The organism is Nocardiopsis rhodophaea, assembly GCF_039530945.1.
Lineage (GTDB): Bacteria > Actinomycetota > Actinomycetes > Streptosporangiales > Streptosporangiaceae > Nocardiopsis_C > Nocardiopsis_C rhodophaea.
On sequence record NZ_BAAAPC010000031.1, the window covers coordinates 1 to 54,611 of the forward strand.

Annotated in this window: 28 protein-coding genes and 1 pseudogene; 10 read left to right on the plus strand and 19 right to left on the minus strand. The window is 71.8% G+C overall.

Going from position 1 to position 54,611, the window contains the following annotated elements; all coding sequences use genetic code 11:
- Positions 1 to 122 precede the first annotated feature (122 nt).
- Positions 123 to 1,070, minus strand: coding sequence for a methionyl-tRNA formyltransferase (locus ABD259_RS24365; RefSeq protein ID WP_344165509.1), 948 nt, complete (start codon positions 1,068 to 1,070; stop codon positions 123 to 125).
- Positions 1,071 to 1,244: 174 nt separating this feature from the next.
- Between ABD259_RS24365 and ABD259_RS24370 the strand changes: the two genes are divergently transcribed.
- From ABD259_RS24370 to ABD259_RS24385, 4 genes are all read left to right on the plus strand, one after another.
- Positions 1,245 to 2,726, plus strand: coding sequence for a lysine N(6)-hydroxylase/L-ornithine N(5)-oxygenase family protein (locus ABD259_RS24370; protein ID WP_344106965.1), 1,482 nt, complete (start codon positions 1,245 to 1,247; stop codon positions 2,724 to 2,726).
- Between the two features lie 115 nt (positions 2,727 to 2,841).
- Positions 2,842 to 3,852, plus strand: a complete 1,011-nt coding sequence (locus ABD259_RS24375) for an iron-siderophore ABC transporter substrate-binding protein (protein ID WP_344106966.1) — start codon at positions 2,842 to 2,844, stop codon at positions 3,850 to 3,852.
- Positions 3,853 to 3,903: 51 nt separating this feature from the next.
- Positions 3,904 to 18,504: an amino acid adenylation domain-containing protein gene (locus ABD259_RS24380; RefSeq protein ID WP_344165512.1), complete on the plus strand. Its 14,601-nt coding sequence runs from the start codon at positions 3,904 to 3,906 to the stop codon at positions 18,502 to 18,504.
- On the plus strand, positions 18,501 to 18,710 hold the full coding sequence (locus ABD259_RS24385; RefSeq protein WP_344106968.1) for an MbtH family protein: 210 nt from the start codon (positions 18,501 to 18,503) through the stop codon (positions 18,708 to 18,710). The genes ABD259_RS24380 and ABD259_RS24385 overlap by 4 nt, the downstream gene beginning before the upstream one ends.
- Before the next feature lie 163 nt (positions 18,711 to 18,873).
- On the opposite strand, the gene pgi is transcribed toward ABD259_RS24385, so the two are convergent.
- From pgi to ABD259_RS24400, 3 genes are all read right to left on the minus strand, one after another.
- Positions 18,874 to 20,535 carry a glucose-6-phosphate isomerase gene (gene pgi / locus ABD259_RS24390; protein ID WP_344106969.1) on the minus strand — a complete coding sequence of 554 codons (1,662 nt, stop codon included), beginning with the start codon at positions 20,533 to 20,535 and terminating at the stop codon, positions 18,874 to 18,876.
- Between the two features lie 111 nt (positions 20,536 to 20,646).
- Positions 20,647 to 22,491: an ABC transporter ATP-binding protein gene (locus tag ABD259_RS24395; protein WP_344106970.1), complete on the minus strand. Its 1,845-nt coding sequence runs from the start codon at positions 22,489 to 22,491 to the stop codon at positions 20,647 to 20,649.
- Positions 22,492 to 22,606: 115 nt separating this feature from the next.
- Positions 22,607 to 24,316: an ABC transporter ATP-binding protein gene (locus ABD259_RS24400; protein ID WP_344106971.1), complete on the minus strand. Its 1,710-nt coding sequence runs from the start codon at positions 24,314 to 24,316 to the stop codon at positions 22,607 to 22,609.
- 642 nt (positions 24,317 to 24,958) lie between these two features.
- On the opposite strand from ABD259_RS24400, the gene ABD259_RS24405 reads away from it, so the two are divergent.
- Both ABD259_RS24405 and ABD259_RS24410 read left to right on the plus strand, forming a co-directional pair.
- The gene (locus ABD259_RS24405; protein ID WP_344165515.1) at positions 24,959 to 26,026 is read left to right on the plus strand and encodes a FecCD family ABC transporter permease; all 1,068 of its coding nucleotides are present in this window, start codon (positions 24,959 to 24,961) and stop codon (positions 26,024 to 26,026) included.
- Between the two features lie 113 nt (positions 26,027 to 26,139).
- Complete coding sequence (locus ABD259_RS24410; protein ID WP_344165518.1) at positions 26,140 to 27,162, plus strand: FecCD family ABC transporter permease; 1,023 nt, start codon at positions 26,140 to 26,142, stop codon at positions 27,160 to 27,162.
- Between the two features lie 81 nt (positions 27,163 to 27,243).
- Here ABD259_RS24410 and ABD259_RS24415 read toward each other — a convergent pair whose 3' ends face one another.
- The 12 genes from ABD259_RS24415 to ABD259_RS24470 form a co-directional block, all read right to left on the minus strand.
- Positions 27,244 to 28,398 (minus strand): peptidoglycan recognition protein family protein, encoded by a 1,155-nt coding sequence (locus ABD259_RS24415; RefSeq protein WP_344165521.1) that lies wholly within the window; start codon positions 28,396 to 28,398, stop codon positions 27,244 to 27,246.
- Between the two features lie 244 nt (positions 28,399 to 28,642).
- Positions 28,643 to 29,815: a hypothetical protein gene (locus tag ABD259_RS24420; protein ID WP_344165524.1), complete on the minus strand. Its 1,173-nt coding sequence runs from the start codon at positions 29,813 to 29,815 to the stop codon at positions 28,643 to 28,645.
- Positions 29,816 to 30,206: 391 nt separating this feature from the next.
- The gene (locus tag ABD259_RS24425; RefSeq protein WP_344106976.1) at positions 30,207 to 30,623 is read right to left on the minus strand and encodes a hypothetical protein; all 417 of its coding nucleotides are present in this window, start codon (positions 30,621 to 30,623) and stop codon (positions 30,207 to 30,209) included.
- A 193-nt stretch (positions 30,624 to 30,816) separates the two neighbouring features.
- Complete coding sequence (locus ABD259_RS24430) at positions 30,817 to 31,287, minus strand: cupredoxin domain-containing protein (RefSeq protein WP_344165527.1); 471 nt, start codon at positions 31,285 to 31,287, stop codon at positions 30,817 to 30,819.
- A 265-nt stretch (positions 31,288 to 31,552) separates the two neighbouring features.
- Positions 31,553 to 32,791: an oxygenase MpaB family protein gene (locus ABD259_RS24435; RefSeq protein ID WP_344165530.1), complete on the minus strand. Its 1,239-nt coding sequence runs from the start codon at positions 32,789 to 32,791 to the stop codon at positions 31,553 to 31,555.
- Between the two features lie 162 nt (positions 32,792 to 32,953).
- On the minus strand, positions 32,954 to 34,069 hold the full coding sequence (locus ABD259_RS24440; protein ID WP_344165533.1) for an HAD-IIIC family phosphatase: 1,116 nt from the start codon (positions 34,067 to 34,069) through the stop codon (positions 32,954 to 32,956).
- 1 nt (position 34,070) lies between these two features.
- Complete coding sequence (locus ABD259_RS24445) at positions 34,071 to 35,234, minus strand: acyl-CoA dehydrogenase family protein (protein WP_344165535.1); 1,164 nt, start codon at positions 35,232 to 35,234, stop codon at positions 34,071 to 34,073.
- 5 nt (positions 35,235 to 35,239) lie between these two features.
- A complete protein-coding gene (locus ABD259_RS24450; protein WP_344106982.1) occupies positions 35,240 to 35,503 on the minus strand; it encodes an acyl carrier protein in 264 nt (87 codons plus the stop codon).
- Positions 35,504 to 35,517: 14 nt separating this feature from the next.
- Positions 35,518 to 36,366, minus strand: coding sequence for a 3-hydroxyacyl-CoA dehydrogenase family protein (locus ABD259_RS24455; protein ID WP_344106983.1), 849 nt, complete (start codon positions 36,364 to 36,366; stop codon positions 35,518 to 35,520).
- A 70-nt stretch (positions 36,367 to 36,436) separates the two neighbouring features.
- Positions 36,437 to 38,629 carry a beta-ketoacyl synthase N-terminal-like domain-containing protein gene (locus ABD259_RS24460; RefSeq protein WP_344165537.1) on the minus strand — a complete coding sequence of 731 codons (2,193 nt, stop codon included), beginning with the start codon at positions 38,627 to 38,629 and terminating at the stop codon, positions 36,437 to 36,439.
- A 310-nt stretch (positions 38,630 to 38,939) separates the two neighbouring features.
- Positions 38,940 to 44,033 (minus strand): SDR family oxidoreductase, encoded by a 5,094-nt coding sequence (locus ABD259_RS24465; protein WP_344165540.1) that lies wholly within the window; start codon positions 44,031 to 44,033, stop codon positions 38,940 to 38,942.
- 5 nt (positions 44,034 to 44,038) lie between these two features.
- Complete coding sequence (locus ABD259_RS24470; protein WP_344165543.1) at positions 44,039 to 45,781, minus strand: fatty acyl-AMP ligase; 1,743 nt, start codon at positions 45,779 to 45,781, stop codon at positions 44,039 to 44,041.
- Positions 45,782 to 46,413: 632 nt separating this feature from the next.
- Here ABD259_RS24470 and ABD259_RS24475 point away from each other — a divergent pair.
- Positions 46,414 to 46,989, plus strand: a complete 576-nt coding sequence (locus tag ABD259_RS24475) for a thioredoxin family protein (protein WP_344165546.1) — start codon at positions 46,414 to 46,416, stop codon at positions 46,987 to 46,989.
- Between the two features lie 448 nt (positions 46,990 to 47,437).
- Here the strand turns inward: ABD259_RS24475 and ABD259_RS24480 are convergent, their stop codons facing one another.
- Entirely contained in the window at positions 47,438 to 48,589 is a 1,152-nt protein-coding gene (locus ABD259_RS24480) for a S1 family peptidase (RefSeq protein WP_344106991.1), read from the minus strand.
- A 491-nt stretch (positions 48,590 to 49,080) separates the two neighbouring features.
- Between ABD259_RS24480 and ABD259_RS24485 the strand changes: the two are divergent.
- Positions 49,081 to 49,545, plus strand: a pseudogene (locus ABD259_RS24485) (class II fructose-bisphosphate aldolase).
- Between the two features lie 210 nt (positions 49,546 to 49,755).
- Here the strand turns inward: ABD259_RS24485 and ABD259_RS24490 are convergent.
- Both ABD259_RS24490 and ABD259_RS24495 read right to left on the minus strand, forming a co-directional pair.
- The gene (locus ABD259_RS24490) at positions 49,756 to 50,274 is read right to left on the minus strand and encodes a hypothetical protein (RefSeq protein WP_344165549.1); all 519 of its coding nucleotides are present in this window, start codon (positions 50,272 to 50,274) and stop codon (positions 49,756 to 49,758) included.
- 176 nt (positions 50,275 to 50,450) lie between these two features.
- A complete protein-coding gene (locus tag ABD259_RS24495; protein WP_344165552.1) occupies positions 50,451 to 50,846 on the minus strand; it encodes a winged helix-turn-helix transcriptional regulator in 396 nt (131 codons plus the stop codon).
- Positions 50,847 to 50,933: 87 nt separating this feature from the next.
- Between ABD259_RS24495 and ABD259_RS24500 the strand changes: the two genes are divergently transcribed.
- Entirely contained in the window at positions 50,934 to 51,311 is a 378-nt protein-coding gene (locus ABD259_RS24500; RefSeq protein ID WP_344165555.1) for a DoxX family protein, read from the plus strand.
- Between the two features lie 461 nt (positions 51,312 to 51,772).
- The gene (locus ABD259_RS24505) at positions 51,773 to 54,487 is read left to right on the plus strand and encodes an alpha/beta fold hydrolase (RefSeq protein ID WP_344165558.1); all 2,715 of its coding nucleotides are present in this window, start codon (positions 51,773 to 51,775) and stop codon (positions 54,485 to 54,487) included.
- Positions 54,488 to 54,611 lie beyond the last annotated feature (124 nt).

Genomic DNA, 54,611 nt, shown 5'->3' on the forward strand with positions numbered 1-54,611 from the left:
GATGTGGTCGTCGCAGAACACGTAGAGTGCGGTGAGAAGGGTGTCCAGGTTTCGTGTCACAACTTAACCATCGGGCACCCTTCGTCATGTCCGCAGCCAGTTCAGACATCGGACTCAGTCATCTAGGGGTGGGCGGTGAGGTAGCCGCCCATCGTGCGGAAGTACTCCGTCGCCGCGTACTCCGTCCCGTCGTCGGTGCGGACGCGCTTGATGAGCAGCCCGTGGTTGCGGCCGGTGCGGGCGTCGGCGCCCGCGACGATCGCCACGCCGTCGCCCTCGGGGATGAAGATGCGCCCGGGGGTGCCGCCGTAGCGCTTCCGCGAGACGTCCGCCTCCAAAATCCGGATCCGCTCGCCCTTGTAGTGCGTGAAGGCGTTGGGGTACGGGTCGCATTGGGCGCGCACGAGCCGCTCCAGGTCCTCGGCCGGCCAGGTCCAGTCGATGCGGCTGTCCTCGATGGACCGCTTGTGGAAGAAGCTGGCCTGCGAGCGGTCCTGCTTCTGCCAGTCGGTGCGGCCCGCGGCGATGAGGTCGAGCGCCTCGGTGACGATCGGTGTGATGAGGTCCACGGTCTTGGCGACGAGGTCGGCGGCGGTGTCCTTCGGGCCTACCTCGACCGCCAGCTGCTTGACGATGTCGCCCGCGTCGAGGTCCTCGTTCATCAGGTGGGCGGTGACGCCGACCTCCTTCTCCCCGTTGATCAGCGCCCAGATGATCGGCGAGAAGCCCGCGTAGGCGGGCAGAAGGGAGTCGTGGACGTTGAGCGTGCCGTGCGGAGGGAGGTCGTAAACGCGCGGCGGGATCCAGGTCCGCCAGTTGTTGGCGACGATGATGTCGGGCTCGGCCTCTTTGAGCGCCTGCAGCAGCTCGTCGTCGTCGGGGCGGTCGCGCAGCAGCACGGGAACCCCGTGCTCCTCGGCGAGCTCGGCTACCGAATCACTCCAGATCCGCTCATAGGCGTGGTCGCTCTTGGGGTGCGTGACGACCATGACGACCTCGTGATCGGACTCCAGAAGCGCCTGGAGCGTGCGGTGCCCCCAGGTCTGGTACCCGAACATGACGACCCGCATGGGGCCTCCTCCTCGCAGCAGGGATTGACGATCGTGCACAAGTTAAGCAAGACTCACCTAAGTAAGCAATGCCTTAGTTAGGTTAGGCTTCGTTCAGCTGTGTGTGGTGAGCCATGCCTGCACACTCCAGACTCCGACCAACTGAGTGATACTCGCTCAAGTGATGGGACAGGTATGTCACTGGCAATTCCCGACGATGGGGTTCCGTTCTACGACCTCATCGGCATCGGCTTCGGCCCCTCGAACCTCGCGCTGGCGATCGCGGTCACGGAGCGCAACGAGAAGGCCTCCGACGCGAGGGCGAGCGAGCGAGTGACGTCGTCGGCCCCGAACGGCCGAAGGCCTGAGTGGGTCGGCGGCGGCGCGAGAGAGGAGCCCGAGCGCGCAGACAGCAGGGCGGGGGACGCCCTCACCGCGCTCTTCCTCGAACGGCAGCCACGCTTCGGGTGGCATCGGGGCATGCTGATCGACGACGCCACCATGCAGGTGTCCTTCCTCAAGGACCTGGTCACCCTGCGCAACCCGACCAGCGAGTTCAGCTTCCTGAACTACCTGCACAGCGCCGACCGGCTGGTCGACTTCATCAACCACAAAAACCTTTTCCCGCTGCGCGTGGAGTTCCACGACTACCTCGAATGGGCCGCGGCCAAGCTGTCCGACCTCGTCTCCTACAGCAGCGAGGTCCTCACCGTGCGTCCGGTGACCGTCGACGGCACGGTGGAGTACTTCGACGTCGTCGCTGTCCCCGCCGACCAGGCCGCCCGCTCCGCCCAGGAGCGCGAGGAAACCGTCTACCGCGCCCGCAACCTGGTGTTCGGCACCGGGCTGCGCCCCTCCCTGCCCGAAGGCGTCACCACCTCCGAGCGCGTCTGGCACAACCGCGACCTGGTCCCCAACGTCGAGAAGTTCGCCGCCGACGACGCCGAGGACCCCAAGCGCTTCGTCGTGGTCGGTGCCGGCCAGAGCGCCGCCGAGGCCACCGCCTACCTGCACCGCCGCTTTCCCGCCGCCGAGGTGTACTCCGTCTTCTCCCGGTACGGCTACAGCCCCTCCGACGACTCCCCGTTCGCCAACCGCATCTTCGACCCGGCGGCCGTCGACGACTTCTACCAGGCGCCGGCCGCGACCAAGCGGCGGATCATGGACTACCACGGCAACACCAACTACTCCGTGGTCGACATCGAACTCATCGACGACCTCTACCGGCGCAGCTACCAGGAGAAGGTCCTCGGCCAGCAGCGGCTGCACATGCTCAATCTCACCCGGGTGACGGGCATCGCCGAGTCCGCGGGGGGCGTGCGCGCCACGCTCGAATCAACCAGCACCGGCAAGGTCGACGTGCTCGACGCCGACATCGCCGTCTTCGCCACCGGCTACCGCCCGGCCTCTCCCGTCGGGCTCCTCGGCGACCTCGCCCGCGACTGCCTCCGCGACGACGAGGGGCGCCTGCGCGTCGACCGCGACTACCGGGTGGCGACCACCCCCGCCGTCAACGGCGGCCTCTACCTGCAGGGCGGAACCGAGCATACGCACGGCATCACCTCCTCTCTGCTCTCCAACGTGTCGATCCGCTCCGCGGAGATCCTTCGGTCGGTCACCGAGCGCACTCCGGCCGCGCTTCCCCGGCAGCCGGAGACGCTCGGGGCCACCGGCTGACCGGTCCGCCAGCCGGCCCACTGCCCGTGCCCTGGGGCGTCCTCACTGCGGCCCAGGGCACCCATTTCTGACCCCGCTCACACCCTGCACCGCACTGTATTGAAAGGTGGAACCGATGTCCCCCAAGCACGCCTTCGCGGCGCTGCTGCTCACCCTCGCCATGGCGCTGACCGCCTGCGGCGGCGGTGGTGGCCAGGACGCGTCGTCCGACGGCGACGCCTCCGGCGACGGCGCCTTCCCGGTCACGATCGAGCACAAGTACGGCACGACCGAGATCACCTCCGAGCCGAAAAAGGTCGTCACCCTCGGCCTGTCCGACCAGGACGCGGTGCTCGCCCTGGGCGTGAAGCCGGTCGGCGCGGTCGACTGGTTCAAGGAGGACCCCTACGGCAAGTGGCCCTGGACCAAGGACCGCTGGGGCGACGACAAGCCCGAGATCGTCGGTGAGCGCGACGAGTACAACATGGAGAAGGTCGCGGAGCTTGAGCCGGATGTGATCATCGCCCAGTACTCCGGCATGCAGAAGGAGCAGTACGAGAAGCTCTCGAAGATCGCGCCGGTCGTCGCGCAGCCGAAGGACTACCCCGACTATGCGGCGCCGTGGCAGGAGATGTCCCGCCGGATCGGCAAGGCCCTGGGCAAGGAAGCCGAGATGGACCAGCTGATCAAGGACACCGACGAGAAGTTCGCCAAGGTCCGCGAGGAGCACCCGGAGTTCGCTGAGGAGACCGTGATCGTGGCCGACAGCTTCGAGCCCGGCGTCTACTCCGCCTTCGCCAAGACCGACCCCAAGGCGATCTTCTTCAAGGAACTGGGCTTCAAGCTCTCCGGCGACGTCGACAAGCTCGTCGAGAACAACATGAACGTCGCCGAGTTCGGCTCCGAGAAGCTCGACCTGCTCGACTCCGCCGACCGGGTGGTGTGGGTGACCTCCAGCGAGGAAGCCAACGACCGCATCAAGGGCGAGAAGCTCTACCAGCGCCTCAACGTGGTCAAGGACGGCGACGACCTGTTCATCCCCTACCAGGACCCGGACATCGGCGCCGCCTTCTCCTTCAACACCGTCCTGTCGATCCCCTACGCGATCGACGAGACCGTCCCGCTGCTGACGGCTGACGACAAGTAGCGCACCCCCACCGAAGTACCCGAAGTCACCGTAGCCGGAAAGGCGTCTGAGATGGCGTTCGATGGTCAGCCCCTGACCAGTGCGCAGACCGGTGTCTGGCATGCCCAGCAGGTCGAGCCGGACAACCCTGTGTACAACATCGCATGGTGCGTGGAGATCCGCGGCCGCGTCGACCTCGACCGGCTCGCCGCCTCCGTCCGGCGCGCGGTCGCCGAGGCCGAGAGCGTGCACACGGTGTTCTCCACCGCCGACGGCACCGCCCCCTCCGACGCTTCCGACGGGACCGACGGTACTCCGCAGCAGACCGCGGCGCCGGCCGACCCGGCGCCGCGGCTGCTGGACCTCAGCGCCGAACCCGACCCCGAGGCCGCCGCGGACGCATGGATGCGCGCGGACCTCGACCAGGTCGCCGACCTCGAACACGGCCCGCTGTTCACCCAGGCGCTCATCCGCCTCAACGAGCGGCACGTCCGCTGGTACCAGCGCTACCACCACCTCGTGATGGACGCCTACGGCGGCACCCTGGTCACCCGGCGGGCCGCCGCCCTCTACACCGCGTCCTTCACGGGGGACACGGACCAGCGCGCCGCACCACTCCCTGGGGAGGGAGAGCAGGCGGCGTCGGCGCCAGCGGGACCGGAGCCGAACGGCTACGGCCCCCTGCACCGGCTGAGAGCCGCCGACGCCGCCTACCTCACCTCGCCCGACCACGACACCGACCGCGCCTACTGGCACACACTGCTCGCCGACCGGCCCGAACCGGCCCGCCTGGTCGAGCGCTCCCCATCCCAGATGCGCCGCTTCCTGCGGCGCACGGTCGACCTTCCACCGGCCCGCGCGCAAGCGCTGCGTGCGGCGGCCGAGCAGAGCGGCACCCGGCTGTCGCGCGTCGCCATCGCCGCCGTCGCCGCCTACGTGCACCGCGCGACCGGCGCGCAGGACGTCATCCTCGGCCTGCCCGTCACCGCACGCCTCGACGCCGCGACGCGCGACGTGCCCGGCATGGCCTCCAACGTCCTGCCCCTGCGCCTGGCCGTGCGCCCCGAGACCACACCGGCCGCGCTGGTGAGCTCCGTCGACGCGGCCGTCCGCGACCTCGTCGCCCACAGCCGCTTCCGCGGTGAGGACCTCGCCCGCGAACTCGGCCTCACCGACGGCCTGCCGCAGCTCGTCGGGCCCACCATCAACGTCATGGGCTTCACCGGCGAAGGAATGAGCTTCGCCGACCACGACGTCGAGCACCGCAGCCTGTCCCTGGGACCGGTCAACGACCTGTCGATCGCCGTCAACGAGCAGGCCGACGGCCAGGGCCTGACCATCAACCTCGACGCCGACGCCGCCGTGTGCGGCGCCGAGGAGCTGGCCGGGCACGAGCGCCGCCTGCTCGCAGTTCTCGACGCGATGGCGGCGCAGCCGGAGCGCCCCATCGGGGCCATCGAGCTGCTGCCCGCGGCCGAGCGTCGGCGGCTGCTGGAGGACGTCGGGGCCGACCCGCGCGAGGTCGAGGACGTTACCTGGCCCGGCGCCGTCGAGCGCCAGGCCGCCCGCACCCCCGGCAGCATCGCCGTCGTGTGCGAATCCGACCGCCTCACCTACGCCGAACTGGACGCCGCCGCCAACCGCCTGGCCCACCTCCTGCGTGAACGCGGCGTGCGCGACGAGGACGTCGTCGCCGTCGCGCTGCCCCGGTCGACCGGCCTCGTCGTCGCCCTCCTCGCCGTCATGAAGGCGGGCGCCGCCTACCTGCCGATCGACCTGGACCACCCGCGCGAGCGCATCGCCTACATGCTCTCGGACGCCCGCGCCCGCCTCGTCATCACCACCTCCGACCTCACCGGCGACCTGCCCGGACCGGCGGACCTCCCGGAGTCGGCCGACCCGACAGCACCGGCCACCCTCCTCCTCGACACGGCCGACACCTCCGGCTACCCGCACGCCGCCGCGCCCGCCACCCCCCACCTGCACCAGGCCGCCTACGTCATCTACACCTCCGGTTCCACCGGCCGGCCCAAGGGCGTGGTCGTCTCGCACGAGGGCATCGGCAGTCTGATCGCCACCGCCGTCGACCGCCTCGGCGTCGACGCGACCAGCCGCGTCATCCAGTTCGCCTCCGTCGGCTTCGACGTCGCCGTGTGGGACCTGACCATGGCGCTGGGCGTCGGCGGCCGCAGCGTCATCGTGCCGGCCGAACGCCGCGTCGCCGGGGCCGAACTCACCGACTACATCGCCGAGCAGCGCGGCACCCACATGATCCTGCCGCCGTCCCTGGTGGCCGCGCTGCCCCCCGAATGCGAGCTGCCCGAGGGCGCGGTGCTGGTCGTCGGTACCGAGACCGTCCCGACCGAGCTGATCACCCGCTGGTCGCGGCGGCTGCGCGTCGTCGCCGCCTACGGGCTCACCGAGGCGACGGTCAACTCCACCCTGTGGGTCGTCGGCATGGGAGCTGACGCCGCCGACCCCGGCGACCGCGACGTGAAGGTGAGCGAGCGAGCAGAGCCGCCGATGCCGACGCGCGAAGCGCCCGACGCGTCGACGGCGGAGACGAGCGAGGAGCCTGAGCGCGCCGAAAGCAGAGTGCCCATCGGCGTCCCCGACCCCAACACCCGCTGCTACATCCTCGACACGGCCCTGCGCCCGGTCGACATCGGCGTCGAGGGCGAGCTCTACGTCGCCGGACGCGGTCTGGCCCGCGGCTACCGCGGCCGCCAGGCGCTGAGCGCCGAGCGCTTCGTCGCCGACCCCTACGGCGAACCCGGGGCGCGCATGTACCGCACGGGCGACCGCGCCCGCTGGCGTCCCGACGGCAACATCGACTTCCTCGGCCGCACCGACGCCCAGGTCAAGATCCGCGGGTACCGGATCGAACCCGGCGAGGTCGAGAGCACGCTCATGGCCCACCCCGAGGTCGCCCAGGCCGCCGTGGTCATCCGCGAGGACCAGCGCGGCGCCAAGCGCCTCGTCGCCTACGCCGTGGGCACGGCGGGCGCGGGTGACCTGCGCGCTCACGCCGCCGCGGCGCTTCCGGAGTACATGGTGCCCTCGGCGGTCGTCCTGATGGACGGCCCGCTGCCGCTGACCCCCAACGGCAAGCTCGACAAGAAAGCGCTGCCCGAGCCCGACTGGAACGCGCTCGTCGGCGACGCCGCCCCCACCACGCCCACCGAGCTGGCGCTGGCCCGCTTGTTCGCCGACGTGCTCGGTCTGGATGCCGTGGGTGTCCACGACGGCTTCTTCGAGCTGGGCGGCGACAGCATCGTCGCCATCCGCCTCGTCAACGAGGCCCGGCGCGCGGGGTTCGCGATCACACCCCGGGACGTCTTCTCCCGCCGGACGGTGGCGGCGCTGGCCGACGCCGTGGACGCCGCTGCGTCGGGGGAGGCGCCGATCGGAGCCGCCGCCACACCGGTCGACCTCGACGACGCGGCCCTGCCGGTCTCCCCGCTGCAGGAGGGCTTCTACTTCCACGCGGTCTTCGACGAGGGCGCCGCCGACATCTACGCCGTGCAGGAGGTGCTCGACCTCGCCGGAGACGTGGACGCCGCCGCGCTGCGCGGCGCACTGCGGGGCGTGCTCGACCGCCACCCGCTGCTGCGCGCCGGGTTCCACCGCCTGCCCGACGGCCGCGTCGTGCAGCGTGTGCCCGAGCGCGTCGAGCTGCCCTGGCAGGAGATCGACCTCACCGGTTCCGACGCCGCTGGCGCCCGGCTCGACGACCTCCTGGAGCGTGACCGCGCCGAGCGCTTCGACCTGGCGCGGCCGCCGCTGCTGCGGGCCATGCTCATCCGTACCGGAGGCGCCGCTGACCCCGGCGCCTGCAAGCTGGTCCTCACCCTGCACCACATCATCGCCGACGCCTGGTCGGTCGGGATCATGCTGCGCGACCTGCGCGTGGGCTACGCGGGCGGGAGCCTGCCGGAGCCTCCCGACCACCGCGCCTACCTGGCCTGGCTGGCCGGCCGCGACCACGAGGCCGCCCGCCAGGCCTGGCGGGCGGCGCTCGCGGGGGTGGACGAGCCCACCCGGTTCGTGGAGGCACCCGAGGACGAGGCGCCGCGGCCGGACATGGTGACCACCGCTCTGCCCCCGCGCCTCACCGCCGACCTGACAGCGCGCGCACGGGAGAACGGCCTGACCCTGAGCACCGTCGTGCACGGCGCCTGGGGCCTGCTGCTGGGCGCGCTGACCGGGCGGTCGGAGGTGCTGTTCGGCAGCACCGTGTCCGGGCGCACCGCCGACGTCGCGGGCATCGAGTCGATGGTCGGCCTGTTCATCAACACCCTGCCCATGCGGATGAGCTGGCACCCCGGCGACACCATCGCCGACGCCCTCACCCGGCTGCACGACGAGCAGTCCGCGCTCCTCGACCACCACCACATCGGCCTGGCCGAGGTCCAGCGCGTGGCCGGGCTCGGCGAGCTCTTCGACACCCTGGTGGTCGTCGAGAACCAGCCCGACGCCGACACCAATGCGGGGACCGGCGGGCAGCTCGACATCACCGGCGTCAAGGTGCACGACGCCGTGCACTACCCCCTCGCCCTCATCGTGATGCCGCCCGGCGGCCATCCCGACGCGAAGGACGGGACCACGGGCGGGCAGCACCTCGAACTCCGCTTCAAGCACGACGCCGCCCGCCTGCCCGAGCCCGCGGTGCGGGAGCTGGCCGACCGCCTCGTGCGCGTCCTGACCGCCGTGGCCGCCGACCCCGCGCGTCCCGTCGCCCGCCTCGACCTGCTCTTTGACCACGAGCACGACCTGCTGCGCGAGTCCAACGCGACCGCCCGCGACGACATCCCCGAGGCCACCCTCGCCGAACTGATCGCCGCCCAGGCCGCCAGCACACCGGACGCGATCGCGGCCGTCGCCGATGACGACGCGGACACGAGCCTCACCTACGCGGAGCTCGACCAGCGGGCCGAAGCGCTCGCACGCCGGCTGCGCGCACGCGGCGCCGGCCCCGAACAGGTCGTCGCCGTCGCCGTCCCGCGCTCCGCCGAGCTGATGGTCGCCCTCCTGGGCGTCCTCAAGTCCGGCGCCGCCTACCTCCCCGTCGACCTGGACTACCCGGCCGACCGCGTCTCCTACATGCTCACCGACTCGGGCGCGCGGACGGTCATCACCGTCCCCGACTCCGCCGGCCGCCTGCCGCGCCTCGACGGCCTGGAGCCGCTCGTCCTGGCGCCGATCGCCGACCCGGCGGCGACGTCCGACCTCCACCAGCGGACCGCCGACACCAACGGCGCCCGTCCGGTCGGGGCCGGCGCGCGTACGCCATCCGAGTCGGGGGCGGGCACGCCAGGCGCGGCCTCGGACTCGGACGACCACGCGCCGGACATCCGCGACGCGCGAACGTCGGTGGCCGCGTCGGGCACCACCGACGGGCACGCCGGGACGCCCGCCGACCCGGGCGCCGCGCTCGCCGACGGGTCCGCCGCACGCGCCGGTGGCGGGGAACCGGCCACTGTCGTGGACGCCGGACCGGACGACCCCGCTTACCTCATCTACACCTCCGGCTCCACCGGCCGCCCCAAGGGGGTCATCGTCACCCACCGGGCGATCGTCAACCGGCTGGCGTGGATGCAGGACCACTACGGCCTTGCCGCCGCCGACCGCGTGCTGCAGAAGACCCCCTCCAGTTTCGACGTCTCGGTGTGGGAGTTCTTCTGGGCGCTGTGCGAGGGCGCCGCCGTCGTGCTCGCCCGCCCCGACGGCCACCGCGACCCCGCCTACCTCGCGGACCTCATCCGGCGCCGGGGTATCACGACCCTGCACTTCGTGCCCTCCATGCTGGAGGCGTTCCTCCGCGCCGAGGAGGTCACCGCCGATCCGGGATGGGCGTCGAGCCTGGTCCGCGTCTTCAGCAGCGGCGAGGCGCTGGGCACCGACGCCGCGACCCGGTGGGACGCGCTCACCGGCGTCCCACTGCACAACCTCTACGGCCCCACCGAGGCGGCCGTGGACGTCACCTGGTACCCGTTCTCCCCCCACGTGGACGCCGCCGCACCCGACACCCTCTCCTCCGTCCCCATCGGCTGGCCGGTGTCCAACACCCGCCTGTACGTCCTCGACGCCTGCCTCCGGCCGGTGGCTCCGGGCGTCCCCGGGGAGCTGTACCTGGCCGGGGTCCAGCTGGCGCGCGGCTACCACCGCCGCCCCGAGCTGACCGCCGACCGGTTCGTCGCCGATCCCTTCGGCGCGCCCGGCGACCGCATGTACCGGACCGGGGACCTGGTCCGCCGCCGTGCCGACGGCGCCCTGGAATACCTCGGGCGCACCGACCGGCAGATCAAGATCCGCGGCAACCGCATCGAACCCGGCGAGGTCGAAGCCGCGCTCACCGCCACCACCGGCGTCGACCGGGCCGCCGTGGTCGCCCGCGACGGCGTGCTCACCGCCTACATCGTCCCCGCGCGTGGCGACCACGACCTCGATCCCGACGTGCTGCGCGCCGATCTGGCCGACCGGCTGGCCGCGCCCATGGTGCCCAGCGCCTTCGTCGTCCTCGACGACCTCCCGCTCACCCCGAGCGGCAAGCTGGACGCCGCCGCCCTGCCCGCCCCCGCCGCTGCCGCGCCCACGTCCGCACGCGGGCCGCGCGACGACCGCGAGCGCCAGCTGTGCGCGATCTTCGCCGACGTCCTCGGGCTGCCCGAGGTCGGGATCGACGACGACTTCTTCATGCTCGGCGGCGACAGCATCACCTCCATCGGAGTCTCCAGCAAGGCACGCGCCGCCGGGCTGGAGATCAGCCCGCGCGACGTGTTCGGGCACACCACCCCGGCCGCGCTCGCCGCCGCGGTGGCCGCGGAGGGGGGCGCGCCGGAGGCCGGTGCCGACGACGCCCCGGCCGCCTTCACGCTGACCCCCGAGGAGACCGCCCGGGTCGAAGAGCTGAGCCCCACCCCGGTCGAGGACATCTGGCCGCTCTCCCCGTTGCAGGAGGGCCTGTACTTCCACTCCAGCTACGACGAGGGCGCCCTCGACGTCTACATGTCCCAGGAGGCCCTCGACTTCGACCGGCGCCTGGACGCCCACCGGTTGCGCGCCGCCTGCGCGGCGCTGCTCGCCCGCAACCCCAGCCTGCGCGCGGGCTTCACCAGCGACGGCGTGCCGCGGCCGGTGCAGTTCATCGCCACCGCCCCCGAGGTGCCGCTGACCGAGATCGACCTGTCCGGCCTGCCCGAGAACGAGCGGGCCGCGCGTCTCACCGACGTCATGGACCACGACCGCCGGGAGCGCTTCGACCTGGCCCGCCCCCCGCTCTGCCGCCTGCGCCTCATCCGGCTCGCCGACGGCCGGGACCGGCTCGTGATCACCCACCACCTCGTGCTGTGGGACGGCTGGTCCGCCTGGCTGTTCCTAGAGCAGCTGTTCACGCTGTATGAGCGGGCGGGCGACGACACCGGGCTGCCCGTCCCCGGCTCCTACCGCGACTACCTCTCCTGGCTGGAACGCCAGGACGCCGCGGCCGCCGCCGCGGCGTGGCGCGGCGCGCTGGCCGGACTGGAGGAGCCCACGCTCGTCGCCCCCGACGACCGCGGCCGCGAGCCGGCCATCCCCGCCGACGTCGACACGTGGCTGTCGGAAGAGCTGACCGAGCGGCTGCGCGAGCAGGCACGCGGCAACGGGCTCACCCTCAACACGCTGCTCAACGCCGCCTGGGGGCTGGTGCTGTCCAGCATGCTCGGCCGCGACGACGTCGTGTTCGGCACGGCCGTAGCCGGGCGGCCGGTGGAGGTGCCCGACGTCGAAAGCGTCATCGGCATGTTCCTCAACACCGTGCCGACCCGCCTCACCTTCGACGCCCGCGAGTCCGTGCTCGACCTCCTGCGCCGCGCCCAGTCCGACCGGGCGGCGCTCATGCCCCACGAGTACGTGGGCCTCGGCGACATCCAGCGCGAGGCCGGGCACCGCAAGCTGTTCGACACGCTGTTCGTGCTGCGCAACGCCGACGGCGACGAGCGGCAGGAGGGGCTGCGCCGACGCCACGGCATCACCGGCGTGTCCAACGTCGACGGCACGCACTTCCCGCTGACCCTCATCGTCACGCCGGGTGAGCGCCGCCTACGCGTCACCCTGGCCGCGCGCCCCGACCTGTTCGACACCGACGCGGCCACCACCGTGCTGTCCCGGTTCACCACGGCCCTGGAGAACCTGGCGGCCGACCTCACGGCCCCGCTCGCCGCGGTGGACGTGCTGCCCGCGGCCGAGCGCCGCGCCCTGGAGCAGGAGTGGGACTCCACGCGGCGCCCCCTGCCCGACGACACCGTCGCCGACATGCTCGCCCACCAGGCCCGGCGCACCCCTGACGCCACCGCGCTGGTGGCGGGCGAGCGCGCGCTCACCTACACCGAGCTGGACGCCCACGTCAACCGCCTCGCGCGGCTGCTGCTGGCGCGCGGCGCCGGCCCCGAGCGCGTCGTAGCGCTGGCGCTGCCCCGCTCGATCGAGATGGTGGTCGCGCTGTTCGCGGTGCTGCGTACCGGGGCCGCCTACCTGCCGTTGGACCTCGACCACCCGGCCGACCGGCTCACCCTCATGCTGGAGGACACCGGCCCTCTGTGCCTCCTGTCCACCTCCACCGTGGCCCCCCGCCTGGCCGAGGCCGACGTGCCAGCTGTGCTCATCGACGCCCCGGACATCCGGGCCGAGCTGGACGCGCTGCCCGGCGGGGAGGTCACCGACGACGAACGTCCGGAGTTCGCCCACGGCCGCCCCGGGCGGATGGACCACCCGGCCTACGTCATCTACACCTCCGGGTCGACCGGCCGCCCCAAGGGCGTCATCACGCCCTACCGCGGGCTGACCAACATGCAGCTCAACCACCAGGAGGCCATCTTCGGCCCGGCCATCGAGGGGGCCGGCCGACGGCTGCGTATCGCCCACACCGTGTCCTTCGCCTTCGACATGTCCTGGGAAGAGCTCCTCTGGCTCGTCGAAGGGCACGAAGTGCACGTGTGCGACGAGGAGCTGCGCCGCGACGCCGAGGCGCTGGTGGCCTACTGCGACACCCACCGCATCGACGTCGTCAACGTGACGCCGACCTACGCCCAGCTGCTGTTCGAAGAGGGGCTGCTGGAGGACGACGAGCAGCCCGACAGCGGCGCCACCGGAGGCCGCCACCGCCCGTCACTGGTGCTGCTCGGCGGGGAAGCGGTCTCCGACGCCGTGTGGTCGCGGCTTCGCGACACTGAGGGCACCTACGGCTACAACCTCTACGGACCCACCGAATACACCATCAACACCCTGGGCGGCTCCACGTTCGACAGCGCCACACCGACGGTCGGACGCCCCATCTGGAACACCCGCGGGTACGTGCTCGACTCCCGCCTGCGGCCCGTCCCGCCCGGCAGCCCCGGCGAGCTCTACATCGCCGGGGTCGGCCTGGCGCGCGGCTACCACGACAGGTATGGCCTGACCGCCGAGCGGTTCGTCGCGGACCCGTTCGGCGCACCCGGCTCGCGCATGTACCGCACCGGCGACCTGGTGCGCTGCCGCCCCGACGGCAACCTCGACTTCCTCGGCCGCACCGACGACCAGGTGAAGATCCGCGGGCATCGTGTCGAGCCGAGCGAGGTCGCCGCGGAGCTGGAAATCCATCCCGGCGTTCGGCAGGCCGCCGTCGTCGCCGACGCCTCCGGGCCCGGCGGCACCAAGCGGCTCATCGGGTACACCGCGTGTGGCGAGGAGCTCCTTACCGAACTCCGTGACCACCTCAAGGCGCGGCTGCCCGACTACATGGTCCCGGCCGCCCTCGTCGCGGTCGACGCTCTGCCGCTGACCGTCAACGGCAAGCTCGACGTGCGGGCCCTGCCCGCCCCCGCGTTCGCGGCGGCGCAGGAGAGCCGTCCGCCCCGCACCCCGGAGGAGCGGGAGCTGTGCGCGCTGTTCGCGGAGGCACTCGGAGTCGAGCAGGTCGGGATCGACGACGACTTCTTCGACCTCGGCGGCCACTCACTCCTGGCCACCCGGCTGATCGCCCGGGCCCGCACCGCGCTGGGCGCCGAGCTGGCCATCCGCGACCTCTTCGAGGCGCCCACCGTCGCCGATCTGGTGCGCCGTGCCCAGGGGGACGGCAGTGAGGAGCGCACGGCCCCCCGGCCCGCGCTGGTCGCCGCCGACCGTCCAGCCGAGCTGCCGCTCTCGCACGCCCAGCAGCGGCTGTGGGTCATCCAGCAGCTGGAGGGCACCTCGGCCGCCTACAACTTCCCGCTGGTGCTGCGGATGCGCGGCGGCCTCGATATCGACGCCTGGTGCGCCGCCCTCGGCGACGTCGTGGCGCGGCACGAGGCGCTCCGCACGCTCATCGGCGAGCGGGACGGCGTGCCGTTCCAGCGGGTCGTCCCCGCGGAACAGGCCCGACCGGAGATCGCGGCGCGCTCAGCCCACGAGGACGAGGTGCGGGAGATCGTGAGCGACGCCGTGGCACGCCCCTTCGACCTCACCCGCGAGCTGCCGCTGCGCGCCACCATCGCCGAGATCGCACCTGAGGACCACGTGGTCGTGCTGCTCCTGCACCACATCACCACCGACGAGTGGTCCGACCGCCCCTTCCTGCGCGACCTCGCCGCCGCTTACGCCGCCCGGCGCGACGGCGGCGCCCCGGACTGGGAGCCCCTGCCCGTCCAGTACGCGGACTACGCGCTGTGGCAGCGCCGCCTGCTCGGCGACGCCGCTGACCCCGGCAGCCGTGCCGCCCGCCAGCTCGACCACTGGGCGCGCGTGCTGGACGGCGCGCCCGAGGAGATCGAGCTGCCCCTCGACCGCGCGCGTCCGGCCCGCCCCACCTTCGCGGGGGCCGCCCTCGACCTGGAGCTCGACCCCGCCACCTGCCGGGCGCTGCGCACGCTCGCCCAGCGGACCGGCGCCAGCATGTTCATGCTGCTGCACGCGGCAGTCGCCGCACTGCTGCACCGCATGGGGGCGGGCGAGGACATCCCCCTGGGAGCCCCCATCGCCGGACGCACCGACGAGGCCCTGGACGACCTGGTCGGGTTCTTCGTCAACACACTGGTGCTGCGCACCGACGTCTCCGGTGATCCCAGCTTCAGCGAGCTCGTGGCGCGCGTGAAGGACACCGACCTCACCGCCTTCTCGCACGCCGACGTGCCCTTCGAGGCGGTCGTGGAACGGCTGAACCCCGTGCGGACCCCCGCCCGCAACCCGCTGTTCCAGGTCATGGTCGGCTACCACGCACGCTCCGGCGACCTGCTGGAACTGCCCGGCCTGCGGGTGGAGGGCATGCCCTTCGAGACGCGTACCGCCAAGTTCGACCTCGTGTTCAGCTTCACCGAGTACATGGAGGCCGCGGCGGAGGCGACTGACACGGACGCCGCCGACGGCGGCCGCGTCTCCTGCCGGATCGAGTACGCGACCGAGCTGTTCGACACCGCCACCGTCACCCGGCTCGGCGACCGCCTGTCCCGCCTGATCGGTGCGGTCGCTGCCGCACCCGAGGCCCCCGTCAGCGCCGTCGACATCCTCGACGAGGACGAGCGGCGCCTGGTGCTGGAGGACTTCAACGCCACACAACGCGCCGTTGAGGAGCTGTCCCTTCCCGGCCTGTTCGCCCGGCGCGTCGCCGAGCAGCCCGAGGCCGTCGCCGTCGTCGAGCGGGGGCGCGAGGTCACCTACGCCGAGCTCGACGCCCGCGCCAACGAGATCGCGCGGCTGCTGCGGCGGCGCGGCGTCGTCCCGGAGAGCGTCGTCGGCGTCGCGGTTCCCCGAACCGCCGACATGATCGCCACCGTGCTCGGCACGCTGCGTCTCGGCGCCGCGTTCCTGCCGCTCGACCTGTCCCACCCCGGCGACCGCCTCTCCTACATGATCGGCGACTCCGGCGCCCGCATCGTGGTGGGAACCGAGAGCGCGGCGGGCAAGATCCCCGAGGTCGCGGGCGTGGCGACGCTGCTGCTCGACGCTCCGGACATCGTCGCCGAGCTGGCAGCCGACTCCGGCGCCGACGCTGAGGACACTCCTGCCGCCGCTGTCACCTCGCTGGACCAGGCCGCCTATATCATCTACACGTCCGGCTCCACCGGCCGCCCGAAGGGCGTGGTGGTCTCCCACGAGGGCATCGGCAGCCTGGTCGCCACCGCCGTCGACCGGATGGGGCTCCGCCCGGACAGCACCCTCCTCCAGTTCGCCTCCATCGGCTTCGACGTCTTCGTGTTCGAGCTGTCCATGGCGCTGTGCTACGGCGGACGCCTGGTGCTCATCCCCGAGGAGGCGCGCGTGGCAGGTGCCGCGCTCACCGACTTCCTGGCCGAGCAGCGCGTCACGCACATGATCCTGCCACCGTCCTTGGTGTCGGCACTGCCCGCCGAATGCGAGCTGCCGGAAGGGTCGACCATCCTCGTCGGCACCGAGACCGTGCCGCCGGACCTGTTCGACCGCTGGTCGGGCCGGGTCAACCTGATCGCCGCCTACGGGCTCACCGAGGCCACGGTCAACTCCACCCTCTGGGTGCCCGAACCGGACCGCGTCGCGAACGCCCGCGTCCCCATCGGCCGCCCCGACCCCAACACCCGCTGCTACGTGCTGGACACCGGACTGCGGCCGGTTCCGCCCGGCGTGATCGGTGAGCTCTACGTGTCCGGCCGCGGCCTGGCCCGCGGCTACCTCGCCCGCCACGGGCTGACCGCCGAGCGGTTCGTGGCCGACCCGTTCGGCCCGCCCGGGGCGCGGATGTACCGCACCGGCGACCGGGCGCGCTGGCGGGCCGACGGCAACCTGGACTTCCTCGGCCGCGTCGACGACCAGGTGAAGATCCGCGGATTCCGCATCGAGCCCGGCGAGATCATCGCCGCCCTCGCCTCCCACCCCCGCGTGGCGCAGGCGGCGGTCATCGCCGACCGCTCGGGCGACATCGTGCGGCTCGTCGCCTACGCCGTCCCGGCCGACGCCGGCGGAGCACCGCCGGACCCGGCCGAACTGCGCGCGCACGTGGCCGGCCTGGTGCCCGAGTACATGGTCCCGGCCATCGTCGTGCCACTGGACGGCCCGCTGCCGCTGACCCCCAACGGCAAGCTGGACAAGAAGGCGCTGCCGGAACCCGACTGGAGCCACCTGGCCGGGGACACGCGGCCCTCCACCCCCGCCCAGCGCCTGCTCGCGCGGCTCTTCGGCGAGATCCTCGATCTCGACCGGCTGGGCATCGAGGAGATCGGTATCCACGACGACTTCTTCATGCTCGGTGGACACTCGATGTCGTCGATGCGGCTGCTGGGACGCATCCGTTCGGAGTTCGGCGCGGAACTGACCATCAGGGACGTCTTCGACGCCCCGACCGTGGCCGGTATCGCGGAGAAGCTCGTCGGTGCCGAGGCGGCCCGGCCCGAGCTGCGGGAGCGCGAGCGCCCTGATGAGCTGCCGCTTGCCCCCACCCAGCGGTGGCGGTGGTCGCGCTACCGCGCGCTGCCCGCCTACGATCACGCCCTGGTGCTGCGCGCGCCCGAGGGCCGGGGCCTCGACGCTGCCGCGCTCGGCGCCGCTGTGCGCGACCTGGTGGAGCGCCACGAGCCGCTGCGCACGGTATTCGCCGAGCGCGACGGCGCCGTGTACCAGCGCATCGTCGAGCCCCCCGGGCTGGTGGTGGAGCAGTGCGCCGACGTGGAGGACCGGCTCGCCCGCCGCGCCCACGCACGGCCCGACCTGGGCGCGGAGCCCCCTATGCGGGCGCGCCTCCTGGTGCCGAGCGAGGGCGAGGGGCGGCAGGCGCTGCTGCTGACCCTGCACTACCTCGGCGTTGACGAGTGGTCGGTGGTGCCGTTGCTGCGCGACCTGAACACCGCCTACGCGGCCCGCATGCGGGGCCGCGCCCCGGACTGGAAGCTGCTGCCGGTCACCTACGGCGACTACACCCAGTGGGCGCACGAGGTGCTCGGCGACCCGGCGGATGCGCAGAGCCTCGCGGCCCGGCAGCTCGACTACTGGCGCCGCACCCTGCGGGACATCCCCACCGAGCTGCCGCTGCCCGCCGACCGCCCACGCACAGGCGCGCGCGGCGGCCGGGGCGAGGTCGTCGAATTCGTGCTCGACGAGCGGGTCCACGCGGCCGTCGACCAGCTCGCCCACGCGACGCGCACGAGCATGTTCATGGTCCTGCAATCGGCCCTGGCCACGGTGCTCACCAGCCATGGGGCCGGGACCGACCTGCCGATCGGCACGCTGGTGGCCGGGCGCACCGACGACAAGCTGGCGGACCTGGTGGGCTGTTTCTTCAACACCCTGGTTTTGCGGACCGACACCACCGGCGACCCGGCTTTCGCCGATCTCCTGGCACGCGTCCGCGAGACCACCCTCAGCGCGCTCGACCGCCAGGACACCCCGCTGGAGGACGTGGCGCGCGATCTCGGGTGGGACGGGCCGCAGGTGCTGGTCATCCACCACGAGCAGGCCGAACGAACGCAGTTGGAGGGCCAGCTCGGCACACTCGACACAGTGGCAACGGGCACGGCACCGGCCGACCTGACACTGAGCTTCTACGAGCCGCGGGGGAGCGGGGCCGTGCACTGCGGACTCATCTACGCGACGGACCTGTTCGACCGGGCCACCGCCGAGCGTCTCGTCACCGATCTGCTATCCGTACTGGAGGGAGCGGCGGCCGACCCCGGCCTGCCCCTCTCGGACATCCTGAGGAGGAACCAATCATGAGCAACCCCTTCGACGACGCCGACGGCCGCTTCCTGGTCCTGGTCAACGACGAGGGACAGCACTCCCTGTGGCCGTCCTTCGCCGAGGTCCCGGCGGGGTGGACGACCGTCTTCGGGGAGGACACCCGCGACGCCTGCCTCGCCTACGTCGAGGAGAACTGGACCGACCTGCGGCCCAAAAGCCTCATCGACGCCATGGGCAGCTGAGCGGCGCGTGCCGCCGCTCGACCGCTGGGTGCCCGCCCTGCACCGACGCAGGGCGGGCACGCGCATATCGGCAGGAGCAGAGCGGGAGCGTCTTCTCGCGCGGTGGCGGGAACGCGCGCGGTCGGCAGCGGGAGGGGCCGGGCCGACGTCGATCGGTCCCAGATCAGCGTCCGCGCAGTTCGCGGTAGCGCGCGACAAGGCCCGCGGTGGAGGCGTCCAGCCCGCTCACCCCGGCGCCCCCGGTCAGCGCAGGTTCGACCCGCTTGGCCAGCACCTTGCCGAGCTCGACCCCCCACTGGTCGAAGCTGTTGATGCCCCACACCGCGCCCTGCACGAAGACTTTGTGCTCATAGAGCGCGATCAGCTGGCCGAGGACCGCGGGGGTCAGCTCAGTGGCCAGGATGGTCGTGGTGGGGCGGTTGCCGTGGAAGGTGCGGTGCGGAACCAGTTCCGCCGCCACCCCCTCGGCCGCGACCTCCTCGGCCGTCTTGCCGAACGCCAGGGCCTGCCCCTGGGCGAACAGGTTGCTCATCAGCAGGTCGTGCTGGGCGGCCAGCTCGGGGCTGAGCTCGGCCGCGGGGCGCGCGAAGCCGATGAGGTCGGCCGGGACCATCTTCGTCCCCTGGTGCAGCAGCTGGTAGTAGGCGTGCTGGCCGTTGGTGCCCGGCGTGCCCCAGACCACCGGGCCCGTCTGCCAGGACACCGGTCGCCCGGCGCGGTCGGTGGCCTTGCCGTTGGACTCCATGTCGAGCTGCTGCAGGTAGGCGGTGAAACGCGACAGGTAGTGGCTGTAGGGGAGCACGGCGTGCGACTGGGCGTCGAAGAAGTCGCCGTACCAGATCCCCAGGAGGCCGAGGAGCACCGGCGCGTTGGCCTCGGCCGGGGCGGTGCGGAAGTGCTCGTCCATCAACCGGAAGCCGTCGAGCATCGCGCGGAAGCGGTCCGGGCCGATCGCGATCATCAGCGACAGCCCGATCGCCGAGTCGTAGGAGTAGCGGCCGCCCACCCAGTCCCAGAACTCGAACATGTTGGCGGTGTCGATGCCGAACTCGGCGACCTTCTCCGCGTTCGTGGACACCGCCACGAAATGCTTGGCCACCGCGGAGGCGTCACCGCCGAGGGCGTCGAGCAGCCACGTGCGCGCGGAGGTGGCGTTCGTGATGGTCTCGATGGTGGTGAACGTCTTGGACGCGATGATGAACAGCGTCTGCTCGGGGTCGGCATCGCGCAGCGCTTCGTGCAGGTCGGAGCCGTCGACGTTGGAGACGAACCGGACGTCGATCTCCCGCGCGGTGAACGGGAGCAGCGCCTCATAGGCCATGGCCGGACCAAGATCGGACCCGCCGATACCGATGTTGATGACGCGCGTGATGCGCTTGCCGGTGTGGCCCCTCCACACACCCGTTCGGACGCGTTCGGTGAAGTCGGACATCCGGTCCAACACGGCGTGCACGTCCGGGACGACGTTGTGCCCGTCGACCTCGATCACGCTGTCGCGGGGGGCGCGCAGCGCGGTGTGCAGGACGGCGCGGTGCTCGGTGAAGTTGATCTTGTCGCCGCGGAACATCGCGTCGCGCAGCTCGGTCACCCCGGTGGACGTGGCGAGCTCGCGCAGCAGCTGTAGCGTCTCGTCGGTGACGATGTTCTTGGAGTAGTCGAGATAGAGGTCGCCGACGTGCAGGCCGTAGCGTCCGGCCCGGCCGGGGTCGGCGGCGAACAGGTCCCGCAGGTGCGTGTCTCCCAGCTTCTCGCGGTGCTCGGCCAGCGCATTCCACTCCGCACGCTGGTCGAGGCGCGTGCTTTCCGCAGGTGTTGTCTCCGGCATGGCTCCGCTCCTTGTCCTGGGGACGTGAATCAAAATGCCTCCGCCCGGTGTGTACCACACATTGGCCTAGACCAGACTCTGGCGTGTGGAGAAGCGGCCCAGGTCACACGCTTACCCCTCCGTCTCCGTCTTCACATTCCGGCGATTGTCCGCCCAGACGCCCCAGAGCGAGGCATACCGCCCGCCCGCCGCGACAAGCTCGTCGTGGGTCCCGGTCTCCACGACCCGTCCGCCGTCCAACACCACCACCCGGTCGGCGGTGGCCGCCTGGGTGAGGCGGTGGGCCACGATCAGGGCGGTGCGCCCCTCCAACGCGCGAGCGGCCGACTCCTCCAGCTCGCGTGCGCCGGCACTGCCCGCGTCGGCCGTGGCCTCGTCGAGGATCGCGATCGGCGGGTCGGCCAGCACCAGCCGGACCAGCGCCAGCTGCTGGGCCTGCGCCACGGTCAACCGGTGCGCGCCATCGCCGACCACCGTCGACAGGCCGTCGGGCAAGGCATCGACCCAGGTCAGAGCACCAACTCGGGCCAGGGCGTCGCGCAGCTCCCCGTCGGTGGCCCCGGGCCGGGCCAGCCGCAGGTCGTCGCGCAGCGGACCGGCGAAAACGTGTACCTCCTGGCTGATCAGTGCGACGGTGGAGCGGATGGACGCGGGATCGAGCTCGTCGATGCCCACCCCGCCGAGGGCGATCGCCCCCGATGTGGGCCGGTGGATGCCCGCGATCAGCTTGGCCAGGGTGGTCTTGCCCGCCCCGCTGGCCCCGACCAGCGCGACCCGTTCCCCCGCGCCGATGTGCAGGTCCACGTCGTGCAGGATGTCGTGGCCGGGCTTGTAGGCATGGCCCAGCCCCGCCACCTTGACCGAGGCGTCGACCGGAGCGACCGGCCGATGGGCCTGGGCGCCGTCGGGGCCGTGCGACACGGCGGGCCGCGCGCTCGCGGCGCCGTCGGTCTCGCCCGGCAGGTCGGCCACCCCGATGATCCGGGCCAGGCTCGCACCGGCCTTCTGCGCGTCGTCGAGCAGGACGAGGGCCGCGTTGATCGGGTTGAAGAGACTGTGGAAGTACAGGGCCGCCGCGGTCGCCGTGCCGATACTCGCCGAACCGTTGTTGACCAGGAGGAAACCAGCGGCCAGGACGCCACCGAGGCCGACGTACTCGGCCAGGTTCAGCCGGGCGAAGAAGCCGGTCACCAGCCGGATGCCGCGCAGGGACAGGTCGACGGCGCCCCGCGAGCGCTGGGAGACCCGCTCGACGTGGTCGTCGGTGAGCCGGAAGGCCCGCACGGTCCGCGCACCGCCGACGGTGTCGAGAAGCTGCTGCTGTTGGGCGCCGATGGCGACGCGCTGGGCGGCGTAGAGGGGGACGGCACGGCGCAGATACCACCGCACGGTCAGTAGCTGGATGGGGGCGGCCAGGAGAGCGGCCACGAGGAACCGCCAGTCGAGCACGGCGAGCGCCCCGAGGGTCAGCGTGATGGTCAGCAGTGATCGGCCCAGCTCCGGCAGTGCCTCGCGCACCGACTTGGCGACCTCGGCCACATCACTGGTCACGCGCGCCGTCAGGTCACCGGACCCGGCTTGTTCCACCTGTTCGAGGGGCAGGTGCAGCGCCTTTTCGATGAACCGTTCGCGCAGTGTGGCGAGCATGCCCTCGCCCAGCCGAGCCACCAGGGTCAGGCCCACCGCGGTGGCCGCGCCGCGCGCGAGCGCCACAACGGCGAGGAGCACCACCGGCACGGTGATGGCCCCGGCCCCGCCCTTCTCGGCGACGATATCGACGATGTGACCCAGCAGCGGCGCGGTGAGCAGCCCGATGCCGGTGGCACCGACCATCGCCAGGAACGCGCTCACGGCGATGCCGCGGTTGCGTCGGAGCAACCCTCCCACCACCGCGGCGGTCCGCTTCCCGGTGGCGGTGGGCAGCAGCTCCCGTGCCGGATCAGAGGTTGCGGTCATCGGGATTCCCTCGGGGGTCGTCGGTGGGCAGAAGCGGTGGCGGCGGGGCAAGGGCACGCGCGGGGCCACGATGTCGCGCGCCGTGGTGCCCCACGGGTGCTGGCCGCAGCGGGGCTCACGTGAGCACTGCCGAGCGGTAGGTGGGGTCAGTGTGGAGGAGGTCGGCGTGCGTGCCTTGCGCGATCACGGTGCCGCCATCGATGACCACCACGTGGTCGGTCGCCGCGAGCAGGGCCGGGCTGGTCGTGACCAGCAGGGTCGTGCGGCCCCGGCGCACCTCGGCGATCTCGGAGGCGATGCGGGACTCGGTGACCGCGTCGACGGCCGTGGTCGGGTCGTGGACCACCAGTACCGGCGGATCGGCGGCGAGCGCCCGCGCGAGGGCGACACGTTGACGCTGGCCTCCGGAGAGGGAGCGGCCGCGTTCGGTGATCGTCGTCTCGACGCCGTGCGGCAGCGTGCTGGCGACCTCGTCGGCGGCAGCGGCGGTCAGAGCCCGCCCGACGCCCGCGGTCATCGCCGCGCGCGGATCCTTCTCCCTCTCCCCTGCGTCGTCCTTTTCTTCTGCCTCGTGTGTATTCGGGTCCACCGCGCCGGAGACGGCCGCTGTCACGTTCTCCCACAGCGTGCCTTCGAACAGGTCGGCGTCGTGCGCGGCGACCAGGATCGCGGCGCGCACGTCGCTGGGGTGCAGCCCCGACAGCCGCACGCCATCGAGTTCGATCGAGCCCGTCGCCGGGTCGGCGTCGCGTCCCAGGCACTCCAGCAGGGCCGCGGCGGCGGCCGGGTCGGGGGCGACCACACCGGTCAGGCTGCCGGGGGCGACGTCGAGGTCCACGCCGTTCAGCGCGCCGTACGTGACCCCACTCAGCCGCAGGCGGCCGGCGACCTCCTTCGGCAGTCGGCCCTGACCTGCCCCCACCGCCGGGGGAGCCGCCAGCACCGACGCCACCCGCCCGGCCGAGGCACGGCCCTGGGCCAGCATCCCATTCACCCACGAGAAGATCTGGAACGGACCGAGGAGGAACTGCGCCAGACCCACCGCCGCGACCAGATCACCGATGCTGATAGAGCCACCGACCGCCAGGTGGCCGCCGACCAGGGCCACGAGTGCGATGAAGCCCCCGGTGAGAGCGAGCAGCGCTCCGTCGTGCCCCGCCTGGGCGCGCGTGGCGCGCAGCGTGGCGGCCAAGGAGTCGCGGCTCGCTTCGCGATAGCGGGACACCGCCGCGCCCTCCGCTCCGATGCCCTTGAGGACCCGCAGCCCGGACACCAGGTCGGCCGCGGTCCCGGAGGCGTGGGCGGCCCGCTCCTGCTCCACGCCGCTGCGGCGCTCCAGGGGGCGACCGATCACATGCGCGAGCCACAGCAGGGGAGGGGTCCCCAGGAGAACCAGCAGACCCAGCGGGACCGAGATCAGCAGCAGCGCGACGGCGCTGACCAGCAGCCCGGCCACCCCGGCGACGCCGAACGGAATCGCGCCGTTGACCCTGCCGACGCGCTTGGCGTCCTCTGTCGCGATAGTGACCAGCGCACCGGGCAACCGCCCGGCCTCGGCACCGCCCTGGGGGTCGAGAACACGCTCACCCACCTCGATCCGCAGCCGATGCGCCGCCTGCTCCGACGCCCGTTCGGCACCGCGCGCGGCGAACCGGTAGCTGTAGGAGAGCACGGTGAAGAGCGCTGCCAGAATCACCAGCCAGCGGACCAGCGCGGCAACGGATCCCGTCGACACCGCCTCGTCGATCAGGACACCGATGACGACCGGAACCAGCGCCTCACACGCTTGGTGCGAAGCGGCGAGTACCGAGGACCCGATGATCAACCGTCGCTGTCCGGAAACCGCACCCAGTACCACGCGACGCCCCGTCCACCCTGCTCCGGAGCCACCCGCCCCCTCGGCAGGCTCTTCTGCGCGCACCACTCCACTTACCTCCGACGGGTCGCCCGGCACGGTCAGCACTCAGTTAGGTAAGGCTAGTCTAAGGGGGTCCTTCGCGCACTCGGTGAGGCCGCCGCCGCGCCGGGGCCGCGTCAGTGTCCCCTGTGCGCTGGTCCCAACGCGCCGCGGTGTCGTCGCGGCTGGGATCGCAGGTCCGCTGGGCCGTCTTGTCGGCGTTCGCCCGGCCTTTGCCCCGTCTGCTCAGGGGGTGGCGCCCCCAGCCCCGCACCGCCGTCGAGGCCGCTTTTCACGGCCGACCACCGGAAAGAGGCGGGAGCCGGTCGGGTCGCCACGCAGACCCCACTCCGCACTCCGCCTGCCTGGCCGGCGGTCTCCGCCCGTGCACCTGTCTCCGCCTGCCGCCGCCTGGCGGCGCCCGAGTGCTCGGCGGTGCTGGAATTCAGGTGATATTTGGCATTTGTTCGCAACGTTGATCCCCGACCGCGATCTCCGTTAGCATTTCGGTTCGGTTAGCCTTACCTTAGGGAAAATTCGGGACTGAGTCGCCCATGCAGGAGGTCGCCGGTGTCGGTCACCGCTCGCTCGCAGGAGAGGAGCGCCGCCGACCCCGATGATCGGATGGAGCGGCGTTCCCATCATCCGAGAGTGCGTCGTCTCGGTATTCCGGTGGCGCTCGCGGCGTTGGGGTGTGTCGCCCTGCTCAGCATTTGGGTGGGGACCAGCGACATCCCTCTGACCAGGGTCTGGGAGCTGCTATGGCACCCCGATGGCTCCCGCGACGCCGTCATCGTGCACGACTACCGGATCCCCCGGACGATCCTCGGTGCGCTGGTGGGCATCGCCCTTGGGCTCTCCGGCGCGTTGATGCAGGCGCTGACCCGCAACCCGCTGGCCGACCCCGGGATCCTCGGGGTGAGCCTGGGCGCCTCGACGGGGGTGGTCGTGGCGATCGCGTTCGTCGGGGTCTCGGCGGTCACCGGTTACGTGTGGTTCGCCTTCGTCGGTGCCGTGGCGGCGTCCATCGTCGTCTACGCGATCGGGTCGACCGGAGGGCGGGCGGCGACGCCGGACCGGTTAGTGCTGGCCGGGGCGGCGATCACCGCCGTGCTGTACGCCTTCAACAGCGCAATGCTGCTGATCAATCCGCGGGCGTTCGACGAGTTCCGGTTCTGGAACGTCGGTTCGCTCGCCGGCCGCTACCTCGACGTGCTGCTGCCCGTCGCGCCGTTCATCATCATCGGTGCGGTCACCGCCCTGGCCCTCGCACGGCCGCTCAACGCCCTGGCGCTCGGCGACCAGATGGGCCGCGCCCTGGGCGTGCGCATCAGGCGCACCCGCGTGCTCGGTGCCGTCGCGGTCATGCTGCTGTGCGGGGCCGCCACCGCCGCCGCCGGGCCGATCACGTTCGTCGGGTTGGCCGTCCCGCACATTGCCCGGTTGATCGTCGGCCCCGACCAGCGCTGGGTACTGGCCTACTCCCTCCTGCTCGCCCCGATCCTGCTACTCGGATCCGACGTCGTGGGCCGCGTGCTCGGCGCGCCGGGCGAGCTGCAGGTCGGAATCGTCACCGCTTTCATCGGAGCTCCCGTGTTCATCGCCCTGTGCCGTCGCCGCCGGTTGGCCGCCCTGTGACCGCGCCCGAGGGGCAGGCGGCCCAGAGCCGGGCGGTCGGCACGATGCGTCCCCCCACCCGCATCCCGCGCGCTCGCGCCGCGGCGTCCGTGACGCCGATGGGGTACGCCCCGATGCGCAGCCGAAGCGAGAGGGTCGCGCTGCGCGTCCACATCCGGACGGTCGCGGCGTGTGCGGTGCTGGCCGCCGGGCTCCTCGGGATGGCGGTCCTCGCCCTCACCGTCGGCGACTTTCCCCTCAGCCCCTCCGAGGTCGCCGCTGTCCTGGTCGGTCAGGGGAGTCCCGGACACGAGTTCATCGTCTTCACGTTGCGCATGCCGCGCCTGCTCACCGCGCTGTTCGTCGGCGCGGCCCTGGCGGTCAGCGGCGCCATCCTGCAGCGGCTCTCGGGCAACCCCCTGGGCAGCCCGGACATCATCGGCTTCACCAACGGAGCGGCCACCGGCGCCCTCATCGTCATCGTCCTGATCAGCGGGAGCATGCTCCAGATCGCGCTGGGCGCCCTCGTCGGCGGTGTGGTCACCGCCGTGATCATCTACCTGCTGGCGTTCACCCGCGGTGTGCGTGGCAGCCGGTTCATCCTCGTCGGTATCGGCATCGCCGCCATGGCGCTGGCCGCCAACTCCTACCTGATCACGCGGGCCAGTCTGCAGGACGCCCTGTCCGCCCAGGCATGGCTGGTCGGCAGCATCAACAACGTCGGGACCGAGCAGGCGGTCGCGGTCGGCCTGGCACTGGCGGTCCTCCTCCCCGTCGCCGTCTACCACGGCCGCGCCTTGTCCCTGCTCGGCATGGGCGATGACGCGGCCAAGGCACTCGGTGTCGGTGTGGAGCGAAGCAGACTGGTGCTCATCCTGGTGAGTGTGGTGCTGGCCGCGATCGCGACCGCCGCGACCGGGCCGATCCTGTTCGTGGCGCTGGCCGCTCCGCAACTCGCCCAGCGCCTCACCCGGTCACCGGGGCCCGGCCTGATTCCGGCCGCTCTCATGGGCGCTCTGCTGCTGCTGGTGAGCGACTTCGCTGTGCAGCGGCTCTTCAGCACCGCGGCGCTACCGGTCGGCACCGCGACCGGCCTCATCGGCGGGCTCTACCTCATCTGGCTGCTCATCGCCGAGTGGCGGCGGGGCCGGGGCTGACGTCGCGGCGCGGTGGGGTGCCTCCGGGGCTGCTCGCCCCCCGGAGACACCGTGGCGTGCTCGGTGGGCGACCGACGTCCGTCAGACCAGGCCGCGCGCCACGCGCTGGCGGATCGCGGTATCGAAGTGCTCGGCGAAGGTACTGCCGGGGCACTCGGTCGGCAGCCAGTCCCGGTGGCGCGACACGCCCTGCTGGATGGCCTTCTTCCCGTTCACCGGGTTGACGTACGCGATCTCCTCCACCGGGTCCACGCCGGTGATCCAGCACAGGGCGCGCAGCGTGCGCACCAGGCTGTCCTGGGCCCGCTCGGTGGGCATGCGGTCGGTGAAATCTCCGAGCACGCAGATCCCGATGTTGCCGGGGTTGAACTGGTAGACGTGTCCGGCGGTCACCGCCTCCGCCCCGCCGGGCAGCGGGATCGTACGGAAGATCGGCATCGGGTCGCTACCGGACCAGCGCCCCTCGTACACCCCTCCGTCGGGGTCGATGAGCAGGTGGTAGCCGATGTCGCCCCAACCGTTCTCCACCGCGTGGAGGTGGTAGATCGCCCGCACGTTCGCGGCGGCGCCGCCCTCCCCGATCTCCCAGGCGCTGTGGTGCACGGTGATGGCCTGGACCGGGGAGTAGGCGGTAGGCCATTCCTCCTCGCCCTCGTCGTTGAACCGCAGCGACTCGTCGGCGCCCCACCCCGCCCGGGTGAGGTAGGCGACCAGCAGGCCGCCCCTGGGGTCGGTGGCGGTGTCGTCGTAGAGTTCCCCCTCGGGCCTGCCGTCGATGCGCACCCTGCCTCCGTCCTGAAGGTTTATCGCCACACACGCGGCACGGTCCATGCCCTCCGCGCTGATCTCGTATCCGGTGCTTCCAGCGGGGGCCGGGGTGAGGGCCGCCGCGGTGGCCGGCCTGGCGTCGCGCCCGCCCCCGTGGAAGTGCAGCGACCGCCATCCGGTGAGGCCGTCAGGGGCCTCGAAGCGGATCGCGGCGCTGCGCGGCGCGTTCTCGGAGGAACGGACCGCGACGTAGTCGAAGCCGGCCTCCGGCCGCACCATGCGGGGTGGGCTGGTGGTGGCGGTCGACCGCTCGGTCAGTGTCTGGGGAACGCCCTGCCTGTGAGGTGTGCTGCCCGACATCAGGGCGGGTTCGGCCGGGGTGGGCCGAGTAGCGGCCGCTGTGCTGCCGAGCGTCGCCATCGCGAGCCCGGCAGTGGCCCCCGCCGCGAGGAAGTTGCGCCGTCGCACATGGTCTCCATTCCGCGGGTGGTGTCGCCACCCGCCGTGGGGATCGGGTCCGCGGCGCCGAAGGCGCCGCGGACCCGCCTGGATGGATTTCCGGGACATGACCGTACGGCAGTCGGCCCGCGACGGAGACCGGATTGCGGGGCGTGTCCCCGACGATTCGCCAGTGGCGAACCCGCGGGGGCGCGGCGGGACATGATGGGGAGGAACCGGGAATGCCGGCCGCCGCATCGACGGCGCTCTGTTCTCACGCGTCCACGCCGAGGCCCACGTCATCGTCGATCCCGGGGGACGAGGGGGGCGAATCGGACATGGGCATGAGCAGGTCCCGGGACAGTTCCTCGCCGTCGCGGAAGACGATGACCTCGTCGCCGACGATCTCGTAGCGGAAAGGGCCGTTCTCGGCGACGTACCCGTTGTCAGTCGCCTCGGCGGGCACCAGTGTCCCCTGCTCGGGCTCGGCGAAGTACTCCCCGTAGTAGAACAGGCGCCCGCTGTCGGTTCGGCACAGCGTGATCAGTTTGTCCGCGGACATGAACGCCTCGACGAGGGCGCCCTCCTCGGGCTCCGGGAACTGCTGGGTGATGCGGACCGGGCAGTCGGATGCGCTGGGTGCGGACGAGGCGCGCTCGTCAGGGCTAGCCGGGGTGGGCGGCGGTGCCGCGGGCTGGACCGCCCCGGCACCGGAGTTCGCGGGTTCGTCGCCTCCCTGCCCGCAGCTGTACAGGAGAAGCAGCAGCAGGGGCGGCACGAGCAGTCCGAGGAGGCCGGCGGGGGTGAGGTGCCGGCGGGCCCGGTCGAACAGCGGGGGGGCGGTGATCGACGCGCCGTGTTCGTGGCGCCCGCGCCGCAGATCCGCGAGTTCGGGCGCGTCGAAGCCGGAGGGGATGTCGGGGCCCGTCGCGTCCTGCGGATCGGACGCCCTGCCCGCGGAAACGTGGGGGAGGGGGGCGGTGTCTGGCCCCCTGCCGGGGGGTGAGGGCGGGTCATCGCCGGAGGAATCGGCGTCCGCCCCGGAATCTCGGACGTGGCTCGCCGGTGCGTTCGGTGTGGCGAGCAGATCGCCGTCGCGTCCCGACGGGGGATCGCCACTCGCCCCATCACCCGGCGGCTTCGACTGCGTCGATGGGGCACCCTGGGTGCCGTTGAGGGGGTGGCCCTTCGACGGTCGGCGGTTGCCGCAGTACCGGCAGGTGCTGTCCCGCGTGTCGTTGCCGCTGGCACAGACCTGGCAGCGCCACGCGCTGGCGGGCGGCGCCTCCGGTCGCGCCTCCTCCTCTGCCTCCGGTCGCGGGGCGGTGGTCGTGACGGAGTGGGCCGCCGCGCCGTCCTTCCGCAGATCGCCGCAGTTCAAACACGTCCTGCGGTCGAGGTTGTTGTAAAAGTCGCACCGTGGACACCACCACGTGGACTTCGCCATCGCGCCCTCCCTTTCCGCGCCCCTCCGAGAAAAAAGGGGGCGGACGCGTCAGACGCGCAGAACAGCGTTGGTGGGGGACTGTGAGCGGCAGTCCCCGCATATGCGGTCTCACTCGTCCGCCCGAGGCCCTGACGCGCCGGGGTCATCCGCCGGACGGGTGGCCCCGAACGCACGGACGTGCGGGGCGCGGTTCGGCGGAGTCCTCTTTGTGGCGCTGGGCACGGCGGGTTGCATGGCTGTGGGGAGTGCCTTTTCACCCAGCGTCGATCGCCCGGTGCGATCCGGCCACCTCTCCGAGTGACTGCGGCGACCCTATCGAATTGTGGAGAGCGAGTGAAAGAGGCCTCTTCCCGGACAGCCGTGTGAATCGGACGAATGACGGCGCGAGTGTTCAGTCGGTCGGGCGGTGGGTCGAACTCGTCATCCAGGACCATGCCAGAATCCAGGTCACCAGGATGACGAGGAGCATCGCGCCGGGGACGTGGAGCTCCAGAATGCCGTGGCTGCCGAAGTACGCCTGGACGAATCCGGCGGCGAAGGCCGCGACGCTCGCGACGGCGGGCCACAGCGGGCCGTTTCCCGGGCGCCAGTAGAGGACCGCCGCGAGAATCTGGAGACCGCCCGCCGCGTGTACGGCGATGGCTCCGACCCCGTGGACGGGAAGGGCCGAGTGGTCCTCTATGAGGATGCGGCCGGCGGAGGCGAACTCCACCACCAGCAGAGCCGCGTGCAGTAGTACGGTCACGCGCAGACTCCACAGCAATGATGTCGCCGGGGCGGCGGCGGTGGTCAGGCGGGTGTCGGACATAGGGGAAAGCCTCCGTTGTGGTGTCCTTCGCGGCCCGAGGGGCGCCGTGGGAGGGAAGAGGTGGAGTGGGGGTGGAAAACGGAGCGGCGAGAGTAGGGGGCGGGAAACGCGGGGAGGCCGGAGCGGCACCCCCGCTGGCCGTGGTCGGCCCGGCATGCCCGTGCGCGGGGAGCGGGGGAGACCCCCGCGGCCCCTACTCCACGGTGACCTTGACCCACATGCCGGCCTCGCGGTGCCCGGGAATCGAGCAGTAGAAGGTGTATTCGCCCGGCTCCAGCTCGGCCGTGCCGCTGTCCTGCCCGCCCGGTTGGGCCTCCACCACCTTGGTGTCGCCGAGCTCCTCGATCACGAGGTTGTGCTCCGCTTCGCCCACATTGTCGAAGTCGAACTTGATCGTCCCGGCCGGGAGGGTGTCCGGGATGCCCTCGAAGGAGAACTCACTGGCCTTGACGGAGACCGCCTCGACGGGGGTTGGGGCGTCGGCCGTGTCCGTGGCCGTGTCCTCGGCCGGGTTGTTGTCGTTCTCCGCCGTTCCCCGGCCTTCCCCCGTCTCCTGCTGGGTGGCCGCGTTGTCGCCGGCGGCGGGCTCCGACCCCTCGCCGCCGCATGCGGCCACACCGAGCAGGACAGCGAGCGCTGCCGCACTCAGGGCAAGACGGGACATGAAGACCAGCTCCTTCGATATCGAGCGCCGGGTACGCGAATGTTCCTACCGAGAGATCATCGAGCTCTCGGTAAGGATCACGGTTGACATACCCGGCCAGTTCGATCTTGGCGCGAAAATGCATATCGGAACTTTTTCCGAGTCAACTATTCGCCTTTCGGCCAACCGATTGGCGGAGCGCCGTCCGATGCGCGGGCTCACCGGAGCCTGGTCGCGTGCTGTCTCAGCCGGCCCCGGCGCTGGCTCTCCCCGGGACCACCCCGGCCTACCCCCGGTCGGCGTCGGGCGCCACCTCGGCCTGGTACTCGGTCCGCCCCAGCCCCGCGAACTCCTGGCGTCGGTGCGCGACCGTCTCGACCATCGCGAGATCCCGCGAGGCGACGCTGAACTGCTGCCACCGCCGCGCCCGCGCGTTGCCCATCGCGATCACCGGAAGGAACGGCGCCGCGTCCACGCGTTCGATGCCCAGCGCGTCGGCGGTCGCGTCGCCCTGGAAGAGCCGGGTCAGCGCCTCCAGCAGCGTACGCGTGTGCGCCCGCTCCATCCCGAGCGCCCGGCCGACCTGACCGTCGGCCACCGCGTCGAGCAGCGCGGCCACAAGCTGGCGCGCGTTGTCGTCCGGCTCGGCGTTGGTGGCGTCGATGGCCGACAGCAGCGCGTCGGCCGACGCGTGGTCGGTCACCGGCCGGTACCACTCGGGGTCCAAGCCCAGGAGATGGGCGAGGAACGCCCAGTAGCGGTAGAGCTCGGACTCCTCCTCGGCGCTGGTCGCGATCCCCACCTTGCGCAGCGCCGTATACGGAATGACGGTGAAGTCGAGCCACGTGCGGGCCGTGTCCGTCTGGTTGATCGGGATTCCCCAGGTCTCGGTGTCCCAGCCCCGCCGCAGCGCGCTGGCGCGCACGCGGGCGTGCAGCAGCCGTACGTGCACGGTGTCGAGGTACCCCGGGGCGCCGCGCAGCAGCCCGCCGGGCAGGATCGCGTTGGTGCGCCACAGCCCGGTCTCCGCCAGGCGGCGCGCGGCCGTCGCGGTGAGCTTCCCGGTGCCGGTGAGCACCCGCGCGATCCCGGGCGCGCTGTAGGTGTGGACGAGGGAGCCGAGCGCGAACGCGATCGTGCTCCAGAACGGGTCGACCGACAGGCTGGTGGTGTCGCCCCGTCGCAGCATCTCGGCGTCGACCGGGAAGGGCGGGGTCTCGCTTTCGCGCAGCAGCTCCGCGACCGCCGGAGGCGGGGAGTCGAGGCTGTCCAGGCCGTGGCGGAGCCCGGCGTCCAGGGACGCGCGCGCCTCCCGCCCCAGCGTGTCCAGCTCGGCGATCACAGCGTCGGCCACCGGGTCGCCGTGCCGCAGCCCGCGGGCGACCAGGCTGCTGCTGTCCGCGCGCCCGGTCTCCTCGCCCGGCCCGGCCGCCGATGCGGGTCGGTCGCCGGCGGGGTGGCGCTCGCGGGTTCCCTCCGCGGGGACGAATCGGGCGGGGGCGGTCGGCGCGGGCTCGTGCGGCATACGGCGGGTCCTCCGTTGTCGGGAAGCGCGACAGGTGTGGTTGTCGGGGGGTAGGACGTCGATCCGTGATCTTTCCATGTGGCGATCAACGGCCGCACACCGGCCTTCTCCCGCGGGGAGCGCGGGCCGCGGCGGGGGAGGAGGCCGCCGCGGCCCGCCCGGCTACCCGGCGTCCGGCACACCTCGGAAGGTCAGGTGCTCCGGCGGCTCCTGGACGCGTGCGAGGTCCGCCTCCAGGACCGTGCGGTCGCCGTCCCGCGAGACCTCGCGGAATCCGGCGAACTTGTAGGTGACGTACATCTGCCGGTTGCGCCCGGTCTCGGTGAAGTCGGCGCGCAGGCCGACGCCGTTGTCACGCGCCAGGGACATCACGTGGTTGAGCAACACGCTGCCCACCCCCCGCGCCATCACCCGGCACGACATCAGCAGCAGCCGCAACCGCCAGTACCGCTCACCCTTCTCCACCAGTGCGAGGCCGATCTTCCCGTAGGGCCCGAACCGGTCCTCCAGGTCGGCCACCAGCAGCAGGTGGTCGGGCGACGAGCGGAACGCGTCGAGCTCGTCATAGGAGAACGTGTGCCCGGTGGAGTTGAGCTGGTTGGTGCGGACGGTCAGCTCCTCGGCCCGTTGGAGGTCCTCCTCCTGGGCCGTGCTGACGGTGAACGTCATCCGCAGCGAGGCGAGGAACTCCTCGTTGGTGCCGACGAACTCCTGCTCCACCTGCTCCCGCTCGATACCGCTCTGGTACATGCGGCGGCGTAGGCGCGACTCGTCGGTGATGAAGCGCGGCACCAGCTCCGGCCGCTCCAGGGCCTCCGCCAGCTCGGTGACGTCCACGCACATCACCTCCGGGTGGGTGAACTCCACCTCCGCCAGCTCGAACGGCTGGTCGTCGACGAAGGCCATCGCGTCGATGCCGAGGTTGAGCCGCTGGGCGATGGCGGCGATACTCGACGACTTCGGGTTCCAGCCGATCTGCGGGTACAGGAAGTACTCGCTCAGACCGAACGCGGTGAGTTGCTCCATCGCCGCGTCGTGGTCGTTGCGGCTGGCGATCGAGTTGAGGATGCCCCGACCGTCCAGGGTGTGGATCGCCTCGACCACATCGGGGCACGGGGTGACCTGGCCGTCCTCCAGCAGAGTCCCGTCCCAGAGGGTGTTGTCGAGGTCCCACACCACGCACTTCACCCGCCCCTGGCGGGGCGTGTCGGGTGCGTCGGCGCCGCCCGCTCCCGCCGAGGCGGTGCCGACGACCGGTTCGGTTCGGTTGGTGGACATGTCAGCGGTCCTCCGATCCCGTCAGGGAGGGGGCCGCAGCCGCCTGCTGGAACGCCTCTTCGGCGATCGTGAGCTGCTGAATCTGCGAGCTCCCCTCGATGATCTCCATGATCTTGGCGTCCCGGTAGTAGCGGCCCACCGCCGCACCTCCACCGCAGCCGCTGGCCCCGTGGATCTGGACCGCGTCGGCGGCCGCGCTCATGGCCGCCGTCGACGCGAAGTACTTCGCCATCCACGTGGCCATCACGGTCGTGGGGCTGCCCTCGTCCTTGAGGACCCCGGCCCGTCGGCACAGTAGGCGTCCGGCCTCCAGGTTGGTCACCATGTCGCTCAGCATCCGCCGGATCAGCTGGTGCTCCCGCAGCGGTGCCGCGCCCGCCACCCGCCGCGCGGTGTAGTCGGCGCAGGCGTCGACGCACGCCTGGGAGATCCCCACGCATCCGCACGCCACGCTGTAGCGCCCGACGTCGAGAGCGCCGGTGCCCACGAGCGACAGGCCCATCCCTTCCGGGCCGAGCAGCGCGTCCGCGCCCACCTCGCAGTCACGGAACTCCAGCTCGGCGAGCATGCTGCCGCGGGTCCCCATGATGTCGGTCAGCGGCCGGACACACAGCCCCGGCGTGGCGCGGTCGACCAGGAACGCCGACATGCCCGCGGGCGCCTTGGCGAACACCAGGTAGACATCGGCGATCTGCCCGCAGGTGATCCACTTCTTCGCACCGTCGATCAGGAACCCGTTGTCGGTGCGGGCGGCCGTGGTGGTGATCCGCCCGGCGTCGCTGCCGGCATCGGGCTCGGTCAGGCAGAACGCGCCCAGCGTGTCGCCGCTGGCCAGCCCGGAGAGCCGGGCCGCCTTCTGCTCGGCGGTGCCCCAGCGGTGCACGGCGAAGGCCACCATGCTGTGCACGGTGAGCAGGCTGCGCACTGAGGAGCAGGCGCGCCCGACCTCCTCGTGCAGGGCGCCGAACGTCACCCGGTCCATCCCGGGTCCGCCCGCTTCGGCGGGCAGGATGGCGCCGAGGTAGCCCTCCGCGGCCAGGCGCTTGACCAGCTCCGGCGGGATGCGCTGTTCCCGGTCGAACTCCGCGGCGCGCGGGGCGATCTCGCCGTCGGCGAAGGCGCGGAAGCGTTCTCGGGCGCGGGCGGGGGGTGCGAGGGTATCCACGCCCCTCACCCTTTCGCCGCGACGTCGCGGCCCGAGACGCGCTCGACGAGCGCGGCCATGGCGTCCACGGTGCGGAAGCCGTCGAGGGAGAGCTCCTCGTTGGGGATGCTGAGCTGGAACTTGCTCTCGACGAACATCACCAGCTCCATCGCGAACAGGGAGTTGACGAAGCCGAGGCGGAAGATGTCCTCGTCGTCGCGGAGGTCCAGGTCGGGGTAGCGGCCGAGGATGAACTCGCGCAGGGCGGCCTTGATCTGCTCTGTCGTCATCGTTGCTCCCACTCTCAGGTCTGGTAGGTGAAGAAACCCTGGCCCGCCTTGCGGCCGTGCAGGCCGGCGTCGACCATGCGGCGCAGCAGGGGGCACGGGCGGTACTTGCTGTCGCTGAAGTCCTCGTAGAGCACCTGGAGGCTGTGCAGGATGGTGTCCACGCCAATGAGGTCGGCGGTCTGCAGCGGCCCCATGGCGTGCCCGAAGCACCGCTCGAACAGCCGGTCGATCTCCGCGGGTTCGGCGACCTTCTCCTGCACGAGGTAGATCGCCTCGTTGATGGTGGGCATGAGCACCCGGTTGGAGACGAAGCCGGGGGAGTCGCTGACCACGATCGCCTCCTTGCCCATCGTCGACAGCAGCTCCTTGGCGGTGTCGAGCGTGGCGGTGGAGGTGTGGTGGCCCATGATGACCTCGACCGCGGGCTTCAGCGGGACGGGGTTCATGAAGTGCATCCCGATGACCTGGGACGGCCGCGACGTCAGCGCCCCCAGGCGGGTGATGGACGTGCACGAGGTGTTGGCGGCGAAGCACACGTCGTCCCGGCACACCATGTCCAGGACGGGGTAGAGGTCCAACTTCTGCTCCCACTTCTCGGTGATGTTCTCGACCACGAAGTCCACCGGGGCGAGGGCGTCGTACTCGACCGAGTACTCGACCTTCCCGGCGGTGGTCGCCGCGGGCTCCGCGCCGGGCCTGGCCAGCAGGCGGCTGAGCCGCGTGTTGCGCGCCAGCTCGGCGGCGGCCTGGTCCAGGATCTCCTCACTCACATCGACCATGACGACGTCATGACCGCTATGCATGAGGCTCTGGGCCGTGCCGACTCCCATCACTCCGGAGCCGACGATTCCGACCAGCGACATGCGGACACTCCTTTTCTCTGAGGTCACTCGGGTTCTCTCGGTGGGGTGGTGCGCTGCCCGCCCCTCGCGCCTAGTCGATCCAGTGCCGTCGGCGCTGGAAGGGGGAGGTGGGCAGCGGGATCCGGCGACCGGGCCCCTCTGGGTGCAGACCGGCCCAGTCGATGCGGACACCGGCCAGCCAGAGTCGGCCGGCCAGCTCGTACAGGGCGACGCGGGCGCCCTCCGCGCGGCACAGGTCGGGGGAGAAGGCGGGGATGGCGCCGGGCGCCGAAGCGGCGGTGCCGACCTCGACGACGATGTCGTCGGGCTTGACCGCCTCGCATCGGTCGTCGGCGGGCCACGGGCCGCCGACGCGCAGCCACTCCAGCGCGTCGGACACCGTCAGCGTCCCGGCGAGGCACGCGGCCGCGAGGCGCCCGACGCCCGGCCCGGTCACCAGCCGCGGCGTCACGCCGAACGCGGCGAGCGTCCGGCCGAGGGCGTAGTGGGCGACGAACTCGGCGGCTTCCGGCCCGGCGGCGGGCGCGTCGTCTCTCCCCGTCCAGGCGCGCAGGGCCGCCGCGCATTCCTCGGCCGCCGCTGCGTAGGCGGGCTGCGCGGCGCGGAGTTCGGCGGTGAGCTCCGTCGGGGCGGCACCGTGCGCGGGAAAGCGCAGCACGACCTCGCCCTCGGCGTTCGCCCCCGCCTCGGCGGAGGTCCGGCCCGGATCGTGGACACCGAGCGCCGCGGCGGCCTCGGGTATGCCACGGCATACGACGAACCTGCGGTGCGCGAAGGGTGTGCGCCCGGTTTGCAGGGTGTGCGCGACGTCGCGGAGGTCCAGGTCGGGCCGGTGCTCCAGGTGCGCGCGCAGCCGAGCGACGGCCGCGCTCAGCGCTTCGGGCGTCCGCGCCGAGACGGGGAGCAGGTGCGGCGCGCCCGCGTGCGGACGGGGGCGCCCCGGCGGCTCCGGCGCCTCCTGCAGGATGGCGTGGGCGTTGGTACCGCCGATGCCGAAACTGTTCACCGCCGCGCGCCGCGGACTGCCGAACCGGCGCTCCCATGGCGCGGCCGTGGTCTGTATCCGAAACGGGCTGTCCGGCGCGGCCAGGGCCGCGTTGGGTTCGGTGTGCTCGATCGTCGGCAGCAGGGTGCGGTGGTGCAGCATCAGCGCCGTCTTGATCAGGCTGGCGATCCCCGAGGCGTGCTCCAGGTGGCCCATGTTGGGCTTCAGCGCGCCGATGGGGCACGAGCGCGGGGCGTGCGCTGGGGCGTAGACCTGGGCCAGGGCGCTCAGCTCGATGGTGTCGATCACCGTGACGCCCAGCCCGAGCGCCTCGATGTAGTCGATCTCCCCGGCCGCCACACCGGCGTTGGCCAGCGCCTCGGCGGCCACCCGCGCCTTGCCGCCCCGCCCGGGGGCGGCGTACCCGGCACGGGCACCGCCGTCGCAGTTGACGGCGGTGCCCAGGATCGCCGCGTAGATGTGGTCGCCGTCGGCGTGCGCGTCGGCGAGGCGCTTCAGCGCCACCACGCCCAGCCCGTTGCCGATCACCGTCCCCCGCGAATTGGCGTCGAAGCTGCGGCACGACCCGTCGGGGGACTGGGTACCGGCCTCGTCGTACCGGTAACCCGTGGCCTGCGGGGTGTGGATCGCCACGCCGCCGGCCAGGGCCATGTCCGTCTCGTAGCCCAGCAGGCTCTGGCAGGCCAGGTGGAGTGAGGTCAGCGCCGACGAGCTGAACGTCTGCACGGCGATACTGGGGCCGCGCAGGTCGAGCTTGTAGGACACCATCGAGCACAGCGAGTCCCGGTCGTTGCCGACGGCGTAGAGCATTCGCTCGGACTCGCGCCGCAGCTCCGGAGTGCCGGCCCCGCCCCGCTGTCCGCCCAGCCGCGCCAGGTAGGAGGGGAAGCCGCACCCGGCGAACACGCCGACCGGCATGCTCGACCCCTGCGGGTCGTGCCCGGCGTCCTCCATCGCCTCCCACACGCACTCCAGGAACAGCCGGTTCTGCGGGTCCATCGCGGCGGCCTCCTCCGCGGTGAAACCGAAGAACTCGGCGTCGAACTCCTCCACCCCGGCCACGTCGGCGGTCACCGGGACGAATGCGGGGTCCGCCACCGCTTCGGGGGCCAGGGAGCGGCGCTCCTGTTCGGTGAGCGGGCGGATCGACCGCGCTCCGGCGGCCAGGTTGTCCCACAGGGCGCCCACGGAGCCGGAGCCGGGAAACCGCCCGGACAGGCCCACGATCGCCACGGCGGAATCGAGATCGATACTCATGCGCGAACCACCCTTCGCCCGGTCCGGAGCAGGAGAGCGGACGTCACCTGACGGTCGGCGGGGATCGGCGCCACCGCGGCCTCCAGCCCTCCGGGCGCCGCCGCCCCGGGTCCGTCCCCTGCGCGCTGATGAGCGTCGGGCGCTGCGTTGCGGCCGCTCCGTCCTGCGACCGCGAGGGCGCCGGGGCCACGCGCTGGGACCCGACCGTGCCGGTGCGGGCCCTCCGCAGGGGCGGCGTGCCGCGGGCGCCGCTCGGCGGAGTCCTCCGCCACCGCCCGCCGCCGGCCGCTATCGCGGCGTGACACGAGCATCAGGACACCTCCCCCCGGTTGGCGCGGCGCAGGAGGCGCTGGCGGCGCATCCGGCCGCGTTCGGCGTCGGCACCGAGGGGCTCCTCGGTGCCTACACCGTCGGACGGGTCCCCCTCGACGAGGTGGGCGAGACCGCGCACCGTCGGCGCCTCCAGCAGGGCCGCCGCCGACAGCCGCACCCCTGTCTCCTTCTCGATCGCGGCCACGATGGCCAGGCCGACCAGGGAGTTGCCGCCGAGGTCGAGGAACGGGTCGTCGATGCCCACGCGGTCGATGCCGAGGCGGTCCTGCCACAGTGCGGCGATGCGCTCCTCGGCCGGCGTGCGCGGGGCGACATAGGGGGTGCGCAACCGCGGTCGCGGATAGCGCTGCGGCGGGACCGCGCTCTCCCCGGGAAGTTCCGCCAGGCCCGCCCACTGTTCCGCGGCCTCCTCCATGGGCTGCGGGATGACCAGGACCTGGGCGGTGTCGGCCGCGAGGATCCGGGTCAGCAGGTCGTGGCCCTCGTCGAAGGTGATCCCATAGCGCTCGCGCAGCTCCTCGACGGCCGCGAGCGCGTCGGGCCGTTCGGCGAACGCGGCGGCCTGCCAGGTGTCCCAGCGCCACGGCCCCCAGCCGATCGCCACGACCCGGCATCCCGACGGTGCCGCTTGGGCGTAGGCGTCGAGGAACGCGTTGGCCGCGCAGTAGTCGCTCTCGCCCAGGCCGCCGAGGACGGCGGTGGCCGAGGAGTAGAGCGCGATGAAGTCGGGCGGCTGCTCCTGCTCCGCCAGGGCCTCGCCCAGCGCGAGAGTGCCGGCGACCTTGGGCCGCAGCACCCGGTCCATCTGCTCGGTCGTCTTGACCTGGACAAGGCCTTCTCCGGGCACACCGGCGGCGTGGACGACGCCGTGTACCGCTCCGAAGCGCTCGCGGGCGGCGGCGACGATGGAGCGGGCGTGGTCGGGGTCGGCGATGTCGGCGGCCAGCGGCAGCACCTCGGCTCCGGCGGCTTCCAGGTCGAGGACGCCCTGGATCCTGCGGCGGACCTCTGGCGGGGTGTCCTCGGCGGAGAGCAGGTCCGGCCAGTGGTCGCGCGCGGGCAGGGGCGTGCGGGCGACGAGCGTGAGCCGGGCGGCCACCGTGCGCGCCAGGTGCCCCGCCAGGGCGAGCCCCAGCCCGCCGAGCCCCCCGGTGATCAGGTAGCTGCCGCGTTCGCGCCAGACCTCGCCGGGCTCGGCGGCCGGCACCGGTGTGTGCTTCCACCCTCGGATCCACCGGCGGCGGCCCCGGTAGGCGGTGACCTCCGCCGCGTCGGCGAGCGCGACCTCCCGGCCCAGGCGCCGGGCCGAGTCCGGGGTGTCCCACGGGCCGTCCAGATCGAGGTCGACGACCCGGGCGTGGACGCTGGGGTACTCCAGGTCGATGGAGCGGCACACGCCCAGCGCGGTGGCTCGCTCCGGGTGGCGGCCGTCGTCGCCGGTCACCGCCAGCGCGTTGGCCGTCAACGCGACCAGCTCCACCGGCGCTCCGGGCATGGTCCGGCCCAGCGCCTGGGCGAGGAGCACCAGGCTGTGCGGTCCGGCCGCCACCGCGCCGGAGGCACCTGCCCGGCCCGTCCGCCGCTCGCGGAGGGACCAGGCGTGTACGATCCGGCGCACCGGGCCGTGCCGCTCGGCGACCTCGCGCAGCAGATCCGTGTAGGACTCGGCCGCGCTCGGGTCGATGGACAGCGGTGCCGGGGAGGGAACGGCCCCGCTCGCCGCCGCCGTCCCCGGGGTCTCGCCGCCGCGCGGCTGGACCACGACCGGGGTGCCGACACCGGTCGAGGTCAGCCACGCCGCCACGCCGTCGCACACGCCGTCGGGGTCGGCGAACAGGAGCCACACCTCGGGATCTGCCGGGTGCGGCGGGCGGGCAGCGGCGGCCTCCTCCCAGACGGGGGAGTGGCACCAGTCGGCGAGGTCGGGCAGTTTGCCCTCGGGCCGGACCGCGGGGCGGACCGGCCCGCCCCGGGAGCGGTCCGCGCCGTCGACGGGGGTCGGCCAGTACGGGGTGTGCTCGAATGCGTAGGTGGGCAGCGGCACAAGCTGACCGTCCGGGCCCCGGCTGTCCAGACCGACCCCCTCCTCCCACAGCCGCCCGGCGGCGCGCAGCAGTACCTCCGCGTCATCGTCGTGCTGGTCCTCGGGGCGCATCGAGGCCACCGGGGTCGCGCAGCCACGCAGCACCTGCATGGCCAGCCCCGACAGCGTCTGCCCCGGTCCGACCTCCAGCAAGACCGGCGGGTCGCCCTCGCCGACGGTCGCCAGACCGTCGGCGAACCGGACGGTCGAGCGCGTATGGGCGGCCCAGTAGGCCGGGTCGCGTGCCTCGTCATCCGTGATCCAGGCGCCGGTGAGGTTCGCGGCGAACGGAATCCGCGGTGCTGAGCGCGCCACGCCCCGAACCACTCCTTCCAACCGCTCGGCCACGGGAGCCAGCAGGCCGCAGTGGAAGGCGTGGGTGGTCCGCACCCGCTGTCGGGCGACGCCGTGGAGCCCCGCCTCGAACTCGGCGACGTCCGCGGTCGCGCCGCTGACCACCGTCATCGCCGGGCCGTTGACCGCCGCCACCGAAAGGCCGGGTGACAGCATGGCCCGGACCTGCTCCTCGGGCGCCGCCACCGCGACCATGGCGCCCGCGGTGGTCTCCTGGATCAGCCGGGCGCGCTCGGCGACCAGGTGGAGTGCGTCGTGCAGGGAGAACACGCCCGACAGGCAGGCCGCGACATACTCGCCCAGGCTGTAGCCGATCAGCGCCGAGGGGCGCACCCCCTGGCTCATCCACAGCCGGGCCAGCGCGTACTCGGTCACGAACACCACCGGGTGGGCGAGATCGGTGCGGTGCAGCGGGGAGCTCGGGGCGTCGGCCTGAGCGCGGCCCATGAGGGCGCGCAGGTCCCCACCCCCGGGAGGCGCCCCCGCGCCCGCGCTCTCCGGGGAGCCAGCGAAGACCAGGTCGCGGATGTCCCGGCCGAGCGGCGTGCGCAGGATCTCGGCGCACTCGTCCACGGCCGCGCCAAACGCCCCGAAGCGCTCGTAGAGGCCGCGCCCCATGCCGGGGTACTGGTCGCCGACGCCGGGGAACATGAACACCACCGGCGCCGCCGCTCGGGCGCGCACCCCGACACCGGCGCCGACGCCACGTTCCGCCTGGTGAGCCAGGTCGGACAGGGCGGCGCACGCGTCGTCGGTGTCGCGGACGACCAGGGCGCGGCGGTGGTCGAGGGCGCTGCGGCCGGTGCGCAGAGTGTGGGCGACATCGCGGAGGGCGGGGGTGTCGCCGCTCCCCTCGGCGGAGCCCAGGTGGTCGGCGAGCCGGCCCGCCGTCGCGGCGAGCGCCGAGTCCGAGGCCGCCGACAGAGTGAGCAGGTGCGGATGGTGCTGCTCGGCCTCCGACACGGGCGTGGCGTCAGCGCCGGGCGCCTGTTCCAGGACGGCGTGGGCGTTGGTCCCCGACCAGCCGAACGAGCTCACTCCGGCGACGCGCGGGCCGCCGTCATCGGGCAGCGGCGTGCGGCCCTCGGGCAGGACGAGGGTGGCCTCGGCGTCCTTCACCGCCGGGATCGGCCGCTCCAGGTGCAGGTTGCGCGGGGCCTCCCCGTGCTGGAGCACGAGCACGGCCTTGATCAAACCGGCCATGCCCGCCGCGCCGAGCAGGTGGCCGACGTTGGTCTTCACCGCGCCCACCACCAGCGGACGCCGGTCGGCGGGCCGCGGGCCGAACGCCTCGGCCAGACCCTCGATCTCCAGGGAGTCGCCCAGCCGGGTGCCCGAGCCGTGCGCCTCCACGTAGTCGACGTCGCCGGGTGCGGTCGCGGCCGCCGCCAGTGCCGCGCGGATCACCGCTGTCTGGGCCTGCCGGTTCGGCGCGGTGAGCCCGTTGCTGCGGCCGTCCTGGTTGACCGCGGAGCCGCGCACCACCGCCAGCACGCGGTGCCCGTTGGCGCGCGCGGAGCTGAGTCGTTCGAGGACGACGACGCCGCAGCCCTCGCCCATGAGAAACCCGTCGGCCGTCTCGTCGAAGGTCTTGCAGCGTCCGTCGGCGGCGAGCATGCGCATGCGGCACGCCTGGACCATCCCGTCGGGGTGCGCCAGCGCGCTGACGCCCGCGGCCAGGGCGAGGTCGCACTCCCCCTGCCGCAGGGCCTGGGCGGCCAGGTGCAGGCCGACCAGTGAGGAGGAGCACGCGGTGTCCACGCTGAGCGTCGGCCCGCGCAGGTCCAGCAGGTAGGACAGGCGCCCGGCGGCCACACTGGGCGCCGCGCCGATCCCGAAGTTGGGATCGTCCAGGCACGCGCGCCCCTCCCGGTCGAACTGGAGCTGGGAGTACTGGCCGGTGTCCATCGTGCCGAGGAACATTCCGGTGCGGCTGCCGCGCAGCCCGTCCACGGCGATCCCCGCATGCTCCAGCGCCTCCCAGGCGACCTCCAGCACCAGCCGCTGCTGGGGGTCCATGCGCAGCGCCTCACCGGGCGAGATACCGAACAGCCCGGCGTCGAACCCGGCGATGTCGTCGAGGAACCCACCGTGGCGGGTGTAGACGCCGCCGGGACGGTCCGGGTCGGGGTCGTAGTAGGCGCTCGCGTCCCACCGCTCGCGCGGCACCTCTCGGGCCGCGTGGCGGCCGCTGGCCAACAGGTCCCAGTAGCCGTCAAGGCCGTGCGCCCCGCCGGGAAAGCGGCAGCCGACGCCCACCACGCACACCGGGTCGGACCCGTTACCGCCGCTGTCGTCCGGGGCGGCGGTGACCGGACGTGTCGTTGCGGCCGCCGCGGCCGCGCTTGGCGCCGGGGTGGAGTCGCCCTCCGGGGCGGTGAGGTAGGCGACCAGCGCGTCGATCGTGGGGTGTTCGTAGACCAGGGTGGGCGGCAGCGGGCGTCGCAGCCACTCCTCCAGCTCGCCCGAGAGGCTCACGGCGTCGGCCGAGGCCATGCCGTAGCTCTGCCACGTGTCGCGGGGGTCCACATCCCGCGGTTGGATGCCGCTGAGGTCCGCGACCCGCTCGGTCAGCCAGGTCCGGATGCGTGCCGCGTCCGGCGGCGGTGTCCGACCGGTGGTGTCATCGGCCATGGTTGCTAGACCTCCTCCTGGACGCGGTGCTCGGTGGCGGGGGCAGAGTCGAACGTGCCGTCGAGGACGGCGTCGCGGCAGGCGAAACGCTGCACCTTGCCGCTGGAGGTGAGGGGGATGCTGCCGGGCCGCAGCCCCAGGACGCGGCCGAGCTGTACGCCGTGCTCGGCACTGACCGCCTCCCGCACGGTCTTGGTCAGCCGGTCCTCGCTCATCGGGGCCTCGGGGTCGACCTCGATGACCGCGACGATCTCCTCCCGGGTGCCGTCGTCGACGGGGAACACCGCGCACGCGTGCGTCCCCAGCGCCGGATGGCTCTGGCGGATGGTGAGTTCGAGGTCCTGGGCGTAGAGGTTGCGGCCGTCGACGATGAGGACATCCTTGATCCGGCCGGTGATGTAGACCTGCCCGTCGTGGCAGAAGCCGAGGTCGCCGGTGCGCAGATAGGTGCGCTCGGGGCCCTCGGCGAGCCTGGCGCCGAACGTCGCGGCGGTGCGCTCGGGGTCGTTGAAGTAGCCGCCGCCCACGTTGGGGCCGCTGAGCCAGATCTCCGCGACACGGCCGGGCGGGCAGCGGCGGGCGGTGGCGGGGTCGACGATCGCCAGGTCGACTCCGGGGACCGCCTGGCCGCACGCCACCAGGGCGCGGGAGCCCGACGTGCCGGGCGGCACGGGGACGACGTCGTGGCGCGCGAGCGCCTCGGCGTCGCAGACGAGCGTCCGCGCCCCCGTGTCCGCCGGTCCGCCGCTGACCAGCAGGGTGGCCTCGGCCAGGCCGTAGCAGGGGAGGAAGGCGGTACGGCGGAATCCGCACGGCTCGAACGCCTGGGCGAACCGTTCGAGGGTGGTGGGGCGGACGGGCTCGGCGCCGCTCAGCGCCAGGCGAAGGCTGGAGAGGTCGAGGTCGGCGCGCTGGCGTTCGTTGACCCGCCGCGCGCACAGCTCGTAACCGAAGTCGGGGGCGACCGTGCCGGTCGCCGACAGCTTCGAGATCGCCGACAGCCAGGAGGCCGGCCGCTGCATGAACTCCAGCGGCGACATGAGCCAGGCGGGGAAGGCGTCGTAGAGCGGACTCAGCGCACCTGCGACCAGGCCGGTGTCGTGGTGCATGGGCAGCCAGCTGACCAGCGACTGCTCCGAGTCGAGACGGAGCGTGCGGCTGATCTGGTCGAGGTTGTGCAAGGCGGCGGAGTGGGTGATCACCGTGCCCTTGGGCGCGCCGGTCGACCCTGAGGAGAACTGCAGGTAGGCGGTGTCCTCTGGGCGGGGCCGGGGCGGCCGCCAGTCGCCGGGGTCGGCGGTCATCCGGTCGGTGGGCACGGGGGTGATGCCGGTGGCATGCGTGGCGCTGTCCGTGCCGAGGGGGACGGCCAGCCGTGCGAGTCGGCCGCTGGTGGACAGCATCAGGGAGGTCCCGGCCGAGGCAGCGATCGCGGTGATCCGGGCGACCGCCTGGCCGCTCTTGCGCGTGCTGGGCGGAGGGACCGGCGCGGGGATGACTCCGGCGTACAGGCAGCCGTAGAAGGCCGTGACGAAGTCCAGGCCCGGCTCGAAGAGCAGCAGCGCCCGGTCCCCGGGCCGGGCGAGAGGACGCAGCGCGGCCGCGATGGCGCGCGCGGCGGCGTCCAGCCCCTGGTAGGTGAGATCCGCGGTGATATCGCCCTCGGACAGAAAGCCGAAGGCGGTCGTATCGGGGCGCGACTCGGCGCGGTTCCGGCACAGGTCGTACAGCGTCGTTGCAGCGAGCATTGCCGATTCTCCAGGGAAGTGGATAAGCAGGCAGGAGGTGTTCCCCTCATTCGCGTTCCGCCTTCTCTGGAAGGGTGGTCGAGAAGTGCGGTCGCGCAGGAACACGGAAATACAGTGCGGGCGGTGACCAAAAAGTACCTGGCCGTGGTGAGTTTTTCTAGGGGGCTGCAAGATCATCGGGGAGAGGTTTGTTAAATGCGTGTAACGCTCGACGTCAATCTGATGTACGTGCAGCTCAATGGGGTAGTGAAAATGTAAATCAAGGGTCGGGGATAATCCTGGAAGCCGAATGGGGGGAGGTCAATATTTGAAAATTTAGCAACGCGCGTGGCTGGATTTGAGGGAATCGCGCACGCTTCAGTACGTCCGCACGAAGTGGCGCTCGTCACACTCGATCGAATGTATTCGTTGGTTTGCCGCGCGAATCGGAGGACTGCGGCTGTTGATCTTTCGTTTGATAGAAAACTGTTCAACGGAAAAAGTCGGGGGACTCGTTTGTTCTTGGCGGATCGGCGTTCATCGCTACCGCCGCACCCACGACAGCTCCGGTGGTGCTCCCCCGGCCCGCCCCAGTCGGCCACCGCCCGTTTCATCCTTGCGCTGTGACCCGCGGCATATGCGAGACTGCCGCTATGGCAGCCACGCATTCCTACATGGTCGAGCTCGGCACCCCCGCTCCCGACTTCACGCTCCCCGCCGTCGGCGGGGACACGGTGTCATTGGGCGACGTCGCCGACGCCCCGGCCCTGGTCGTGATGTTCCTGTCCAACCACTGCCCCTACGTGCGCAGGATCGAAGAGGGCATCGGACAGGTGGGCGCCGAGTACCGGGACAAGGGGGTCGCCACCGTCGCGATCTGCAGCAATGACGTCGTCAACTACCCCGACGACTCCGCCGAGCACCTCGCCGAGCAGGCCGAGCGCGCCGGATTCACCTTCCCCTACCTCGTCGACGAGACCCAGGAGGTGGCCCGGGCCTACCGCGCGGCCTGTACTCCCGACTTCTTCGTCTACGACGCCGAGCGCCGACTGGCCTACCGCGGCGAATTCGACGCCGCGCGCCCGGGAAACGACCTCCCGGTCGACGGCGCGAGCCTGCGGGCCGCCCTGGACGCTGTCCTCGCGGGCAAGCCCGTGCCCGAACCCCACACACCCAGCCTCGGCTGCGGCATCAAGTGGAAGCCCGGAAACTCCCCCGACGAGCAGTAGACACTCCGCCGGGGGCGCCGCGCAGGCCCAACAGCTCGGCATCGACGACGGAGAAGGCCGCGAACAGCGCCACGAGTCGTGGGCGGATCCCCCCGGTCGTCCTCGTTGATAGGCGTGCAACCCGCATGGCGCCCACCCAGGGTGAGAGGGGCGAGCGAAAGCCGCCGCGATGCGCACCCTCATCCGTCCCCGGCGGGAATGGAGACGGGATGCGTTGAAGGGGGGCGCGTGCGGCAGGCGCGCTGAAGCGCACGTCGCGGCGGCTCCGGGCCGGGCGGGGGATCTGGTCGCCGAGGTGGTCGCGCCGGGGCCCGGTCGCGGCGGGTCGGAGAGGGCGAAGCCGACCGGTGCGGAGGGTGGTGCACCGGTCGGCCGGGGACGCTGTTGGGAGTGGCGGACCCGGGGAGGGAGATCGAGGAGGGGGGCTCCCCGCGTCCGCCTCAGCCCGTCAGCGGGTGAGCAGGGTCAGGTTCCACTGGTCCAGGATCGTGTTGAGGGGCTGGAAGTAGGTGGTGCCGCCCCAGGTGCAGTTGCCCGAACCGCCCGAGGTCACGCCCTGGGCCTGGGTGCCGCTGACCCAGGACCCGCCTGAGTCGCCGCCCTCGGCGCACACGTTGGTGCGGGTCAGGCCGCGCACCGTGCCCTCGGGGTAGCGCACCGTCTGGTTCTTGGACTCGATGGTGCCGCAGTGCCAGCCCGTGGTCTGCCCGGAGCGGCAGACAGAGGCACCGACCGCGGCCTCGGCCGAGCCGGTGATGTCCACGGTGCCGCCCGAGTAGTCGTCCACCTTCGCCACCGGCGTGAAGGCGGGGTTGGTCACCCGCACGAAGCCGGAGTCCTGGCCGGGGAAGTTGGACTGGACCACCGTGCCGATCTGGGTGCTGTTGTTGGGCCGCTCCCAGGTGGTGCTGCCCGCGTCACCGCAGTGCCCGGCCGTGACGTAGCCGCCGACGACCGGGATGCCCACGGAGCAGACGTACCACGAACCACCGTTCTGGAAGTAGTAGGGGGTTCCACCGACGAGGTCGGCGTAGGTGCGGGGGGTCTCGGCGCTCTCCTCGATCGTCACGGCGTCGGAATTCACCCCGGCCTCGGCGATGAAGTCCTCGGCTTCGGCGGCTTCGCCCCTGGCGACGGTCACGACCACGGAGTCACTGGCCGGGTCCACGCGCCAGCCCGCGATGGCCTCGTCGGCCGCCGCCTCGCTGTCGTCAAGGGTGTCCATGACCCTGCCGAGTTCGGCCTCGCCGTGCTCGACGACCTCGGCATCGGCACCGGTTGCCGTGACCTTCTCCACCGCGGCGGTGTCGGTGACCTGGATGGTGAGTTCCCGGTCCTCGATGTCGAAGTGGGAGCCGCCGAAGTCGTCGCCGAGGGCCGCACGCAGCGTCGTCTCGACGGCCTGCGCCTTCTCCTCGGATTCGATGAGGTCGACGGCGTCGGCCCTGGTAAGGCCGAGGTCGCGCTGCATGGCGTCGAGTTGTTCGGGGGAGGCGACCGGCGGCTGCGGTGCGGCCTGCGCCGCCGGCGCCACGGCGAACGTCAGGCCGAGGGCCGCGACGGCTCCGCCGATGGTGCGGATTGTGGGGGATGTAGGCAATTTACTGCCCTTTCATAAGGGGGAAATCATTCGGAAACCGAGCCCCGGATTGCCAGGGCAGAGCCCGGATTCCTGGTCGCAGCGGACCTTGTGGGACGCGCGCCGACCAGCAGTGTCCAGCAGAAATCTGATGAACAGTCGGGAAATCTAGAACATCGTGGGATGAACACGCTAGGGGTGGATAAATCCGCTTAACAGCGCAGATGTGGAGGAACAGACGAAAGGTAATTACGGGGTGTGACTATCCGGAGAGTGATCGATCAATCGAACTGGGCAAATGCGCGCCCCGTGCTCACCGTCCGTCTCGCTGTCAACGTTCGATCTAGATCGCAGGTCAGAATGGGTGTCCGGATGCGGCCAAAATCGCCCGCCGAGGTTTAGGACACGCAACCTCGTCAGCTCGGCAGCAACGGAAGCCGACCGCCGCCCAGCCGGAACCGAGAACCGCCCGGCCCCCGTGAGAACAGGGCCCCGCGTGCGATGCTGACGCCATGCGAGGTCCCCGAAGCCCGTCGCACCGGTGGCCCGACGCCGTCCGGTGGACGCCACACCTGGACGAGATCGGCCGGTGCCTCGACCGCGGCTACACGTCGGTGATGATCGACGGGTCCCACATGTCCTTCGCCGAGAACGCGCGGCTGACCGCGCGTGCCGTGTCGGCCGCCCAGCGCTACGGCGCCTAAGTCGAGGCCGAACTCGGTGTGGTCACCGGCGACGAGGACCGCACCACCCTCGCGGCGGTACCCGGAACCGATCCGGACCAGGCGCGGGCCTTCGTCGAGGAGACCGGGGTCGACCCGCTGACGCTCGCCGTGGGCAACGTCCACGGCATGACGGCCGAACCCGTGGCCCTGGACCTCGAACGGCTCGCCGCCATCCGCGAGCGCACGCCGGTTCCGCTGGTGCTACCGGGTCGTCCTGGTCGACTCGCCGGACGAGGTCGAATCCTGGCGTGAACGCGGCGCCCGGATCGTGCTGTTCAACTCCACCGCGATCCTCGCGAGGGGAACGCGCGACATTTTTGGCCGGGTCCCGGAGGCCAGCGCCGAACGCACGAACTGACACCAGGCATACCATCGAGGGATGAGTGGGGGCCGGTGGCGCGTGCGCGCCACCGGCCCCGTGTCCGTCGGTGCCGCGACCTGACGGGCGGAGCACCATCCCCGTCAGCCTGTGGGTCCGCCGAAGGGGACCGTGCGGATGCGCCACTCGCCGTCGTCCATCAGCCAGAAGAGCAGGTCGTCGGCGGTGTCGCCCTCGACCTCATCGGAATAGACGAGTTCGACGGTGGCGATCGGGGTCTCGCCCCGCGTGTCGGTGCCCATCTCGATCCCACCGATCTTCGCGACGTCGGCTCCGACGAAACCCTCGGCGTAGGTGGGGAAGGCGGGCTCGCACTCCTCTTCCATGGTGGCGGCCTGCGTGTTCATCGTGGTGAGGGTCACCGAGGCGTGCGCCTCCTCGTCGATGAGTGCGCAGCCCACCTCGCCGTCGCCGGTGCGCAGCGCTTCGAGGAAGTCCTCGGCCGCGGTGCGGGCCGCCGCCATGTTGTCGTCCTCGACGCCGGTCTCCGGCTGCGAATCAGGCCGAGAATCGGCGGGCTTGTCCGTGGCCTCGTCTGAATCGCCACCGCAGGCGGTGAGCGCCAAGATCAACATGAGCGCGCAGGGCGCGAGTCTTCTCATCCGGATCGCCTTCGAATCGGGGGCGGGCCGCGTCGGCCACGGCTGGGGCCTGTCTATAGATACCGCACCCGCGGCCTCACCGCCGAACCGGGGCGACGGTGGGCCCGATGGTGGGGACATCGCCGGATTCGGTTGGTCGTCCCCCCAGGCCGTGGCCGCCTGGGGAGCTCACCGTCTCAGCCACCGTCCTTCAGCGAGTTGTCGTAGCGCTCACGGCTGGCGACGATGTGCGGGTGGTTCTCCTCCGCCCAGTCGATCAGGGGAGAGAGCCGCTCGCACAGCGTCGACCCGGCCTCTGTCAGGGCGTAGTCGACCCGTGGCGGTGTCTGGGGGGTCACCGTTCGCGCGACCAGGCCGTCGCGTTCCAGGTTCCGCAGCGTCAGCGTCAGCATCCGCTGGGAGACGGTGTCGATCCTGCGACGCAGTTCCGAATAGCGGAGGGGGCCGTCCCCCAGCATCGTGATCACCAGAACGCTCCACCTGTCCCCGATGCGGTCGAGGACATCGCGGATATTGCAGCGTTCCTGATGCCCCGGGACCTGGTGGGAAACATCGGTGTTCGTTAGGAACACGGATTTTCCGTCTTTCGTCAAGTGCGTGGTGTCACTCATCATGGTCCTCGCATTTTGGATTCCTGATCAAGAATATGGGAGGCGTGCGTGCTGATCGCTGCCATGGTCCTGGCCATTCTCCTCGCCGGGGCGGTGCTGGCCGTCGGTGTGCCAAAGGCGCTGGCGCTGAAAACTGCTGTGGACCAGACGGTCGGCCTCGGGCTCGACCTGCGGATAATGCGGCTGACCGGAGTGTTCGAAGTCCTCGGCGGTGTGGGCCTGATCGTCGGGCTCGCGGGGGAGTGGTTGGGCATCGCGTGGGCCGTATGGCTCGGTGTCGCCGCCACCGTGGGTCTGGTGGTGCTCATGGTGCTGGCGCTCGGTTTCCACGTCACCAAGCGGGATCCCGTGCAGCGGATGGCGCCCTCGGCGGTCTTTCTGGTGCTCTCGGCCGCCGCGTTGATCACCCGCCTCATGGCGATGTGACTCCGTGCCTCCGGTTCTGTGCGAACCACCCGGATCGGTGCGGGATAAGCGCGCGGACAATCGGGCTGTGAGACACGGCACATTGAGTTGATCTCGCGCGTGTGTTGCCCTTGAATCCGGATTCCGGGAGGTTATTAAAAATTCCTGTGCGGCGGGGTTCAATGGCGTCTTCGGTTGCTGTGCCAGGGTGGTTGCGCTGGTGTTTTGGGGCTGGATGGGAGAAGGTCGAATAGCTCACTCCGTGCACTTTCACGGAGTTGGTGATCGTTGAATCGTCATCCGGATCGCGGCGCCTGGATCACCGCCGCTCATGGCCGTCTATTGCCGTTACGGGGTCCGAATACTGGAGCGGAAGATGAGGCACGACCACGGGGAGAAGAACGATGTCTTATCAGTTTTCCTTTCAAAGAAATGCCGATACGGGGGTCACTCCTTCCGCGTCCGGCATCGGACACGGTGCGGTGCCCCTCGCTGACGCACCACCCTGGACGTCCTTCCGTACCATCGGCGACCTCCTCGCCCACGCCGTCGAACACCGGCCGTGCGCGGGGGTCCGCTATCCCTCGGCCGACGACCCCGGTGCGTCCGTCTTCCAGTCCTACCCTGCCCTGCTGTCCGAGGCCTCCCGGCTCCTGTCCGGCCTGCGCGCCTGCGGCCTGCGCCCCCGCGACAACGTCGTCCTCCTGCTGGAGCAGCCCGACGACTACGTCCCCGCGTTGTGGGCGTGCGTGCTCGGCGGCTTCGTCCCCTGCCCACTGCGCCCGCAGGGCGCCGACACCTCGCGCTGGATCGAACAGCTGCGGCACGTCGACGACCTCCTGGAACGGCCGCTGTGGCTGACCACCAAAGGCCTCCGTGACGACCTGCCCCCGGCGCCCGACCTCGCGGACCTGTCCGTCCGCTGCCTGGAGGAACTTTCCGCTGCCGCCCCGGAAAGCGCATACCACCGCGCGGAGCGTGACGACACCGCACTGCTCATGCTCACCTCCGGCTCCACCGGGCACCCCAAGGCCGTCCGCCTATCGCACAGCAACCTCCTGGCCGCCCTGCCCGCGAAGGCGGAGCGCCTGGGCACCACGGCGCGCGACACCACGCTCAACTGGATCTCCTTCGACCACATCTCCGCCATCGAGATGCACCTGCTCCCGATGAGCGTCGGCGCGACCCAGCTCCAGGTCGCCCCCGAGACCGTCCTCGGCGACCCGCTGCGCCTGCTGCAGCTGTCCCACGCCCACCGGGTCACCCTCACCTTCACCCCCAACTTCCTCTTCGCCCAGATCAACCGGTCGCTGGACCGGCAGGACGACGACCTCACCCTCGACCTGTCACCGCTGCGCCGCGTCATCTCCGGCGGCGAGGCCACCGTGTGCGCCACGGTGCGGGCGCTCCTCGACCGGCTCGCCCCCTTCGGCCTGGACCGCGGCGTCGTCACCCCGGGGTTCGGGATGACCGAAACCTGTGCCGGGAGCGTCTTCTCCCTCGACTTCCCCGACGCCGACGAGGGCCAGGAGTTCGCCTCCCTCGGCCACGCCGTCGCGGGGCTGGAGATGCGCGTCGTCGGCGACGACGAGGAGCCGCTGCCCGACGGCGAGGTCGGCGAGCTGCACGTGCGCGGCCCGATGGTGTTCGGGGGCTACCTCAACAACGAGGAGGCGACCCGCGCGGCTTTCGCCCCGGGCGGGTGGTTCCGCACCGGCGACCGCGGCAGGCTCGACGCGGGTCGGCTGACGCTGGTCGGCCGCAGCAAGGACAGCATCATCGTCAACGGCGTCAACTACTTCAGCCACGACCTGGAGACCGTGCTGGAGCGCCTCGACGGCGTGGAGAAGTCGTGTGTCGCCGCGTTCCCCATCCGCCCACCGGGCAGCGATACCGAGCAGCTCGCCATCGTCTTCTCCCCGCGGCTCCTGCTGCGGGGCGAGGCCGACGACACGGCAGCGGACGAGAGCGAGGCGGAGCTCTACCGCCTGCTCGTCGCCATTCGCAGCAGCACCGTGCTGCACTGGGGCTTCCGCCCCTCGCTCATCCTCCCGCTGCCCGCGTCGGCGATCCCCAAGACGAGCCTCGGCAAGATCCAACGCTCCCAGCTGCGCAAGCGCCTGGAGTCCGGGGAATTCGCCGAGGCCGAGGCCAACGTCGCCGAGCTCATCACCCGCCAGCTGGGCGGTTACACGCCCCCCGCCAGCGACGCCGAGGCCACCCTCGCTGAGATCTACGCCGAGATGTTCGACGCCGACCCGGCCGAGATCAGTGCCACAGCGAGCTTCTTCGACCTCGGCGGGACGTCGCTGGACATCCTGCGGCTGAAGAGCCACGTCGAGCAAGCCTTCGGGGTGAGCGACGTTCCCGTCGTGCAGATCCTGCGCGCCCCGACCGTCCGTGCGCTGGCCGCGCGGTTCGGCCGCTCGGACCACCCCGAGGGGGCAGAGGGGCCCCAGGACACGGCCGCCTACGACCCCCTGGTGCCCCTGCAGCTCAGTGGGGACAAGACCCCTCTGTTCTGTGTGCACCCGGGCGTCGGCGAGGTGCTGGTGTTCGTCAACCTCGCCAAGTACTTCGTCAACGAACGCCCCTTCTACGCGCTGCGCGCCCGCGGGTTCGGGGCGGGAGAGGACTACTTCTCCACGTTCGACGAGATGGTCGACTGCTATGTCAGGGCCATCCGCGCCGAGCAGCCCGCCGGCCCCTACGCCGTCGCCGGGTACTCCTACGGCGGTATCGTCGCCTTCGAGATCGCCAAGGCGCTGGAGGCCCAGGGCGAACGGGTCGACTTCGTGGGGATCTTCAACCTTCCCCCGCACGTCCAGGACCGCATGCACGAGCTCGACTTCGTCGAGGGAGCGGTCAACCTGGCGTTCTTCCTGTCGCTGGTGACCAAGGAGCAGGCCGCCGAGCTGCCGGGGCTGCTCCGCGACGGCCTCACCCGCCGTGAGCAGCTGGAGTACCTCATCGACATCGCGCCTCGGCGGCGGCTCACCGAACTCGATCTCGACGTCGAGAAGTTCGGCGCCTGGGTCGACCTCGCTCAGTCGCTGGTGCGGCTGGGGACGACCTATGAGCCCAGCGGTGACGTGCGCTCCCTCAGCGTCTTCTACGCCATCCCGCTGCGGGGAACCAAGGAGGACTGGTTGAACCACCAGCTCCGCGCCTGGGACGACTTCGCCCGTGAGGAGTGATGTTGCTTCGGTTCGGTGGACAGGTGTCCGCTTTCGGATACTTTGTCACTGAACGAGGAGATCAACGTGCCCAAGACCCGACCCGCCTACCCGCCGGAGTACCGCGAGCAGATCATCTCGCTGG

Coding starts and splice junctions, on each gene's coding strand:
- ABD259_RS24380 (WP_344165512.1), top strand. CDS start 3,904: ATGGCGTTCGATGGTCAGCCCCTGACCAGTGCGCAGACCGGTGTCTGG.
- ABD259_RS24435 (WP_344165530.1), bottom strand. CDS start 32,791: ATGCCGCACGAGCCCGCGCCGACCGCCCCCGCCCGATTCGTCCCCGCG.
- ABD259_RS24430 (WP_344165527.1), bottom strand. CDS start 31,287: ATGTCCCGTCTTGCCCTGAGTGCGGCAGCGCTCGCTGTCCTGCTCGGT.
- ABD259_RS24425 (WP_344106976.1), bottom strand. CDS start 30,623: ATGTCCGACACCCGCCTGACCACCGCCGCCGCCCCGGCGACATCATTG.
- ABD259_RS24420 (WP_344165524.1), bottom strand. CDS start 29,815: ATGGCGAAGTCCACGTGGTGGTGTCCACGGTGCGACTTTTACAACAAC.
- ABD259_RS24455 (WP_344106983.1), bottom strand. CDS start 36,366: ATGTCGCTGGTCGGAATCGTCGGCTCCGGAGTGATGGGAGTCGGCACG.
- ABD259_RS24465 (WP_344165540.1), bottom strand. CDS start 44,033: ATGGCCGATGACACCACCGGTCGGACACCGCCGCCGGACGCGGCACGC.
- ABD259_RS24450 (WP_344106982.1), bottom strand. CDS start 35,503: ATGACGACAGAGCAGATCAAGGCCGCCCTGCGCGAGTTCATCCTCGGC.
- ABD259_RS24490 (WP_344165549.1), bottom strand. CDS start 50,274: ATGAGAAGACTCGCGCCCTGCGCGCTCATGTTGATCTTGGCGCTCACC.
- ABD259_RS24410 (WP_344165518.1), top strand. CDS start 26,140: ATGCGCAGCCGAAGCGAGAGGGTCGCGCTGCGCGTCCACATCCGGACG.
- ABD259_RS24475 (WP_344165546.1), top strand. CDS start 46,414: ATGGCAGCCACGCATTCCTACATGGTCGAGCTCGGCACCCCCGCTCCC.
- ABD259_RS24395 (WP_344106970.1), bottom strand. CDS start 22,491: ATGACCGCAACCTCTGATCCGGCACGGGAGCTGCTGCCCACCGCCACC.
- ABD259_RS24385 (WP_344106968.1), top strand. CDS start 18,501: ATGAGCAACCCCTTCGACGACGCCGACGGCCGCTTCCTGGTCCTGGTC.
- ABD259_RS24370 (WP_344106965.1), top strand. CDS start 1,245: ATGTCACTGGCAATTCCCGACGATGGGGTTCCGTTCTACGACCTCATC.
- ABD259_RS24375 (WP_344106966.1), top strand. CDS start 2,842: ATGTCCCCCAAGCACGCCTTCGCGGCGCTGCTGCTCACCCTCGCCATG.
- ABD259_RS24460 (WP_344165537.1), bottom strand. CDS start 38,629: ATGAGTATCGATCTCGATTCCGCCGTGGCGATCGTGGGCCTGTCCGGG.
- pgi (WP_344106969.1), bottom strand. CDS start 20,535: ATGCCGGAGACAACACCTGCGGAAAGCACGCGCCTCGACCAGCGTGCG.
- ABD259_RS24440 (WP_344165533.1), bottom strand. CDS start 34,069: ATGTCCACCAACCGAACCGAACCGGTCGTCGGCACCGCCTCGGCGGGA.
- ABD259_RS24470 (WP_344165543.1), bottom strand. CDS start 45,781: ATGCTCGCTGCAACGACGCTGTACGACCTGTGCCGGAACCGCGCCGAG.
- ABD259_RS24365 (WP_344165509.1), bottom strand. CDS start 1,070: ATGCGGGTCGTCATGTTCGGGTACCAGACCTGGGGGCACCGCACGCTC.